At 63.7% G+C, this 55,024-nt stretch carries 57 protein-coding genes, 1 pseudogene and 2 riboswitches (2 of these 60 only partly in view); of the genes and pseudogenes, 16 read left to right on the top strand and 42 right to left on the bottom strand.

All coding sequences use genetic code 11. The features are described from left to right. From BRAD285_RS30970 to BRAD285_RS31020, 10 genes are all read right to left on the bottom strand, one after another. Window positions 1-912 carry the beginning of a DUF935 family protein gene (locus BRAD285_RS30970; protein WP_035648696.1) on the bottom strand. 1,284 nt of this gene lie to the left of the window's left edge, so 912 of the gene's 2,196 nt are visible here — the first part of the coding sequence; its start codon is at window positions 910-912; its stop codon lies beyond the left edge, outside the window. Between the two features lie 23 nt (window positions 913-935). Further along, window positions 936-2,585: a hypothetical protein gene (locus tag BRAD285_RS30975; protein WP_006615172.1), complete on the bottom strand. Its 1,650-nt coding sequence runs from the start codon at window positions 2,583-2,585 to the stop codon at window positions 936-938. Then, complete coding sequence (locus tag BRAD285_RS30980) at window positions 2,533-3,075, bottom strand: hypothetical protein (protein WP_006615171.1); 543 nt, start codon at window positions 3,073-3,075, stop codon at window positions 2,533-2,535. The genes BRAD285_RS30975 and BRAD285_RS30980 overlap by 53 nt, the downstream gene beginning before the upstream one ends. A gap of 577 nt (window positions 3,076-3,652) precedes the next feature. Beyond that, the gene (locus tag BRAD285_RS30995) at window positions 3,653-3,838 is read right to left on the bottom strand and encodes a hypothetical protein (protein ID WP_087877691.1); all 186 of its coding nucleotides are present in this window, start codon (window positions 3,836-3,838) and stop codon (window positions 3,653-3,655) included. 364 nt (window positions 3,839-4,202) lie between these two features. Further along, entirely contained in the window at window positions 4,203-4,385 is a 183-nt protein-coding gene (locus BRAD285_RS31000; protein WP_035648690.1) for a hypothetical protein, read from the bottom strand. After that, window positions 4,382-4,579, bottom strand: coding sequence for a hypothetical protein (locus BRAD285_RS31005; RefSeq protein WP_035648684.1), 198 nt, complete (start codon window positions 4,577-4,579; stop codon window positions 4,382-4,384). The genes BRAD285_RS31000 and BRAD285_RS31005 overlap by 4 nt, the downstream gene beginning before the upstream one ends. Beyond that, window positions 4,576-5,259 (bottom strand): DUF932 domain-containing protein, encoded by a 684-nt coding sequence (locus tag BRAD285_RS31010; RefSeq protein ID WP_197696966.1) that lies wholly within the window; start codon window positions 5,257-5,259, stop codon window positions 4,576-4,578. The genes BRAD285_RS31005 and BRAD285_RS31010 overlap by 4 nt, the downstream gene beginning before the upstream one ends. A 535-nt stretch (window positions 5,260-5,794) precedes the next feature. Continuing rightward, the gene (locus BRAD285_RS31015) at window positions 5,795-5,989 is read right to left on the bottom strand and encodes a hypothetical protein (protein ID WP_035648682.1); all 195 of its coding nucleotides are present in this window, start codon (window positions 5,987-5,989) and stop codon (window positions 5,795-5,797) included. Then, window positions 5,986-6,114: a hypothetical protein gene (locus tag BRAD285_RS36550; protein ID WP_256387656.1), complete on the bottom strand. Its 129-nt coding sequence runs from the start codon at window positions 6,112-6,114 to the stop codon at window positions 5,986-5,988. The genes BRAD285_RS31015 and BRAD285_RS36550 overlap by 4 nt, the downstream gene beginning before the upstream one ends. Before the next feature lie 184 nt (window positions 6,115-6,298). Then, the gene (locus BRAD285_RS31020) at window positions 6,299-6,952 is read right to left on the bottom strand and encodes a CHC2 zinc finger domain-containing protein (protein WP_050886985.1); all 654 of its coding nucleotides are present in this window, start codon (window positions 6,950-6,952) and stop codon (window positions 6,299-6,301) included. Between the two features lie 110 nt (window positions 6,953-7,062). On the opposite strand from BRAD285_RS31020, the gene BRAD285_RS31025 reads away from it, so the two are divergent. Next, window positions 7,063-7,323 carry a hypothetical protein gene (locus BRAD285_RS31025; RefSeq protein ID WP_139020720.1) on the top strand — a complete coding sequence of 87 codons (261 nt, stop codon included), beginning with the start codon at window positions 7,063-7,065 and terminating at the stop codon, window positions 7,321-7,323. A 62-nt stretch (window positions 7,324-7,385) separates the two neighbouring features. Here BRAD285_RS31025 and BRAD285_RS35610 read toward each other — a convergent pair whose 3' ends face one another. From BRAD285_RS35610 to BRAD285_RS31045, 6 genes are all read right to left on the bottom strand, one after another. Then, window positions 7,386-7,526 (bottom strand): hypothetical protein, encoded by a 141-nt coding sequence (locus BRAD285_RS35610; RefSeq protein WP_157681704.1) that lies wholly within the window; start codon window positions 7,524-7,526, stop codon window positions 7,386-7,388. Between the two features lie 21 nt (window positions 7,527-7,547). Next, on the bottom strand, window positions 7,548-8,513 hold the full coding sequence (locus BRAD285_RS31030; protein ID WP_006615161.1) for a hypothetical protein: 966 nt from the start codon (window positions 8,511-8,513) through the stop codon (window positions 7,548-7,550). 92 nt (window positions 8,514-8,605) lie between these two features. After that, window positions 8,606-10,618, bottom strand: coding sequence for a type IV secretory system conjugative DNA transfer family protein (locus tag BRAD285_RS31035; protein WP_035648677.1), 2,013 nt, complete (start codon window positions 10,616-10,618; stop codon window positions 8,606-8,608). Beyond that, window positions 10,615-11,292 carry a hypothetical protein gene (locus BRAD285_RS31040; RefSeq protein WP_157681705.1) on the bottom strand — a complete coding sequence of 226 codons (678 nt, stop codon included), beginning with the start codon at window positions 11,290-11,292 and terminating at the stop codon, window positions 10,615-10,617. The genes BRAD285_RS31035 and BRAD285_RS31040 overlap by 4 nt, the downstream gene beginning before the upstream one ends. A 61-nt stretch (window positions 11,293-11,353) precedes the next feature. Further along, window positions 11,354-11,602, bottom strand: coding sequence for a hypothetical protein (locus BRAD285_RS35615; protein WP_139020719.1), 249 nt, complete (start codon window positions 11,600-11,602; stop codon window positions 11,354-11,356). A gap of 114 nt (window positions 11,603-11,716) precedes the next feature. Then, window positions 11,717-12,850 (bottom strand): site-specific integrase, encoded by a 1,134-nt coding sequence (locus tag BRAD285_RS31045; protein WP_083846471.1) that lies wholly within the window; start codon window positions 12,848-12,850, stop codon window positions 11,717-11,719. Between the two features lie 425 nt (window positions 12,851-13,275). On the opposite strand from BRAD285_RS31045, the gene BRAD285_RS31055 reads away from it, so the two are divergent. The 5 genes from BRAD285_RS31055 to BRAD285_RS31075 all read left to right on the top strand — a co-directional run bounded on the left by BRAD285_RS31055 (window position 13,276) and on the right by BRAD285_RS31075 (window position 16,189). Then, a complete protein-coding gene (locus tag BRAD285_RS31055; protein ID WP_006615156.1) occupies window positions 13,276-13,698 on the top strand; it encodes an SPW repeat protein in 423 nt (140 codons plus the stop codon). Window positions 13,699-13,889: 191 nt separating this feature from the next. Next, a complete protein-coding gene (locus tag BRAD285_RS31060; protein ID WP_006615155.1) occupies window positions 13,890-14,462 on the top strand; it encodes a methylated-DNA--[protein]-cysteine S-methyltransferase in 573 nt (190 codons plus the stop codon). A gap of 63 nt (window positions 14,463-14,525) precedes the next feature. Then, complete coding sequence (locus BRAD285_RS31065; protein WP_006615154.1) at window positions 14,526-15,365, top strand: AraC family transcriptional regulator; 840 nt, start codon at window positions 14,526-14,528, stop codon at window positions 15,363-15,365. A 52-nt stretch (window positions 15,366-15,417) separates the two neighbouring features. Next, window positions 15,418-15,777 carry a VOC family protein gene (locus tag BRAD285_RS31070; protein WP_006615153.1) on the top strand — a complete coding sequence of 120 codons (360 nt, stop codon included), beginning with the start codon at window positions 15,418-15,420 and terminating at the stop codon, window positions 15,775-15,777. Window positions 15,778-15,787: 10 nt separating this feature from the next. Continuing rightward, entirely contained in the window at window positions 15,788-16,189 is a 402-nt protein-coding gene (locus tag BRAD285_RS31075; RefSeq protein WP_006615152.1) for an SRPBCC family protein, read from the top strand. Window positions 16,190-16,192: 3 nt separating this feature from the next. Here the strand turns inward: BRAD285_RS31075 and BRAD285_RS31080 are convergent. Together BRAD285_RS31080 and BRAD285_RS31085 are read right to left on the bottom strand one after the other, a co-directional pair. Next, window positions 16,193-17,664 (bottom strand): annotated as a pseudogene (locus BRAD285_RS31080) (MATE family efflux transporter). Between the two features lie 113 nt (window positions 17,665-17,777). After that, a complete protein-coding gene (locus BRAD285_RS31085) occupies window positions 17,778-18,884 on the bottom strand; it encodes a 2'-deoxycytidine 5'-triphosphate deaminase (protein WP_006615150.1) in 1,107 nt (368 codons plus the stop codon). A 112-nt stretch (window positions 18,885-18,996) separates the two neighbouring features. After that, a riboswitch (SAM riboswitch) is annotated at window positions 18,997-19,076 on the top strand. Between the two features lie 78 nt (window positions 19,077-19,154). On the opposite strand from BRAD285_RS31085, the gene BRAD285_RS31090 reads away from it, so the two are divergent. Further along, window positions 19,155-20,351 carry an O-succinylhomoserine sulfhydrylase gene (locus BRAD285_RS31090; RefSeq protein ID WP_006615149.1) on the top strand — a complete coding sequence of 399 codons (1,197 nt, stop codon included), beginning with the start codon at window positions 19,155-19,157 and terminating at the stop codon, window positions 20,349-20,351. A 75-nt stretch (window positions 20,352-20,426) separates the two neighbouring features. On the opposite strand, the gene BRAD285_RS31095 is transcribed toward BRAD285_RS31090, so the two are convergent. From BRAD285_RS31095 to BRAD285_RS31105, 3 genes are all read right to left on the bottom strand, one after another. Beyond that, entirely contained in the window at window positions 20,427-21,470 is a 1,044-nt protein-coding gene (locus tag BRAD285_RS31095) for a GDSL-type esterase/lipase family protein (protein WP_371507380.1), read from the bottom strand. An 82-nt stretch (window positions 21,471-21,552) separates the two neighbouring features. Next, window positions 21,553-22,311, bottom strand: coding sequence for a hypothetical protein (locus tag BRAD285_RS31100; RefSeq protein ID WP_006615147.1), 759 nt, complete (start codon window positions 22,309-22,311; stop codon window positions 21,553-21,555). Next, on the bottom strand, window positions 22,311-23,621 hold the full coding sequence (locus BRAD285_RS31105; RefSeq protein ID WP_006615146.1) for an OpgC domain-containing protein: 1,311 nt from the start codon (window positions 23,619-23,621) through the stop codon (window positions 22,311-22,313). The genes BRAD285_RS31100 and BRAD285_RS31105 overlap by 1 nt, the downstream gene beginning before the upstream one ends. Before the next feature lie 445 nt (window positions 23,622-24,066). On the opposite strand from BRAD285_RS31105, the gene apaG reads away from it, so the two are divergent. After that, window positions 24,067-24,462 carry a Co2+/Mg2+ efflux protein ApaG gene (gene apaG, locus BRAD285_RS31110; protein WP_006615145.1) on the top strand — a complete coding sequence of 132 codons (396 nt, stop codon included), beginning with the start codon at window positions 24,067-24,069 and terminating at the stop codon, window positions 24,460-24,462. 1,195 nt (window positions 24,463-25,657) lie between these two features. On the opposite strand, the gene BRAD285_RS31115 is transcribed toward apaG, so the two are convergent. After that, window positions 25,658-26,653: an Hsp33 family molecular chaperone gene (locus BRAD285_RS31115; protein ID WP_006615144.1), complete on the bottom strand. Its 996-nt coding sequence runs from the start codon at window positions 26,651-26,653 to the stop codon at window positions 25,658-25,660. Window positions 26,654-26,769: 116 nt separating this feature from the next. On the opposite strand from BRAD285_RS31115, the gene BRAD285_RS31120 reads away from it, so the two are divergent. The 3 genes from BRAD285_RS31120 to BRAD285_RS36735 all read left to right on the top strand — a co-directional run bounded on the left by BRAD285_RS31120 (window position 26,770) and on the right by BRAD285_RS36735 (window position 28,317). Continuing rightward, a complete protein-coding gene (locus tag BRAD285_RS31120; RefSeq protein WP_035648671.1) occupies window positions 26,770-27,156 on the top strand; it encodes an endonuclease domain-containing protein in 387 nt (128 codons plus the stop codon). 166 nt (window positions 27,157-27,322) lie between these two features. Next, window positions 27,323-28,129 carry an IS5 family transposase gene (locus BRAD285_RS31125; protein ID WP_087877692.1) on the top strand — a complete coding sequence of 269 codons (807 nt, stop codon included), beginning with the start codon at window positions 27,323-27,325 and terminating at the stop codon, window positions 28,127-28,129. 8 nt (window positions 28,130-28,137) lie between these two features. Continuing rightward, window positions 28,138-28,317: a transposase gene (locus tag BRAD285_RS36735; RefSeq protein WP_371507735.1), complete on the top strand. Its 180-nt coding sequence runs from the start codon at window positions 28,138-28,140 to the stop codon at window positions 28,315-28,317. 195 nt (window positions 28,318-28,512) lie between these two features. Here the strand turns inward: BRAD285_RS36735 and argF are convergent, their stop codons facing one another. Both argF and BRAD285_RS31140 read right to left on the bottom strand, forming a co-directional pair. Beyond that, window positions 28,513-29,439 (bottom strand): ornithine carbamoyltransferase, encoded by a 927-nt coding sequence (gene argF, locus BRAD285_RS31135; RefSeq protein ID WP_006615311.1) that lies wholly within the window; start codon window positions 29,437-29,439, stop codon window positions 28,513-28,515. Between the two features lie 8 nt (window positions 29,440-29,447). After that, entirely contained in the window at window positions 29,448-30,659 is a 1,212-nt protein-coding gene (locus BRAD285_RS31140) for an aspartate aminotransferase family protein (RefSeq protein ID WP_006615310.1), read from the bottom strand. A gap of 472 nt (window positions 30,660-31,131) precedes the next feature. Between BRAD285_RS31140 and BRAD285_RS31145 the strand changes: the two genes are divergently transcribed. Next, a complete protein-coding gene (locus BRAD285_RS31145) occupies window positions 31,132-31,650 on the top strand; it encodes a GcrA family cell cycle regulator (protein ID WP_035648800.1) in 519 nt (172 codons plus the stop codon). A gap of 64 nt (window positions 31,651-31,714) precedes the next feature. Here the strand turns inward: BRAD285_RS31145 and BRAD285_RS31150 are convergent, their stop codons facing one another. From BRAD285_RS31150 to BRAD285_RS31165, 4 genes are all read right to left on the bottom strand, one after another. Next, the gene (locus tag BRAD285_RS31150) at window positions 31,715-33,022 is read right to left on the bottom strand and encodes an ATP-binding protein (protein ID WP_006615308.1); all 1,308 of its coding nucleotides are present in this window, start codon (window positions 33,020-33,022) and stop codon (window positions 31,715-31,717) included. 28 nt (window positions 33,023-33,050) lie between these two features. After that, a complete protein-coding gene (locus BRAD285_RS31155; protein WP_006615307.1) occupies window positions 33,051-34,106 on the bottom strand; it encodes a lysylphosphatidylglycerol synthase domain-containing protein in 1,056 nt (351 codons plus the stop codon). Between the two features lie 455 nt (window positions 34,107-34,561). Beyond that, window positions 34,562-34,867, bottom strand: a complete 306-nt coding sequence (locus BRAD285_RS31160) for a hypothetical protein (protein WP_006615306.1) — start codon at window positions 34,865-34,867, stop codon at window positions 34,562-34,564. Between the two features lie 2 nt (window positions 34,868-34,869). Further along, on the bottom strand, window positions 34,870-36,264 hold the full coding sequence (locus BRAD285_RS31165) for an OmpA family protein (RefSeq protein ID WP_006615305.1): 1,395 nt from the start codon (window positions 36,262-36,264) through the stop codon (window positions 34,870-34,872). A 165-nt stretch (window positions 36,265-36,429) separates the two neighbouring features. On the opposite strand from BRAD285_RS31165, the gene BRAD285_RS31170 reads away from it, so the two are divergent. After that, complete coding sequence (locus BRAD285_RS31170) at window positions 36,430-37,488, top strand: polysaccharide deacetylase family protein (RefSeq protein ID WP_006615304.1); 1,059 nt, start codon at window positions 36,430-36,432, stop codon at window positions 37,486-37,488. Window positions 37,489-37,496: 8 nt separating this feature from the next. Here the strand turns inward: BRAD285_RS31170 and BRAD285_RS31175 are convergent, their stop codons facing one another. Further along, window positions 37,497-38,780: a hypothetical protein gene (locus BRAD285_RS31175; protein WP_035648798.1), complete on the bottom strand. Its 1,284-nt coding sequence runs from the start codon at window positions 38,778-38,780 to the stop codon at window positions 37,497-37,499. A 207-nt stretch (window positions 38,781-38,987) separates the two neighbouring features. Here BRAD285_RS31175 and BRAD285_RS31180 point away from each other — a divergent pair, with 207 nt between their 5' ends. After that, the gene (locus BRAD285_RS31180) at window positions 38,988-39,797 is read left to right on the top strand and encodes an SDR family oxidoreductase (RefSeq protein WP_006615302.1); all 810 of its coding nucleotides are present in this window, start codon (window positions 38,988-38,990) and stop codon (window positions 39,795-39,797) included. A 401-nt stretch (window positions 39,798-40,198) separates the two neighbouring features. Here BRAD285_RS31180 and boxB read toward each other — a convergent pair whose 3' ends face one another. From boxB to BRAD285_RS31200, 4 genes are all read right to left on the bottom strand, one after another. Next, a complete protein-coding gene (gene boxB / locus BRAD285_RS31185) occupies window positions 40,199-41,650 on the bottom strand; it encodes a benzoyl-CoA 2,3-epoxidase subunit BoxB (protein WP_035648796.1) in 1,452 nt (483 codons plus the stop codon). 76 nt (window positions 41,651-41,726) lie between these two features. Next, window positions 41,727-43,415 carry a 2,3-epoxybenzoyl-CoA dihydrolase gene (gene boxC, locus BRAD285_RS31190; protein ID WP_035648794.1) on the bottom strand — a complete coding sequence of 563 codons (1,689 nt, stop codon included), beginning with the start codon at window positions 43,413-43,415 and terminating at the stop codon, window positions 41,727-41,729. Between the two features lie 96 nt (window positions 43,416-43,511). Next, entirely contained in the window at window positions 43,512-44,315 is an 804-nt protein-coding gene (locus BRAD285_RS31195) for an alpha/beta fold hydrolase (RefSeq protein WP_006615299.1), read from the bottom strand. Window positions 44,316-44,453: 138 nt separating this feature from the next. Next, a complete protein-coding gene (locus BRAD285_RS31200) occupies window positions 44,454-45,974 on the bottom strand; it encodes a benzoate-CoA ligase family protein (RefSeq protein ID WP_006615298.1) in 1,521 nt (506 codons plus the stop codon). Between the two features lie 127 nt (window positions 45,975-46,101). Between BRAD285_RS31200 and BRAD285_RS31205 the strand changes: the two genes are divergently transcribed. Next, complete coding sequence (locus BRAD285_RS31205) at window positions 46,102-47,022, top strand: helix-turn-helix transcriptional regulator (RefSeq protein WP_006615297.1); 921 nt, start codon at window positions 46,102-46,104, stop codon at window positions 47,020-47,022. Between the two features lies 1 nt (window position 47,023). Here the strand turns inward: BRAD285_RS31205 and BRAD285_RS31210 are convergent, their stop codons facing one another. From BRAD285_RS31210 to BRAD285_RS31235, 6 genes are all read right to left on the bottom strand, one after another. Beyond that, on the bottom strand, window positions 47,024-47,440 hold the full coding sequence (locus BRAD285_RS31210; protein ID WP_006615296.1) for a DUF4231 domain-containing protein: 417 nt from the start codon (window positions 47,438-47,440) through the stop codon (window positions 47,024-47,026). A 105-nt stretch (window positions 47,441-47,545) separates the two neighbouring features. Then, entirely contained in the window at window positions 47,546-47,923 is a 378-nt protein-coding gene (locus BRAD285_RS31215; protein WP_006615295.1) for a hypothetical protein, read from the bottom strand. A gap of 143 nt (window positions 47,924-48,066) precedes the next feature. Further along, a complete protein-coding gene (locus BRAD285_RS31220; protein ID WP_006615294.1) occupies window positions 48,067-49,272 on the bottom strand; it encodes an agmatinase family protein in 1,206 nt (401 codons plus the stop codon). A 27-nt stretch (window positions 49,273-49,299) separates the two neighbouring features. After that, complete coding sequence (locus BRAD285_RS31225) at window positions 49,300-50,073, bottom strand: ABC transporter ATP-binding protein (protein ID WP_006615293.1); 774 nt, start codon at window positions 50,071-50,073, stop codon at window positions 49,300-49,302. Beyond that, window positions 50,073-50,894, bottom strand: coding sequence for an ABC transporter permease (locus BRAD285_RS31230; protein ID WP_006615292.1), 822 nt, complete (start codon window positions 50,892-50,894; stop codon window positions 50,073-50,075). Before BRAD285_RS31230 ends, BRAD285_RS31225 begins: the two co-directional genes overlap by 1 nt. Before the next feature lie 221 nt (window positions 50,895-51,115). Continuing rightward, the gene (locus BRAD285_RS31235; protein WP_006615291.1) at window positions 51,116-52,186 is read right to left on the bottom strand and encodes a putative urea ABC transporter substrate-binding protein; all 1,071 of its coding nucleotides are present in this window, start codon (window positions 52,184-52,186) and stop codon (window positions 51,116-51,118) included. Window positions 52,187-52,261: 75 nt separating this feature from the next. Continuing rightward, window positions 52,262-52,364: riboswitch (guanidine-I (ykkC/yxkD leader) on the bottom strand. A gap of 220 nt (window positions 52,365-52,584) precedes the next feature. On the opposite strand from BRAD285_RS31235, the gene BRAD285_RS31240 reads away from it, so the two are divergent. Then, window positions 52,585-52,932 carry a hypothetical protein gene (locus BRAD285_RS31240; protein ID WP_006615290.1) on the top strand — a complete coding sequence of 116 codons (348 nt, stop codon included), beginning with the start codon at window positions 52,585-52,587 and terminating at the stop codon, window positions 52,930-52,932. 22 nt (window positions 52,933-52,954) lie between these two features. Here BRAD285_RS31240 and BRAD285_RS35940 read toward each other — a convergent pair whose 3' ends face one another. The 3 genes from BRAD285_RS35940 to BRAD285_RS31260 form a co-directional block, all read right to left on the bottom strand. Continuing rightward, window positions 52,955-53,107, bottom strand: a complete 153-nt coding sequence (locus BRAD285_RS35940) for a hypothetical protein (RefSeq protein ID WP_006615289.1) — start codon at window positions 53,105-53,107, stop codon at window positions 52,955-52,957. Between the two features lie 475 nt (window positions 53,108-53,582). Further along, the gene (locus BRAD285_RS31255) at window positions 53,583-54,287 is read right to left on the bottom strand and encodes an ABC transporter ATP-binding protein (RefSeq protein ID WP_006615288.1); all 705 of its coding nucleotides are present in this window, start codon (window positions 54,285-54,287) and stop codon (window positions 53,583-53,585) included. Window positions 54,288-54,318: 31 nt separating this feature from the next. Further along, window positions 54,319-55,024: the 3' portion of an ABC transporter ATP-binding protein gene (locus tag BRAD285_RS31260; protein ID WP_006615287.1), read on the bottom strand. 65 nt of this gene lie beyond the right edge of the window; the window shows 706 of its 771 coding nt (coding positions 66-771); its start codon lies beyond the right edge, outside the window; it ends in the stop codon at window positions 54,319-54,321.

Consider the following 55,024-nt stretch of genomic DNA (forward strand, 5'->3'; position numbering starts at 1 on the left):
GAACTGCGCCAGGATCGATTTTGAAATCTCGCGGGAATGGTAAGCGAGGGAGTTTGACGGATCGCGCGTGGTCGCAGACTTCATGTCGAGGAAGCCGATCTCGTAGCCGTCAGGCATCGTGACGAACGCGTGCTCATTGGCACGCATATTCTTCAAGATGTCCTCAGCCTGCGTCTGTTCCTTCTTTGTCGCGCCTTCCGGGAGCTTCGCATACGGCACGCCCAAGCCTTGTCGCTCGTGCGCTATCGCGTCCACCTTTTCGAGCGTCGTCTTGATGTACCAATGCTTGTACGCGGCACGCAGAACGGACACGCCGTCGAGATTGTCGCCTTCGCGATCGTTGATGAATACGATCAGCTTGTTCCACGGAATATCCACGGACTGCCCGAGCGATTTGTACTGTGTGACGCCGGGCTCGCCGTTAGACATCGCCCATCGGCGGATCGAGCGCGGCATGCGCGGCGCGAGCTTCTTCCACACGATGCGCTGCGCGCCGTCGAGGTCGCGCACCTCGAAGACCTTCTCGAAGACCATGTGGCCGAAATCGAACGCGAGCAACGCCTGCCGCATGAAATCGGGATAGGGAAGTTCCATCTGCTCGAATAGGCAGTCTTCGACAAATTCCGCGATGTCAATGTCGGCTTGCTCGGATGACGCAGGCTTCACATACCATTCCGCGGAGAGCAGCGGCTGCTTTACCATTTGCAGCGTGGACTGGATCGTGCCGTCGCTGCGGCGCATCTCATCGTAGACCTGGATGGCTTTGATGCCGACGAGTTTCGGATTGTATTCCTCGTTGACGATGCCGCTGAAGATTCGTGTGCCGGTATCGCCGATTTCTAGGCCGAGGTTGACGTCAGGGGTTTCGTTCTCCTTGGTCGGCTTGGTGTAGCCGATCTTCTTTTTCGCCATGCCGCAATGATAGCACCCGGCCGTCAAAACACTTGGTCGATCAGACCGCCGCTGCCTGTGGATGACTGCTCGTGCTCATCCTTCTTTTCGGTCGGGTCGGGCAAGACGCTCGCGACGCGGCCGAGCGGGAATTTACGCTGCGCGAGCATCTTCGCATCGGGATAGTGATCGTCCTCTTTGAGCGGCTTGTCCGTGCCCTCCTGGAAGCGGTAGCGTTTGTGCTGCCAGATACCCTCTTTGTTCGTGCGCTGCATGCGGTTGAGACGGCGCTGAAAGCGGGCGCGGTAATTGCCGAGCATGGCTTCCTTCTCGGTGCCCAGCTTGCGGTTCACCTCGCGCTTGGCGCCGGTGCGTGCGGTTTCGGCGATCTGTATCGGCCGGCCGAACGGAACTTCGACGACTGCGCAAGCGAACTGTTCCTCGTCCGGTAGCTGAGCGATGCGCTTGGCGATCGTGCGTTTCAGCAGAGAGTTTTCGAACGGGTGCGAGGCATCCACATGCCATGTTTGGACGCGGTATCTGACCGTGAGCTCGGCCACGTCCTCGCAGATGACGTCGGCATCTACCTGAGTGAAATGCCGCGCTTCGAGCTCCACTAGGACATTGTTCATGTGGGCCATCTCGATGTCCACGACCGTCATGCCGGAATAGCCCCAGTCGATGCCTCCGCCGACGACCGCGCCCGGACGGTATGCGTATTCCTCGCCGAGCTCGTCGATGACGCATGCATCCACGTCCTCGGGATCGTTCACCATGCCGGCGGCCGAAGGGCGCGACCCCATGTATTCGACGTCGAACCAATCGAGCGACGGCTTTTCGCGCCACGCCTGGATGATGTTCGCGAGCGGCACCCATCCTTCCGGATCGCCGGTGCGGCCGGCCGCGCGTTGCTTCAGCTTGTCGAGATCCGGGATCTGCCGATTGAGCTCGGGATCATCCCATATGGCCGGATCGAATGTCTGCGTGACGTCGAAGATGTCCCAGGACAGGCGGCAATAGCCGAGCTCGTCGGCCTTGTCCCAGATCTCTTGGAATAGGCCGAAGATCTTGTGAAATGTCGATGTGAAGATCACGAGCGGAAATACGGCCGTGTCCACCATCGGCAGCGCCGAAAGAATGATCTCGTCCTTCGCCTCGCATGCCTCGTCGATGTAGAGATCGTCGGGGTGCGGGCCGCGCACCTGTTTCGATGATGCAGCGACGGCACGGTAATAGTTCCCCTGCTCCGTCTCGGTGCGCAGCATCGTGGGCTCGTCCGGCAAGGTCGAGCGGATCGCCTCGGCATCCTCCGTGTAGACGTGCCCAAGAAAATAGTTGTAGACGCCCTTCGCCTGTTCGAGCGAGCCGCCCAGATTGACGATGCGCATGAGCTTGAGGAACCATCGCACGAATCCGAGCGCTCCGAGCATTTTCGATTTGCCGCCGCCGCGTGGGCCTTTGATGATGAAACGCCCGCATGGTGTGCCGTCCGGCCGCTGCTGAAGGTAGAGGCACGCGAACACGATGCGCAGCTTTTTCGGAAAGCGCATTTCAGGATCGATCAGCTTCAGGAGAGTGATCGGCTTTCCAGCAAAACGACGCCGAATATCGGCGGGACTGCTCAATATGCGCGCGAGTAGCTTACGCCGCGCTTCCTGTTGAACCGCCAGTGATGGCGTTTGCGATTTGGACATACAAAGCGTCGCGCTCCTTCTCCGGAAGCTTGTCTATCGCGGCGCCGATGTCGTCTTTCGTCAGCGATGCCGGCCGCAACGTCAGATCGCCCTGATGGCTGTCCTTGTAGTCCTGCCAGAATGCATTCTTGAGATAGAAGATAGCGCCGGTGGGCGTCGTGCCGGCGAGGCGTTGCACCCAAGCCTGTTCGATGAAATCCTCGGCCTCTTTATGGGCTTCGGGAAATTTCTCCCGGTAGACATTCCATGTGTCGGCAGAGATACGCAAAAAATAGCGCATTCCCGCCTTGTTCGGCATTTCTTTCGTCTCCTTGCAGCGATCCACGTACTCGAAGAACATCGCCGTGAAATCCTCCTCCTTTTCGTAGATCGGTGGACGGCCGCGGCGAGGTTTCGGTTCTTCTGCGACGATCTCCTCCGATGCACGACTGAGATCAGTTTCCGTCACGACGGTTTTGCGCTTCTTTTTGGCTGCTTTCTTCTTCGCCATACGCTCATTCTACACTCTGCCGCCGAGCGCATCGGATATGTGGATCACCTTCTTGTTTCCGAAACCGTCTACGATGTGGACGGTGTACTTCTTCCAGTTCACGCGAATGAGACGCCAGCGGGGGAATTGTCTTAGAGCGTCTGCGATACGCTGCTCGATGTCATGCTTGGAAAATCCTGGTCCGATTTCGCTCATATGAAATTGTGGAGCTGCGAGGATTCGAACCTCGGTCGGTGCGGGCAAGTCGCCAGACCATGAAAATCGGGGAATCGAACGCCCGTTGCCCGTTGCCGCCGTTGATAGGCAGCGACCGACATACCGATCAGCCCCGGCGTTATCGTATCACGCGGACGGACACCTGGATGCACATAGGTGGTCGAGGCAGCGGATCCACGCCCAGGAAGGCGACAAGCTCCTCGTGCGGGATCTCCCGTCCGTGGGTGCGATAGAGCTCGCGCGCGATCTTCTCGCGCAATGGCTTCTTCGCCGGTTTTGTTTTCTTCTTTCGAGCCATAGCGCCGAAAGCGGGCGGTGTGAGCATCGCGCGCGCATAGCGAGGTTCCGCGCGCTTCCGGCGCTATGAATCCAAAGCTACTGGGATTGTACCACGCCATGGCCCGTATTTGAGATTCAGTAGGCGCTTCCGGCTGATGTAATCGATCGCCTTGCAGTAAGGCCGCAATTCGTCATCCGTGGCCCGGTTGAGCATGATCCAGTCGCACAGCTCCTTGATCTGCGGGTCGCCTTCGATCTTTTCATGCACCCATAGATCGCCCACGGCTCATTCACTTGACGTCCGGCGAAGATAAGGTTGTGATGCCATTCGATCTTTTCCGCGGTGCCGGTGAGGCAGCAGCGATGCATCCACGGATCCGCGTCCAGGCGCGCCCGTAGTTCGGGCGGTATTTTACGCATGCATCCAGTTTAGCAGGAGCGGCGATATGCAGCGGCTTATACGGTGGTGGAAGGTGCGGCGGCTGCGTCGGAATATGATCCGTGCCAATCGCCCGCGGATCCTGATCGTAAAAAGATAGGTCCTCGGACTTTCCGAGGACCTTTGTGACTTCCGCACGTTGCGAGTCATCAGCTCTCAACCGGGTTCCTATGTCCCTCGCCGGCCAGCGTGCCTAGTCGCTGCTCTGGGAAGAATCGCACGGAGGTCGGTTCTCGATCGGCGCGGCCCGAATGGCACCGTGCATTTCCGAGAACATCCTGATCTGCGCCATTACGCTGTAGCCGCTCTCAGGATCGACGAACTCGTATCGCTTCGAGCCGTCGGGTAGCGTGAACTCGTACTCGATCGGCTTCATTGCTCGAACAGCGCCTGCTGAGCCGGTGGGATTGCCATGAAGACAAGCTTCGTTTGGCCGTCGCACCGCGCGCAATACGCGCCCTTATCGAACGTCTGGGCGAGCTCCCACGACTGAGACGTGACCGCCCAGGCGGCGTATGCGTCGGCGAGAACCTCGTCCGAGCCGCATGTGGAGCAGACCGCGATCTTCATTGCAGCCTCGTGCACGTGCCATCAATGACCGTGTGGAGCTGCTTGGTGAGATCCGGCCGCTCGGCGACCTTACCGGCAAGCGCGAACGTCGCGGCGTTGAACAGGCGCCACGCGGTACGGCCGCCCCAATCATGCGGCGGTTCCTCGTAGGCCTTCAGGACGTGCGCGACCGCCTGGATGCCGATGACATCCTTGCGGTACAGGTCGAGCACCGCGTGGTCCACGACGGCATCGGCCAGCTCGGTCTCCTTGTAGGCGAGGAGCTTCTGATTCTGCGCGATGCGCTGTTCCTGGAGCGGCTGTATGATCTCGGTGATGAGGCCGGGCAGCTCCTTCTTCGCCTTCGAGGTGTGCTTGCGCTTGATGACGGTATCGCCGACGAACGCGAGATTGTCGCAGACGAATACGCGCGACCCGTGCGCGACGCCGATCGGGAACGACTTGTCGTGGCTATTCCGGAGACCGAGCGTATCGCTGTAGTCCCCGTAAGGGCTGCGAAGCGTCATGAGACCGAAATAGCGCGATCCGTCAGCCGCGATAGCGTGCGCCTCCTCCGCGATCTCATGCCCATAGAACCCGAGCGTGTAGCGCACGAGCTCCACGAGTTCATGGTGCGGGATCGGTACGTGGCTATCCGTCGCCTGCGGTGTCGGCACAGCGCGGAGGGCGTCGTAATTCACCGGCTCTCCGCCGGTGTGAAGCATCAATGTCATGAGCGTTCTCCTATGTGAAAGAAGTCCGCTCCCAATTGTACCAAAGTAAAAGGCCGCCACGATGGGCGGCCTGATGCTGTGCTATGAGGGCTTTGATATTTAGTGGCGCGTTGTTGCTTTTGTTGTCACGGCGGGCGTGAATGGATGTTGAGCTGCGAAAGTGCGGCCGACATCCGGTGAATCCTTCGGCGTTGCGCTTTCACACGAAGGAAATTCCGTTTGCATTCCCGAGTAACGAATTGGTACGCGAACCACCTGTAACGGATGAGGCCGAACTTACGCCCGCATCCGCAATCACACCGATTGCTGTGCATCGAACCCTCCCCTATGGTCCGCTCCTGATTTTATCATCGGCGAAAGTCGTGCTTGCTGTCGGGCCTGCACAACCGGCCGCACCGATCGCATTTGCGCCGGTAATCTCCCCAGGGCGGCACGCTGTAGAAGTTTGTGATCCACTCGTTGCCGCACGTGCACGTGAAGCCGCAGACGATCCATGGCCTTGTCATCGGAAGTACTCCTGTAGGCCGATGATGACGGCATCGCCGTCGCTGACGTAGGTGATGAGCCATCCGGCGAAGATGAATGAGCCGTCGGGATCCACTTCCCACCGGCGGAGCACCTGATAGATCAGGCGCCCGCGGATGCGCGCGTCGAGCTCTTGCACACGAGGCGTGAGCTGAAGCGCCGGCACGCTCATACCGGCACCGTGTACTGCGCTGAGCGATACGTGCCCGCGGCCGGCGTTCGGATGTAGGTGAGGATGGCGAGTACCGCGATGATGATGAAGCACGCGGAGAAGAAGCCGAAGAAGTAGTCGCGCATTGCGTCCTCCTGTTTTCAAAAGAGGACATCTAATTTGCACACGCCGCGCGAATTGCAATCAAATCATATCGTCCGGTTCACCATGAAGCATGGTGAGCGAACGGAGGACAAAAGAAAAACCCCGGCGGTTTGCAAGGCCCGCCGAGGTTCGCAAGAAAGGTCACGGGATCAGCATAGGAATCCGCTACACGACGCGCAACAACTTTCTCATCTCGTCCTGGCTGCGCTTCTCCGGCTCGATGTAGACGTTCATGTCCTCGGGCCAAAAGAGGATCAGCGGCTTTTGATCCGGCTTGGTCGCAATCGCGAGGTAGCCGATAAGGTTGCCGCTCTCCATGCGCAGCGGGATACACAGGCGTTCGTCGAGCAGGTCAGTGTGGTCTATTCCGCCGCCGATCGCCCGAATAACCGCCGGTGAGATCTTCAGCAAATCCATGACAGGATGCTCCCAATCGTGGAAATCAAGCGGCCGGACGCCCGCCGCACTATCAACGGCGCCCGGCCGCCCCTTCGCCTCGGCCTTCTCGGGCCGGGGCTCGGTGGAACGGTGAAGGAACTGGTCCTTCAATTCTTTTGCCGCTTCGGTGTTCGTCAGGTTCTTCAGCTTTGCGACAAGCGTAATGATGTCGCTGCCGCCATTCTTGCACCGGAAGCACTGAAACTTGCCTCGCGCCTCATTGATGCTGAGCGCGTGCCGATCGGCGTGATCGCAGAAGGGGCATGCGTACCGGAGCTGCACGCCTTCCTTGCCGTTTTCGGTGCTGTGGAATTTGAGATTGAGATAGGCCGCAGCCTGTCGCGCGGTGACGCCGGTTTTCACCTCCTCGAAGATGCTCATTGCGAGACTCCTATGTGAAAGTACCCGCATTGAATTGTACCACCTGACGCGTGGTACACTGGCCGCAGACGTTCGATGCGGATGGGGGAGCGGCAACACCGGAGGGTCTCGTGAGCTACCCCGCCACCCGCACCGAACAACCAACCGCGGGAAAGGAGACAGTGATGAGTGACAGTCCGAAGCCCGTGAGGGAATGGCGCATCGGCAGCGTGAAGACTGCCGTGTGGAAGAACGGCGACAAGATGAGCGTCACAATCGAGAAGTCGTACAAGAAGGAGGGCACGTGGGAGAAGACAAACACTCTCTTCCACGACGACGTGGCCTGCGCGATCAAGGCGCTCGAACACGCCGAGGAGTTCTTGGCTCGATAAACAAAAACCCCGGAGCGATCCGGGGTTTCTGCTGCCGCGTTTCGACCTTCCGAAAAAAGCCGCTACTGAGATGATACCACGGTTTCGTCCGTCTTCTCTTTCGACGGCCGGCCGCGCTTGGGCTTTTCCTTCTCGCCGAGCAGCACGGCGAGTTCGTCTTCGATCCGCTCCTTTTCATTGATGAGGTCGCGGATCTTCGTCAATTTAGCCTCCAATGCACCCTCCTATGGTTTGCTGATGTAGAGATCAGGCAGCCCAAACGCACGCTTGTATCCTCGGGTCAGGAAGTGTCCGCCGGCGCGTTCGGCTTTCAGGTCGTACCAGGTGTACAGAACGGTGCTCGTCACGCCGATGCTTCGGGCGAGATCCTTGGGGTATTTCTTTTCCTCGATCACGCTCTCGATGCGCTTCAGGATCTTTCGTTCCTGGTCGGGGTCGGTGGTCACAAACAGGGGCACAAACGTCTGAGACCCGAAATGAGAGCGGTAGATCTGCTCATGGAGAATGTGGAGGTACGCTTCCACTTTGAAGCGGATCGAGCTCGTGTATTCAGAGTTGTCGGATTCGGTGTCGCAGTCAGCCTCGAACACACAAAGCCGGAACGCTTTGTCGTCGTAGCTCAGGAGAAATGGGCCGTGACCATCTGGGCGGATGAAGAAATCACCGAACACAGGGATCTTGAAGGGGTCCGGCCGCTCTTGCGTCGCTTTCGGGAATTTCGCCTTCAGTTCGTCGCCCCAAATGCGCTGAACGGACGGGTCTGCGATCGTTCCGAGCTCGATCGAGGCCTCGAAGATGCATTCCAGGTTCTTGTGGTCCACGAACCGTACCGGAGCGATCTTCTCAGGGATCACGTAACCCTTTTTCCGGAGCTCGTTCTTTCCTCCGGGACCGAGCTCATAAAGGAAAAAGTTGAAGTCGCCCTGTCGGCCGCGGCTCGATGCCTTCACGACCTGAAGGTACAGGTGCGGTTCGAGCGCTTGCCGGCTCAGGTGGTTCGCGAGCGCGTCGTAGTTTCCACCAGTGAATGCGTGAATGTAGTCGGCGCGGAGGACCCGGTATTCGAGGAGCTTGGGATAGACGATCGCGAGATCCCGCGGCGTCGGCTCGGAGTTGATTCGCCTTCCGTCCTTCGTCTTCCGGGGCCGCCGGTCGAACCTGTCTCGTCTCTTTGATGCCTGTGTTGCCATACGCGTGAGGAATCACGACTCTGCGCACGAACGCAAATCGGCGCGGACGCCATGCGCAACGGTGCGCAGGCCTCACGAAAAAGTGTAGCACGTCAGTACGTAGAGCTCGCGGCATCCGGCGGCGTGTCGTCCGGCTTGGGGCGCGGAGATGGCACTGGCTGGCGCGCGCTCGGTGCGGGCCGGCCGCGGTACGTGCTCTGGCGCGGCGACATGGTGGCACGGTTGCGCGCGACGAGCTGCGCGTATTCAGCGTCGCTCATGGTGTCTATGTTCTCGATGATGCCGCCGGGATAAGACGTCGAGAGCGCGCGCGGCGTGTATCCGCCGATATAGGTCGCGAAGGAGCCCCGTGGCTGCGAGAGGATAAAGCTGGCATCGCACCGCATTTCCTTCGCCATATCGCGCGCATCGTCGGCCGATCGGGTGCCGCAATACTTGATCGAGGTATTCGATGCGAACGTGGCGCGGACCTGCGGCGACAGATCCATAAGCTTCTGATGGGCGAGAATGACGCCGAGATTGAAGCCGCGGGCCTGCTGTAGCAGGGGCTGCGTGCGCTCCTCGTCCACGAATAATTGCGCTTCATCCACATAGAGCCAGCAGGGTCGCCAAGTCGATTGCGGGACTTCGACGCGGGCGCGCGCGGCCGAAAGCGCGGAGGCGATGAAGTAGCGACCGAATGCCGACGCGGCCTTTTCTCCGACCGCCCCCGGTGAGGCGTCAACAATCAGGATTTTGCCGCTCTGCATTACGTCGAACATATCGAGCGTGTTTTCCTGGCGGGTCAGCATCCGCGCAAAGGCTGGGCTGCTCAGAAGGTCGTGGATACGATTTTGGATCTGACGCCGTGTCTCCCCGTACTCAGTCGGGTGGTAGAAAAGATCGTCGAAGAAGCGACGGAATAGCCTCTCTTGCTTTTCGAGCGCCGGCTTGAATCGGCTCGTCTGCCGGATCCCTCCGGTCTTTTCCGGTTGGTCTTGCATCAGATCGAGCAGCGTTTCGATCGTCGGCGTCTCGTCCAGCGCAAACAAGAGCTGCGCGCAGTAGGTGAATGCGGTGCGTTGTTTCGCCGATAGCTCGAAGTCACGTGACCCGAAGATGTATGCGAGGTTTTCCGTGACGCTATCGATCATCGAAGCGCGTATGCCGCCCGGTACGTTCGGCAAGCTGAACATATTCAGCGCCGGCGGCTGCGGATCTTTTGGGTTGATGAAGATGAGTCGCTTCGACTGCTCGCGCGCGGGCCCGAAGATCTTCAAACGCTGCAATGCCGGCGCCCAGGTACCCTTTCCATCAATGACGATGATCGCAGGCTGCCTGGGGTCGAAGACGTCCTCGATGAAACGCTGAGTGAGGAGGGTCGTTTTTCCGTGACCCGTTCCTCCGAGGACGTGGGTGTGCTCGAAACGGGTTCGCTCGGGGACGTGGAAGGGAACAGCGATATTGAGGATGCGCGCGAGCGGGGTTCTGCGGAGATAGGCGTCGTTCAGGTCCGTCGGCGATAGATCCACATCCTGCGGATATTTGAATTTCGGCCGTTCGGGCAAATTGTCGAAATTCAGGCCCGACACGCGGCAGAGGTTTCTCCGCAGCATCTCGGCCGTCTTCGGGAAGATGTCGGGCTCATGAAAACTATCCATGAAGTCGGCCACGAGATCTTCCGGGCTGGATGCGAGCTCGATCAGTGCGACGGTCGGATCTTTGGGCTCGCTGAACGCGATTTCAGGACGCACGCGCTTGAAGAAGCGGCCGAAGAACTCTCGTATTACGCTGTCGGCCGCAGCGAGCCGTTCGCCATGCGTGGCATACAGCACTTCCTTTTCCTCAAGGTCGTGCCGCAACTTCAGGGGCGGCGGCAGCTCATACAAGCCTTCGTGCTCGTAGAGACCATATGTAAGATCGCCGATAGCCTGCACGAATTGCTTCGAGGGCATCCCGTGCGGTTTTAGGATCCCGAGCAGGAGATCGTCGTTATGCCGATTGCAGTGCTCCGGGTCTCTGAAGGGTTGCGCAGACCATACGTCCATCAGTCGCGCGAAGTGCGCATCTTCGTCGTATCCCGAACTCGGCGGGCCGCCGCTGTATCTGTCGCTGGGCAGGCTCATTGACGCTCCCACCATTCTTTCAAAACATTCAAGCCGATCGGAGCGCCGATCATCACGACCGCCCACCAAAAGTAATATGCTGTGTCTGGGTCGCCGGTCTGGAGGCCCGTATACACCCGGTAGACGCAATAGCCCGGCCAAATGAAAAAGAGGGCGAGGATAGAAAGGAAACGCCAGTCAGTCAGAATGTCTTTGAAAAAGTCCGGGCCGAACCACATCGAGTCAGCCGCGGGCGTGCCGGCGTCTGTCGTCCCGTTGCGAAGTTCATGCGCGAGGAAGTGCCGCGGATTTTTCTCTATCGCGACATCCAGCATCTTTTGCGCTTCGCGATGCCGACCGAGACGTTTCAAACCGATCGCTTTGGTGACGTAAATTTCGGCGTAGAAGGGCCAGTACTTCAGCGCTTCGTCGGCCGCTTTGAGGCCGCGGCGCACCTGCTTTTTATAGATACCCGTCTTGCAATCAATCTGCGCTTGGAGTGCGAGTGATTCAGCAACGAGATCATTGATTGTGTGGTGCACGTCGTCGATCTTGACGTTCGCTGCGGGATTGATCTTTCGAGCCGCCTCGATGTGCTCTGTGGCCTGAGAGAGCAGCTTGTCCATGTTGTACTGATTGCGCCGGCATTCTTTGATGTAGCGCTCCGCAATCACCATGTGATCTTCGGCGTTCAACTGCCCCCCCCCTAAAGAGTTGGGACGGATGGTGGCCTCCATCCGTCCCGTTTTGGTCTCGTCAGGAAAACTCGACGTTCTCCGGAACGGTCAGACCGTGCCGCTTGAAGTATTCGATGACGTCCGGTGTATACCAAATCGGATGTGAGCTTCTGTGCGGTCCCAACTTCCGTGACGCCGGAAAGCGTCGGTCGGAATATTCAGGATCGTGCATAAGCCGCCCGGTTTGAGCACGCGAGTACGGCCAGCCTACGATTTCCTTCAAAGCTTTCCACGTGAGATACATGGGAAGTTTCACCTGATGATTCATCGCAATTCTCCTTGCGGAGACATCGCGATGCTCCATGTGGGTTGAGCCACTAGCAGCGCTTGGATTGTATGCGGAACGGCGGACACCGGACAAGATGCCCACCGTTGTTCATGGTTACCGTTGCGCCGCAAAAAGCCGCTTCAGATGCGCTTCGAGCTTCTTCAGAGCATCGGTCTTTTCAGGGAGGTAGTGATACCGGTCGTAGATCTCGTCGAGCTCGCCCTTACCGCCCCCGGTGACGTGGTTAAGCATTATCTCCGCAATTTCACGGGGTACTTTGAGCCGAGCTAAGGTCGATCGGAACGTCCGTCGGAGATCGCGAAGCTGCCAGCCCGTCACGCCCGATCGTTTCTCCAGCTCGTTTTTGAACTTCCCCCATGACCCATCCTTGAAGTGGTCGTCAATCAGCCGGCCGGGGAAGTAGTAACGCGCGTTCGTCCTGCGGCGTTCGAGGATCAGGCGCGCCATCGGCAGGATCGGGATGGCATGAGCGCGGCCGTTCTTGGTGAACTCCCCGGGAATTGTGATGACCTGGCGCTCGCGCCACTCCGGCATAAGCCGGCCAATCTCGCCGTTTCGGCATCCCCATAGGATGAGCAGCCGCACCATGTCACCGAATGGACCCTCGCATGCATCCCAGATCTTTACGAGCTCGTCGTCCGAAAGAATGCGCTTACCCTTCTTGTCTTTGCCGGGCGCCGGAAAACCTTCGAGCGGACTGTGCTTGATGTATCGGTGCGGCGGCCGCATGCACCATTTGAAAAAGACCCGGAGCGTCCGGAAGGCGTGAAGCTGCTCGCTCGGCGTAGCGGCGAGCTTCTTCAGATCCGCGCTAATGTCGTCGTCCGTGATCTCCGATAGTAATTTTTTGTTCAAGCCGGGAAAGCGCGTCGTAAGTAAACGGTTCGCTTCGTGCTTCGTCCTGGGCTTCTTGCCTTCGTAGTGCTCCTCGATGAACGCCGGCACCGCGGCGTCGAAAAGTTTGCCTGTCTTCACGATCGGCCGTGAAATGCCGAGCGTTTTTTCCGCAACGATGCGGCGCGCTTCGTCTCGTGCTTTTGAGAGTGTGAGAATGCCGAACCGCCCGAGGGTGCGGCGCTTCCCGCTGCCGATCATCAGAATGAAGGTCTTCGATCCGCCCTGCGAAACGCGCACGCCGAGCGGGCTCGTCTTGTCCCATACCGTGAGCTGGCCTTTCGGCGGCGCTTTCAGCGCGCGCACAGCCACGTCTGTCAGATTGGTTTTCATCTTAGGCACCTTTAGGCACCGGCAGTCGCGGGCTGCCGTGGGTTACGTTGAAAACCGTTGCCTATAGGTATTGGCGAAAAAGCCTGTTGTCACAGGTACATATGCACCAAGTTGGTGCACGGTGAGCGGGCTTCTAAACAGCTTGGGAAGCTGCCGTTCTACCATTGAACTACGCCCGCATGGGTCCATGCTTAGCCGAGACGTGGCGTTTCGCCAAGCGGGTTGTTGCCCGGTCCCGGCCGCCTCCAGCGGCCGCGGTCGCCCGATCGTGATCGGCATAGAGGGTGGCGGCTGGAACGAATGGCGCAGCCGCCGCTTTTGCCGGTTGAGGCATAGACGCGCTGCAGCGGCCGAACGCGAGCCAAGTCAAGCCAGCTCGCGAAGTCGAAGCGGACAAGACAGCCGCCAAGCTGGGAGCTGAGATCATGCTCAAGGACAGCCCTGCACCATCGACACAAGCAAGGTCCGGCGCCTTTTCGATCATGGCGCGTCCCTCAGCGCTGGACATCTACACGCTGGCCTGCGGACTTTTCCTCGCCGGTGCGCCCTGGCTCTTCGGCTTCGTTCGCACCGCGGGCCGGCTCGATGCTGAGATCGTCGGCCTCGCTGTGGTCGTGCTCTCGATCGCCGGACTGATGGCGTTCGCGGATTGGGAGGAGTGGCTGAAAGTCGCACTGGGATTGTGGCTGATCGCGGCGCCCTGGTTGCTCGGCTTCGTCCATACGCCGGCCATGCATGTGAGCATCGCGATCGGCATCGTCGTCACCTTCCTGAGCCTGCTCGAGCTCTGGCTGGCGCATGATCCTGATTTCGCTGACGATCGCGCATCACTGGCGAACCGGTCGTGACGACGCGTGCTGCGTCGCATGCCGCCATCACGATACCAACGACGACGATCGCGAGACGGCGCTTGACAACCACGACCCAAATCAGGGCAAACCCCGCCCCGGTCGCGCCGCTCTGTTAACACTTTGTTAACAAAATTGATGCGGGCGATCGCGACAGTGCTATGGTTGCGGCGTGGGGTTGGGGTGGCGTCATGGGGCGTGGGTATACGATCTTTGATACGGCCCTCGGCCGTTGCGGCATTGCGTGGAGCGATGCCGGACTCACCGGCATACAACTGCCGGAAGCGCGGGAAATCGAGACGCGTCGGCGTCTGTTCCGACAGTTTCCAGAGGCACGGGAGCAGCGCCCGTGTTCAAATACTGAACTGGCCATCAAAGGCATCACCGCGATGTTGCGCGGTCAGGCTGTCGACTTCTCGGACGTCGCGCTCGATCTCACCGGAGTAACGCCGTTCAATCAGCGCGTCTATGAGGCCATTCGCGCGATTCCGCGCGGTGAGACACGCAGTGCTGACGAACTCGCGGCGGAGCTGCACGTCCCCGGCGCGCTGAACTCGATCGCGCAGGCGCTGACGAAGAACGCGTGGGTTCTGATCGTGCCGTGTCACCGCGTTCGCGAGGTGGGCAACGGGCTCGACAGCTCGTCGCCCAACAGCGGCATCATCTCCAAGCGGCGCCTGCTGTCGCTCGAAGGCGCCCGGCCGCACGCCGGTCTGACCCTGTTCGACGCATTTCTCGCGGCCGATCGGCGGCAGGCGTCGTAACGCTGTGCGGTGAACGCGGACGAAGCCCCTCGCGTTTCGCCCGCGATGTCCTAGATTGACGGCATGAGCGCAAGCCATCTGTTCGAAGGCCGGGACGTCACGGTATCCGAGTTCCGCTGCACGGCGGTGCCGGGTGAACGTCCCTATGCCGAGCAATTTGCCGGCTATTCACTGTCCTATGTGCGCAAGGGCAGCTTCGGCTGTCATCACCGCGGCCGCTTCTTCGAGCTGGTGACGGGCTCGCTGCTCGTCGGCCATCCCGGCGATGAGTTCATGTGCACGCACGACCATGTCTGTGGCGACGAATGTCTGTCGTTCTCCTTCGATGACGCGCTCATCGAGGAGATCGGCGGCGACAGGCGCCTCTGGCAGGCCGGCGCCGTGGCGCCCGTTCCGGAGCTGATCGTGCTCGGCGAGCTCGCCCAGGCCTCTGCTGTCCGCGAGCAGACGCTCGGCCTCGACGAGGTCGGCCATCTGATCGCCAGCCGCTTCGTCGCGACCGTGAGCGGAGAGGCGGAGCGGCCGGCAGCGCCGAGCCTGTGCGACCGCCGGCGCGCCGTCGAGAGCGCGCTGTGGATCGACGACAATGCGGACCAGGACATTGAGCTTGCGGATGCGGCGCGCGAAGCCGGCGTCAGCCCGTTCCACTTCCTGCGCCTGTTCGCGGCCACCATCGGCGTGACGCCGCACCAATATCTGATCCGCGCGCGGCTGCGCCGCGCCGCCCGGCGCCTCAGCGAAGAGGACACGCCGGTCACCGATATCGCCTACGACGTCGGCTTTGCCGATCTGTCGAACTTCACCCGCACCTTCACGCGTGCGGCCGGCGTCTCGCCGCTCAAATTCCGCAAGGCCTCGCGCGGCGAGCGCAAGATTTTCCAAGAACGATTGCACCGCCATTGATTGGATGATCCCGGCGCACGCGGCAGACGCGTGCGAAGCATGGAGACCATCGATGTACGATCATGTCGGGCTGAAGGTCCGCAATCTCGACGCCAGCATCCGCTTCTACACATCGGCGCTGGCACCGCTCGGCCACATCCTCTGCTCGAAGGATGAGACCTCGGCAGGCATCGGCCCCAAGGGCGAGCCGGCGCTGTGGCTGTATCTCGACCGCGGCGCGAGCGGCGGCACGGCGCATGTCGCGTTCCGCGCCAAGGATCATGCGGCGGTCGGCAAATTCCACAGCGAGGGGCTCAAGGCCGGCGGCAGCGACAATGGCGGCGCCGGTCCGCGCGCCGACTACAGCCCGACCTACTACGCGGCATTCCTGATTGATCCCGACGGCAACAACATCGAAGCCGTGTGTCCGTGAGGTCCCGGCAATGGCATCGATTCAGAAGGACATTCCGATCGCAGCCCCGGCGGCTGCCGTGTGGGACGCGGTGCGCGATTTCGGCGCGGTTCATACCAGGGTGGCGCCCGGCTTCGTGACCGACACCAAACGCGACGGCGACGTCCGCATCGTCAGCTTTGCCAATGGCAGCGTCGTGCGCGAGCAATTGGTCGACTGCAATGATGAACGCCGGCGCCTCGTCTATGCCATCAAGAACGAGCGCATCACCCAGCACAGCGCGTCGTTTCAGATCGTCCCGGACGGCGAGGAACGTTGCCGGGTGATCTGGATCACCGACGTGCTGCCGCACGAGATCGCTGGATATATCGAGCAGCAGGTGGAGCTCGGCGCGCGTGCGATGCAGGCGGCATTGAGCCGGCCCGGCGGATAGCCATCAGCCGACGCGCCGCGCTGGCGGAGCCTCTGCGACGGAGCCAAGCTCGGCCGTCACAACGGCCGGGCGCAGCTCCAGCGCGGCCGGCTTCGGTCCCCAGCGGGTCAGCATCACGCTGGCGAGCGTCGACACGCCGAGCAGCACCATCGACGCCGCCGCCAACATGAAGAACTGGCCTTCGGTCGCGGCATGGCTGAGCAGATAGCTGCCGCCCGCGGCAATGAAGATCAGCCGCGCGGTCTGCGCCAGCACCGGCCCGATCACCTTGGCCGCGCCCTGCGACGAGAAATACATCGCGATCGCAAGACCGATGAAGGCGTACATCGGGGCTGCGATCTGCAGATAATGCCGTCCGGCGCTGCGCGCGCTCTCATCCTGGGTGAAGATGTCGACCCACAGCTGCGGGACGATGGCGATGATGGTCGAAAGCACGCCCATCGCGGTGAAGGACACCAGCCCCGCCGTCCAGGCGATCCGGCGGGCACGCGCGACGTTTCCGCCGCCGATCGCCATGCCGACCATCGGTACGGAGGCCATGCCGATCGAGAAGCCGACGGTGGTCATCATGAACTCCAGCCGCGCGCCGATGCCATAGCCGGCCAGCACTGCGGTGCCGAAGCCCGCGAGCATGTGCGTGAAGATCGCGATCGACAGCACCGATTGCAGCGGCGAGAAGCAGGCGACCGCGCCCACCTTCAGGATGTCGGCGAACATCGCCCCGCTGATCTTCAGCCCGCGCAGTTTCGGCTTCACGCGCGCGCGGCCGGAGAACAGGTACCAGCCCATCACCGAGATGCTGACGCTGAAGGCGAGCAGCGCGCCCGCCGCGACGCCGCGCATACCCAGGCCGAGACCAAGGCTCAGCGTTCCGCCGAGTACGATCTGCAGTAGCGCCGAGCTCAGGATCATGAACGACGGCAGCTTCATGTTGCCGGTGCCGCGCAAGATGCCGGCCATGGAGTTCATCAGCCACGGCAGCATCGCGCCGCCGAAGAAGATCTGCAGATAGGCCACGGCATGCTCCAGCACCGCGCCGCGGCCGCCGAGCACCTCCAGCAGAGCGGGGCCGAACACCAGCATGCCGACCATGAAGGTCGCGCCGAACGAGAGCGCGATCAGCAGCGCGTGCGAGGCCAGCGTGGAGGCGCGCTCGGTCTCCCCCGCGCCGAGAGCGCGGGCGATCGCCGAGGCCACGCCGCCGCCCATGGCGCCGCCGGACATCGTCATGGTGAGGATCACCAGCGGGAACACCAAGGCCATGGCAGCCAGCGCCTCGATGCCGAGGCGGCCGATATAGGAGGTCTCGGCGATCACGACGCAGGTGCCGGCGGAGTTGGCGATGAGGTTCGGCCAGGCGAGCGACAGCAGCGTCTTGAGGATCGGACCGTCGGCGACCGCGTTCCGCGCCGGCTTCACGGGCGGCACGGGCCGCCCTCGCCGACTGGAGTGTCGGCCAGGCCGATCTCGGACATGTTCGCTCCCCGCTCGGCTGCGGTTGGTATCGCAGCGCAATTGTTGTTGCTTCTAGCACATCGCCGCGTGCGGCGGACGCATTGGGGGTACGCGCACGGCGCGCAGCCGCGCTCTACAGGCGGAAGTGCTTCGAGAGCTTGAGGCCCTGCGCCTGGTAATTCGAGCCGATGCGGCTGCCATACATCGCGTTCGGGCGGGCCAGCATCTTCTCATAGACGAGACGGCCGACGATCTGGCCGTGCTCGAGGATGAACGGCACCTCGCGCGAGCGGACTTCAAGTACCGCCCGCGAGCCCTGCCCGCCGGCGCCGGCATAGCCGAAGCCAGGGTCGAAGAAGCCGGCATAGTGCACGCGGAATTCACCGACCAGCGGATCGAACGGCACCATCTCCGCAGCGTAATCCGGCGGCACCTGGACGGCTTCCTTGGAGGCCAAAATGTAGAACTCGCCGGGATCGAGGATGAGGCTGCCATCCGGCCGCGCCTTGATCGGCTCCCAGAATTCCTCGACCGGATAACCGCCGCGGCGGTCGACATCGACGACGCCGGTATGGCGCTTGGCGCGGTAGCCGACATAGCCATTGGCATTGCTGCCCGAGAGGTCGACGGACAGAGCGACACCGCCGGCGAGATCGGCGTCGTCGCGATCGACCAGCCGCTCGGCCTCGTGCAGCGCGATCAGCTCGTCCTCGGACAAGACCGCGTCGCGGTAGCGGAAGCGGACCTGGGAGAGGCGGGAGCCTTCGCGCAACAAGACGGGGAACGTCTTCGGGCTGATCTCGGCATAGAGCGGGCCGTGATAGCCGGCGCCGATCATGTCGAAGCGCCGGGTGCCGTCGGCGATCACGCGGGTGAACACGTCGAGCCGCCCGGTCGAGCTCTTCGGATTGGCGGCGGCGACGATGTCCTTCGGCAGCGCCAGGCTCTCCAAGAGCGGCACGATGTAGACGCAGTTGGTCTCCAGCACCGCGCCGTCGGCCAGCGCGATTTCGTGCAGCTTCAGTTCGTCGATGCGCTCCGCGACCGTGGAGCCCGGCCCCGGCAGGAAGCTCGCGCGCACGCGGTAGGCGACGTCGCCGAGGCGCAAATCCAGGCTCGCCGGCTGGATCTGGCTCTCGACGAAGTCGTATTCGGGAATGATCAGGCCGGCCTCGGCCATCGCCACGATCATGCGGTCGGGCAGGATGCCATGGGCGTCGGCGGGAAGCGAAAACGGCAAGACCTGATCCTTTGCAGGCGCCGGAATGGCGGCTATGCGAGCCTATATAGGGTCTTTTGACCGGTTATCCGATGGCTGGCTTGACGGAAAGGCCGGGTGAGACTAAGAGCACGACTTATCCCGTGGTGATTTGAGCCGGCCGGCTTGCAGCCACGTTAAATAAGTCGCTAAACAGGCCGGGGACGATTGTGATCCCGGCCGTGAGGAGTTTTCCCAGGCCGGTTTTTTTGTGCCCATCGCGAGAAGAGCGGTGGTCACGATGGAGGTCACATGTCGAAGTCCCCCGCGTCGTTCGCCCACTACCGTCCTGAAACCCGGCTGGTGCATTCCGGCGGCCTGAGGTCCGAATTCGGCGAGACCGCCGAGGCGCTGTACCTCACGCAAGGGTTCGTCTACGCCACCGCCGAGGAGTGCGAGGCGCGCTTCAAGGGCGAGGATCCCGGCTTCATCTATTCGCGCTTCTCCAACCCGACCACGGCGATGTTCGAGCGCCGCATGATCGAGCTCGAAGGCGCCGAGGCGTGCCGTTCGGCGGCGACCGGCATGGCCGCCGTCACCACCGCGATCCTCGCGCCCTTGCGCGCCGGCGACCACGTCGTGGCGGCGAAGGCGCTGTTCGGCTCCTGCCGATACGTGGTGGAAGACCTGCTGCCGCGCTACGGCATCCAATCCACCCTGGTCGACGGCCTCGATCTCGACCAGTGGCAGAAGGCTATCAGGCCGAACACCAAGTCGTTCTTCCTGGAGAGCCCGACCAATCCGACGCTCGACGTGATGGACATTCCGGCGATCGCCGAGATCGCGCACGCCCATGGCGCACGGCTGATCGTCGACAACGTGTTCGCGACGCCGATCTGGCAGAGCCCGCTGGCGCTCGGCGCCGATGTCGTCGTGTACTCCGCGACCAAGCACATCGACGGCCAGGGCCGCTGCCTCGGCGGCGTGATCCTGTCGTCGGAGGCGTTCATCGCCGAGCACATCCACAATTTCATGCGCCAGACCGGCCCGTCGATCTCGCCGTTCAACGCCTGGGTGCTGCTGAAGGGGCTCGAGACCCTGGCCGTGCGCGTGCGCGCGCAGACCGAGACGGCGGCGAAGGTGGCGGACTTCCTTGCCGCGCATCCGAAGATCTCGCGGCTGATCTATCCGGGCCGCGAGGACCATCCGCAGGCCGCGACGGTCAGGAAGCAGATGCGCGCCGGCTCGACGCTGGTCGGCTTCGAGGTCAAGGGCGGCAAGGCCGGCGCGTTCCGCACGCTCAACGGCCTGAAGCTCGCGCGGATCTCCAACAATCTCGGCGACTCCAAGACGCTGGTCACGCATCCCGCGACGACCACGCATCAGCGGCTGTCGCCGCAGGCCCGCGCCGAGCTAGGGATCAGCGAGGGCTTCATCCGCTTCTCCGCGGGCCTTGAGCATGCCGACGATCTGATCGAGGATCTCGACGCGGCCTTGAAGGCCGCGTAGCGAATGGCGAAGTCGGAGTAGCGAGTAGTAGGTCCTCATCCCTATTCGCTACTCGCTAGTCCCTACTCGCCCTCGTCACATCGGCCGATAGGTCAGCACTTCCGACGGCTGGTTGATGCCGAGCTTCACCTGGCCGACGGAGCGGATGATGTCGTCACCCAGCAGTTGGGCGAAGCAGGCGTAGCCCCAATCGCTCATGTGCAGGCCGTCCGAGATCACGAACTCATTGATCGGAATCGCCTGGCGCTCGTGCCAGTCGCGCATCACCTCGAAGCGCGGGAAGATGCCGGCGTGATGCAGCTCGGCGATGCGGCCGAGCAGCTTGTTCATGCGGCTGGCGTTCTCCGAACGCTCGTTCACGCGCGGCGAATATTGCAGATCGACCAGCACGACGTCTGAGGCTGCCGCCTGGATCTTGCCGACGCCGTCCTCGACCAGCTTGGCGGTCTCGGTCGGATCAAGATCGCGCAGCACGGCGTTGGTGCCGACCTGCCAGATCACGAGATCCGGATGACGGTCGATCACCGACGTCTCCAGCCGCTTCATCATCTCAGGCGCATCCTCGCCACCGACGCCGGCATTGATGACGCTGATGTCGGCCATCGGATATTGTCGGCGGAGCTGCGCCGCGAGCCGGTTCGGATAGGTGTAGTCGGGCGTGCTCGCGCCATAGCCCTGCGTCGATGACGAGCCGAAGGCGACGATGACGACCGGCAGGCCCGATGCGAGCTTGTTGGCGACGTGCGGCAGCGAGATGAAATTCTTCTTGGCGACGCCCTTCGGCGGCAGGCACGGCACGCGGTTGAAGATATCGGTGGCGGATTTGGCGACCTGCTTGACCTTGTCGATGGCCCGCTCGGTGATGCTGCGCGAGGGTGACGGCGTAGCGGTCATGACCGGCGCGTTCGCCGGCGACTGCGCATCCGTCATGGCCGGCGGATTTGCCGGTGCTGGCTGTGATGTCTTGGCCGCGGGGTTGACGGCGGCGATCGGCCCGGGCGCCGGATTGCCGGCCTGAGCCACCATGACGTGCCCGATGGTCTGACGCAGCTCGCTGACCGCGATCGCATCGGCAGCCTCGGCGCCCTGCGCGCGTGGCGGGCTGATCGAGAGAGCCATCAACAGGGCCGCGACAGCCGAAAGCGTCTCCCATGTCCCAGATACGCGGTACAATTTATTCGAAGACATAGACAACATAACCCTAGTTCTGCTGCGCCGGGCCGAGATGCGCCGCGTCGATGATGAACTTCGACAACGCCCGTCCGAGACAATCATGAACCTGCTTGGCCAGCTCGACCCCATGCGTCGGATTGAACAGGTCGAAATCGCCCTGTTCGTTCCATTGCCGCATGATCGCGAAGCGATCGAACAGCGGGATGTCGCGCTGCTGCGCGACGACCCGCATGTTGTCGACATAGGGCGGCACGGAAATCAGTGTTTCCGTCCGCGGGCTGTATTGCAGGTTCATCAAGACGACGTCAGCTCCCGCTTTCTGCAGCGTCGCCACACCGTCGTCGACCGCCTGCCGGAACTCATCAGGATCGATCGACCGCATGGCGTCGACCGTTCCGGTCTGCCAGATGACCAAATTAGGCCTTTTTCCTTCCACCAGTTTAACAAGATTTCCAGCGATTTCCTCGGCCGTCTTCTTTGGCTGCAGCTCGACACTGAGATTGACGGTGACGGCCGGGAGCTTGTCTTTCAGAGCCGCCTGCAAGCGGGCGGGGTACGCGGCCGCGTCGGAGGTGCTGACGATGGAGGATGAGCGGCTTCCAACGACCAGAATATCCAGCGTGCGCGCGTTTTTGACAGCGTCTGCAACTTTCGGGAGCGAACTCTCGGTCGTCAGCAGGTAGGCCGGCACCTCGCAGTTCTGCGGCGCGTCTTCCGCGCGCGCAGAGGCCGCCAGCGAAATCGCTAGCGCTGCGATACCAAACCTTAACCACGAGACGGACTTCATCAGCCCCCTCCCGCCAGATCGGCGTTGCTGCGCACACCCTTTCGCGCAGCGCCCTTATCGGCCTCGCGCTTGTACCATGAAATCAGCGAGGCCACTCCCCACATGATGAGGATGCCGCACAGGCTGATCACCGCGTGCATCATGGCGCCGCCGGACACTTCGGCAAGCACGAAGTGGCCCGCGAACGCCAGAAACACGCCGAGACAGAAGATCTCCAGCGAGTGTTGCCCGCAAACAATCAGAGGGCGCAGCCAGGGCGATTTGAGCAGAGGCCAATCCTTGCGCAGATAATGCACTGTGAGTGCTGCGAGTGCGAGGAAATGCGCGAAACGCAACACGTCCAGGTCTGTCTTGTCGATCGGATACATCCACTGCTCGATTCTGCGCGGCATCAGATGGCCGAGCTGCGGGATGTACCAGGTCAAGGTTACGCAGAACGCCGCCACCAGATAGGCGACGCAGAGCCCGAGCGTGATCGGTGAGTTGATGATGCGCGCCATGCGTTGCGCGCCGCCGAGCGCGCACCAGGCGCCGAACACGAACAGCAGCTGCCAGGCAAACGGATTGAAGGCCCAGAAACCGTTCGGATAGGCAGTGAGATAAAGATCGAGCTCCCACGTGACCGCGTAGAGAACGACCGACAGGCCGAGCGTGACATCCGGGCGCCAGCGCATCAGCCACAGGATCAAGGGCAGGAACAGCATCAGCACGATGTAGAGCGGCAGCACGTCCATGTTGACGGGCCGGAAGCGCAGGATCAGCGCCTGCACGATGGTCACGTCCGGCTGCTTCAGGAAGTCCATGATCCCCATCTCTTCGGTGTAGAGCGGGTTCTCGAAGCTGGTCGCGACGTAGGAGATCTCGGCGAGGAAGATCGTGAACAGGAAGACGTGGGCGACGTAGATCTGCCAGACCCGGCGCAGGATGCGCGCGGTGGCGACGATGAAGCCGGCGTCCTGCATCGCTCGCCCATAGACGAAGGCGGCCGTGTAGCCGGAGATGAAGATGAAGATCTCGGTGGCGTCGGAGAAGCCGTAGTTGCGGATCGTGAACCAGGTCAGCAGGTTCGGCGGCAGATGATCGATGAAGATCAGCCACAGGGCCAGTCCGCGGAACAGATCGAGCCGCAGCTCGCGCTCGCCGACTGCCGGGAAGGTGATCGCGGGTGAAACGGCCTTCGCCGGCGGCGCCGCTGCCGGGGCAGCCGCGATGGCAGGCGCGGCCGTGCTCGCAGCCGCGACAGTCTCCGCAGCCGGTGTCGGTGCGGCAGCGGCGGATGGTCCGGAAAGGCGATCGGCAATCGACGTCATCAGGCACCACGTCAAGGCTGCCAGCCCGAAAGGCCCAGCAGAGGGAATGTAGGGCTGCGCAATTTTTGCGCAAGCGATGAAGGACTTATCAGCAGAGCCGTGCCCAGTTTTTGGCGCATGGCCCAGACGTTTGGTCCAAGAGGTCGAGCAAGAGTTCAGCAAGCGTTAGAGCCAGAGGTTGGTTCACAGGCCTGGCCAACAGCTCGGTCGAGCGCCGGACCAGGAACTCCACCATCGCGCAACCGGAGGCGACTGCGTCATGCCAACAGGACCGCGCCGCCACCGCATGCCCTGCGACCATGCGCTGTCCCATTCCGCGAGCCGTCAAACGGAGGTTGCAGAGCAAGTGCAGAGTCCGCGATTTTGGTGCCATAATCCGGAACTGTGTTGAAACCACGATGGCGTTACGATTGGTTCCGCGACAAGTTTCCGCTACAATGCATCCATGTACCGCGCCGTGACTCGCCACATCGAAGTGACCGTTGAACCGAACTTCCTGCCAGAGAAGTCGTCGGTCGCGGATGGTCGCTGGTTCTGGTCCTATACGGTGGTCATCACTAACACCGGCAAGGAGACCGTGCAGCTGCGCAGCCGGCACTGGATCATCACCGACGGCGCCGGCCGGCAGCAGGAGGTCCGCGGCGAGGGGGTGGTCGGCGAGCAGCCGGTGCTCGCCCCAGGCGAGCGCTTCGAATACACCTCCGGCGTCCCGCTCACCACGGCGTCGGGCTTCATGTCCGGCTCCTACCAGATGGAGACCGCCGGCGGGGAGCAGTTCGACATCGCGGTGCCCGCGTTCTCGCTGGACGGCCCTGACGGCGGCAAGCGGGTGCTGAATTAGTCTGGCGGGCATTTGGTTCGATCGGCGCACCATCGTGCATTTGATTGGCCGAATGCTGCTCTCGCGTTTCACTCGCTCGCTCTCTTCCGGCCTGCCGTACCTGTCGACGACATCCACCGCTGTCGTCCCGGGCAAGCGTCCGGCAACGCGCCAGCGTTGGCGGATGCGCCGACCCGGGATCCATAACCACAGGATCCGGTTTGGCGATGACTGGAGCGGCGACCTTGTCTTGCCGCCACCGCCGGTGGTTATGGGTCCCGGCTCAAGGCCGGGACGACACCCTGGGTGTCGAACCAGGGTGCGTCACCCCTGATATGCGCATGAGCTGAGAGTCCAAGATCACGCCAAGCATCTTCGTTCTCGCCACGCATCCTGCGCCCGAGCTTTGTCCATTCATCCGCCCTCCAACAGAGGGCGCAGGGAAGGCCAGGCCTCGGCTGAGGCCTGCGGCCCGCCTGCGAGAAAAAATGCAGGCGGCAGGTACCACAGGTTCAGCCGGACAGACCCGGCCCTCCCTGCGCGATCGGTTTTAACGGCTGCTTCGCGTTCTCCCTGGTGCGCCGGGCTTGTTGGCCACCATCCCCACGCGAAGCCAAGGCCTCAACGTGAGTTGATATCAGCGTCGGGATATCAGGACCGCGCGACTTGACCGTACGTGCATCGCCGTTCGTCCGCGCGATGTGACTCACGCTGCGTCGACACACGCCCATCGCATCCCGCTGCCAACGTCTCGTGACGGTCGCGACACGCCCCTCATGCGGCAGCAGGGACGCGCGGAAATGTGCGCCTGATTTGCCCGACGGCACAAGCTGTTTGTTGCCGCGACAGAGTAGCGCGACGGGTAAAGTGGTCAGGAACAGTGACGTCAGGTGAACTAATCGAGATGGCGCACCGGACCGTAGGGTGGGCAAAGGCGCCCGGAAAATCGAGGTCCAGGCACGCGATGTATGGCGCCGTGCCCACCGTCCGCAATCACTGCGCGCCCATGGTGAGCACGCAATTTACTGTTCCCCGCGGGTGCAGGAAATCGCTTTGCCCGACCTACGAACCTTACACTGCCGTCATCGCGAGGAGCGAAGCGACGACGCGATCCAGAGCCATGGTAACGACTCTGGATCGCGTCGCTGCGCTCGCGATGACGTGGACAGAGTTCGTTCTGCCACTCGGCTCCGAATTGCGGAGCTAGCTTGAGAGCTCAATTCTCCGTCACGCCCGCTTCGTGCGGCGTGAACTCATAGACCGAGGAGCAGAACTCGCAGGTGACGACGACCTTGTCGTCCTTGACCATGTCGGCGCGGTCCTCGGGGGAGAAGCTCTTCAGCATGTTGGCGACCGCATCGCGCGAGCAGGAGCAGCGCGCCTGCAAGGGCACGAGGTCGAATACGCGCACGCCGCGTTCGTGGAAGAGACGATACAGCAGCCGCTCGCCAGAGAGCGCGGGATCGATCAGTTCGACGTCCTCGACGGTCGCGACCAGCGACTGGCCCTCGACCCAGGCCTCGTCCTCCTCGACCTCGTGCAATTCGGTGCCTTCGGGCGCATCGCCGGGATGCAGGTCGGCTTGGCGCAGGCGCTCGGGCGCTTGCGGCAGGAATTGCGTCAGCAGGCCGCCGGCGCGCCAGCGGTGCTTGCCGCCGCTCCATTCCTCGCCGACTGCGAGGCGCACGCGGGTCGGGATCTGCTCGGAGCGCAGGAAGTATTCGTGGGCGGCCTCCTCCAGGCTGCCGCCGGTCAGCGCGACCAGGCCCTGGTAGCGGCTCATGTCGGGGCCCTGGTCGATGGTCATCGCCAGATGGCCCTTGCCGAGCAGGCCGCCGGAGTCCTTGGCTTCGCCCAGGCGCGCCTCGTCGTAACGCGCATAGGCGCGCAGCCGGTCGGGGGCCTGGAAGTCGACCACCAGGAACGACACCGGACCGTCGGTCTGGGTCTGCAGGATGAAGCGGCCGTCGAACTTCAGCGAGGAGCCGAGCAGCGTCGTCAGCACGATGGCCTCGCCGAGCAGTTTTCCGACCGGCGCGGGATAAGCGTGCTTGGTGAGGATGTCGTCGAGCGCCGGCCCCATCCGGGTGAGCCGCCCGCGCAGATCGAGCGCCGCAACCTCGAACGGCAGCACGGCGTCGTCGACCGGCACGGCGGAGGGAGCGCGGCTGGTGTCGAGGTTGATATTGATGTCGGGGGGATTGGCTGTCATGGGGCGTATTTGGGGATCGAGCGCGGAAAGTGAAGGGGTTTGTGGAACTAGCGTATATGGCGGGGTCCGTATACCTTTGCTTGCGAGGATCAGCCCGCGTTGGAAGGGGTGGGTTCATGCCGTCGACACCGCATCATCGACCGACTGGCAAGCGCATCCGCAACTTTGCCAGGGCGATGCGCCGGACGCCGACGGATGCTGAAGCAGCGATGTGGCGCCTGCTGCGCGACCGGCGGCTTTCGAAATTCAAGTTTCGGCGGCAGGTGCCGTTTCGGAACTACATCCTCGACTTCGTCTGCTTCGAGCAGCGGCTGGTGATCGAAATCGATGGAAGTCAGCACGCTGATGCGCGCAGTGATCGGACGAGAGACGAGGTGCTCGCTAGCGAGGGCTTCAGAGTTATGCGGTATTGGAACAACGACGTACTTCAGCGCCGGACCGCCGTGCTCGAGGATATTTTCGCAAAGCTGAGCGTGCTCACAGAGCCCCCTCACCGAACATGATCTCCTCCCCGGTATCCGGCTCATAATCGAACTAACTCGATCCACTTACGACAATCGAGCGATAAGTCACGGCAGTGCTCATGATTGTGCCCTCTCCCACAAGGAGGGCTTTGCGCAATTGCAGCTTCGTGATTCGATGATTTTATCGTGAGTCGGGGCGAAAATCATGGTCGAGCGCAATGTCGGACAGATGAGCCTGGCGGACAGCTTGGTTCGTAAGTCGCGAAGCAGCATCCTGGACGAAGTCGGCGCTGTGGTGGACTGGGCGCCGTTGCGGTCGCTGCTCGGCGAGCGAGGTGGCGACGGCGCTGGTAACAGCAGCTATCCGGCGGAGGTCCTGCTGCGGTGTTTGCTCGCCGGAATCTGGCACAATTTGTCCGATCCGGCGCTGGAAGCTGCCATTGCGGACCGTCTGTCGTTCCGTCGCTTTGTCGGCCTCAGCCTGCACGACCGCACGCCGGATCACACCACGCTGTGGCGGTTCAGGCAGGAACTTGCCAAGGATGGACTGATTGAGAAGATATTCGAGGAGATCAACCGTCAGTTCGAAGCCAAGCATCTGATCTTGAAGCAGGGCACCCTCGTGGATGCCTCATTGATTCCGGCTCGTGCGAGACCGCCTCGAAAAGCGTCCAAAGAGCGAGAGGAGACCCCGCCAAAGCCCTCTGTCGACCCCGATGCGAAGTGGGGAAAGAAAGGCAAAAAGAGCGTGTACGGCTACAAGATCCACACCGGCGTGGATGCGGGTCACACGATCATTCGCCGCATTCATATGACGGATGCCTCGGTCACGGACACCAAGCCCGCGGATCGGCTCTTCTGCGGTGACGAGAAAGCGGTTTATGGCGATCAGGCTTACTACACCCATCGCCGGCATGCGCGCCTGAAGAAGACTGGCATCAAGGACCGTTTGATGCACCGGGCGAACAAGCATCACGCACTTACAGCCCGGCAAAGCAGCGCAATAAATTGATCGCAAAGGTGCGCGCAGAGGTTGAAAGACCCTATGCGGTTCTCAAGGAACAATATGGTCTGCGGCGCATGCGCTTCTTCAATTACACGCGCAACAAGGTCCAGGTTGTTCTTGCTTGCTGTGCCTACAATCTACGTCGCGTCGCGGGTATCCTATCCTCACCACGGGAGAGGCATGCCTGCGGATGAAAAATCATGGGGATGGGCACGCAGAATGCCGCCATAGCAGCCGGTCTCGGCCAAACGACAGAGGCCGACCGCCTTCAAAAAAGCCCACGAGGCTAGATCAGCCTCAATCACCTCTTTGCGCAAAGCCCTCACAAGGGGAGAGGGTACACCGCTTCCTGGGCTTCGGGCTTCTTCCCACTACGGCGATGTTAACGCCTAAGCCCGTTCTCCAAAACACCACGCCAGAATGCCCTTCTGGGCGTGCAGGCGGTTTTCGGCTTCGTCGAAGACGACCGACTGCGGGCCGTCGATCACCTCGTCGGTGACTTCCTCGCCGCGATGCGCCGGCAGGCAGTGCATGAAGAGGGCCTCGGGCTTGGCCAGCGACATCAGCTTGGAGTTGACCTGATAGGGCTTGAGCAGGTTGTGGCGGTGCTCGCCGTCCTTGTCGCCCATCGACACCCAGGTGTCGGTGATGACGCAATCGGCGTTCTTCACCGCGAGTTCCGGGTCGTGCCCGAGATGGATGTCGGCGCGGGTGGCGCGGATGAAATCCTTCATCGGCTTGCCCGGCGAGAGCTGCGGCGGGGTGGCGACGTTGAGGCGGAACTTGAAGCGCTCGGCGGCGTGGGCCCAGGAGGCCAGCACATTGTTGTCGTCGCCGGTCCAGGCCACGGTGCGGCCCTCGATCGAGCCGCGATGCTCCTCGAAGGTCATCACGTCGGCCATCACCTGGCAGGGATGCGAGCGCCGCGTCAGGCCGTTGATGACCGGCACGGTGGCGTGGGCGGCGAGCTCGAGCAGCGCCTCGTGGCTCAAGATGCGGATCATGATCGCATCGACATAGCGCGACAGCACGCGCGCGGTGTCGGCGATGGTCTCGCCGCGGCCGAGCTGCATCTCGGCGCCGGTCAGCATGATCGCCTCGCCGCCGAGCTGGCGCATGCCGACATCGAACGACACCCGCGTGCGCGTCGACGGCTTGTCGAAGATCATCGCCAGCACCTTGCCTTCGAGCGGCTTCCTCGCCGGCTCGTTGGCCTTCAGCGTCTTCTTCATCCGGCTGGACAGCGCCAGCATGTTGCGCAGCTCCTCGACCGGCATCTCGGTGAGATCGAGGAAGTGACGCGGCGTGTTGCCCATGGTCCTGCTCATGATGCGGTCGCCTGCTTGGCAGGACCGCCCGACAGCGCCGTGCAGGCGCGATCGAGCATCTCGACCGATTGTTCGATTTCGGATTCATTGACGATCAAAGGCGGCAGGAAGCGCACGACGTTGTCGCCGGCGCCGACCGTCAGCAGCTTCTGATCGCGCAACGCGGCAACAAGATCACCGGACGGCACCACCGCCTTGATGCCGATCAACAGGCCCTCTCCGCGGATCTCCGAGATGACATCGGGATGACGGTCGACGACGGCGGCGAGCTTCTGCTTCAGCAGCAGCGACATCTTGCGAACGTGATCGAAGAAGCCGGGCGCCAGCATCACGTCGAGCACGGCATTCGCCGCGGACACCGCGAGCGGATTGCCGCCGAAGGTCGAGCCGTGCGAGCCCGGCGTCATGCCGGAGGCGGCCTCGGCGGTGGCGAGCACCGCGCCGATCGGGAAGCCGCCGCCGAGCGCCTTGGCGAGCGACATGACATCGGGAGTGACGCCGAGCCAGCGATGCGCGAACAAATCGCCGGTGCGGCCCATGCCGGTCTGCACCTCGTCGACGACGAGCAGCAGGCCATTGTCGTCGCAGAGCTGGCGCAGCGCCTTGTAGAAGGACAGCGGCGCGGTGCGCACGCCGCCCTCGCCCTGCACCGGCTCGATCAGGATGCCGGCGGTGTGCGGGCCGATCGCCTTCTTCACCGCTTCGAGGTCGCCGAGCGGAACCTGATCGAAGCCGTCCATCGGCGGGCCGAAGCCGTCGAGATATTTCGCAGACCCCGTGGCGGCGAGCGTCGCCAGCGTGCGGCCGTGGAACGCGCCTTCGAACGTAATGATACGGTAGCGTTCAGGATGGCCCTTCGCCGCGTGATATTTGCGCGTGATCTTGATCGCGCCTTCCATCGCCTCGGCGCCGGAATTGGCGAAGAACACGTAGTCGGCGAAGCTCTGCTCGCACAGCCGCGTGGCGAGACGTTCGCCGTCCGGGCTCTTGAACAGGTTCGACATGTGCCACAGCTTGGTGGCCTGCTCCTGCAGCGCCTTCACCAGATGCGGATGCGCATGGCCGAGCGAATTGACGGCGACGCCGGAGGTGAAGTCGAGATAGCGATCACCATTGGTCGCGATCAGCCACGCGCCTTCGCCGCGCTCGAACGACAGATCGACCCGGGCGAATACGGGGAGAAGATGCGTAGCAGCAACACTTGTCATGGCGATCACATGAGCTGACGGGTGGCCGAAACACGCGCCATGCGATGCCATCGCGCATCAGGGACCCCACCCTGGAAAACAAAATGTGCCGCCTTTTCAAGGCGGCACGTGCACCTATTGTATGCGGGCGGCGGTGGGAGTCAACTACGCGTCGTCTGATCGGTGGGCGCCGGTCCGTGAGATCACGGGCGCATGACATAGCTCAAAACATGCAACACGGAACCGCGGAATGTGTGGACGGTGACCACCGACTCTTGCGCGAGAGTCACGCCATATTGTAGCGTTTTCAGCGTCGAGTACGACATCTCGTGCGGCAGTTCTGATCCCTCTAGGAGTTCTCCAGTTTGCGTAACGTCCGGGTGCTTCACGCGCTCCCGGCGAGGGATAAGGGATTCTGCCGTCAGGGGTTTTTGAGACAGATATCGCAGCGCCGTCCCAGAATTGGCCGGCGCAACGCGAAGGGAAAGGTTCGATGACGGTATTGACCTGGTCCGACGATCGCGTCGAGCAGTTGAAAAAGCTCTGGGAGGCCGGACTGTCGGCCAGCCAGATCGCCGCGGAACTCGGAAACGTGACGCGCAACGCCGTGATCGGCAAGGTGCACCGGCTGGGTCTGTCCGGCCGCGCCAAGAGCCCGGCGACAGCAGCTCCGCGCCAGCGCAAGGCGACCGCCCGTCCCGCACAGCCGATGATGCGGGTGGCGCGTCCGGTGGCGCGCGGCAACACCGCGCTCGCACAGGTTTTCGAGGTCGAGGCGGAGCCCGATCCGGTTGCATTCGACAATGTCGTGCCGATGAACCAGCGGCTGTCGCTGCTGGAGCTGAACGAGGCGACCTGCCACTGGCCGGTCGGCGATCCCTCGAGCCCGGACTTCTTCTTCTGCGGCGGCAAGGCGCTGTCCGGCCTGCCCTATTGCGCGCAGCATTCGCGCGTCGCCTATCAGCCCGCGGCCGACCGTCGCCGCCAGCCCGCGAAGTCGACGTCGCGCTGAGCGCGCTTAACTCATAACCAGGATGATGGCCCGGCTCACGCCGGGCCTTTTGCATTTTAAGAGATCAGGAGCCGCGCGCGGACCTGGACTGCGGGAAGCACGCGGTGAAGGATGCGCCGTTGCGCGGCACGCTCTCGATCAAGAGCCGGCCGCGGTGGCGGTTGAGGATGTGCTTCACCAGGGACAGGCCGAGGCCGGTGCCACCTTGGGCGCGGCTGTCGCCGACATCGACGCGATAGAACCGCTCGGTGAGCCGCGGCAGATGCTCGGGCGCGATGCCCGGGCCGAAGTCACGCACCTTCACCCGGACCTCCGGCGCGTTGTCGGCGGAGACGGCCTGCTCCAGCGACACGATCACGCGGCCGCCCGAGGCGCCGTATTTGAGCGCGTTCTCGATCAGGTTCTCGAACACGCGCAGCAGCTCCTCGCGGTCGCCGGCGATCGTCACCGGGGCTTCGGGAAGAGCGGTCTCGATCACCACCTGGCGCTCCCTGGCCAGCGACTCCAGTCCGTCGGTGACCTGGCGGATGATGGCGACGACGTCGACCATGCTATGCGGCTGGACATGCGCCGACAATTCCACCCGCGATAGTGACAGGAGATCGTCGATCAGCCGCGCCATGCGCGTCGCCTGAATGTGCATGATGCCGAGGAAGCGCTCGCGCGCCTTCGGATCGTCCTTGGCCGGGCCCTGCAGAGTATCGATGAAGCCGGAAAGCGCGGCGAGCGGTGTGCGCAGCTCGTGGCTGGCATTGGCGACGAAATCGGCGCGCATCTCCTCGACCCGGCGCAGCGGCGTCAGGTCGTGGAAGGTCATCAGCATGCATTTGTCGGTGCTGCCGAACGCGGTCGGCACCGGCACGGGCACGATGACCAATTCCATCCAGCGGTCGACCGGAACGTGGTCATGATAGCTGGCGCGCCTGATCTCGGTGGTGGCGATGGCCTCGCGCAGCGCGGTGATGATCTCCGGCGTGCGCAGCGCAAACTGCGCGAGCTCGCCCTTGCGCAGCGCCGGCGCGAGCTCCGCCGCGGCGGCATTGAGGTAGATGACGCGGCCGGCGCGGTCGAGCAGCACGGCCGGATCGGGGATGCCCTCGATGACGGCGCTGACCGCGGGCGACTCCACCGGATTGGTGAGCCGCTCTTCCTCGCGCTTGGCCACGGCGCTGTGCAGCCGCCACGGCACCAGGGCGGCGCCGGCGATGCACAGGAACACGACGAGCGCGCGCAGCGGCAGCAGCTCGTCGAGCAGCACCAGGCCCGCCAGCGCCAGCGCGGCGGCCAGCAGGATGATGGCGGAATGCCGCAGCCGGTCCGGCCACGGCGTGAAGATGGTCATCGGGGGTTGGGAAGGAGCGTCGAGCGCCATTGCGTCCTAATTGGCTCCCGTTGTCGCGTCAGGCACCGGAATCGCTGCGTTTCCTCACAAAAGCGGCCTCGCGCGGAGGGCCGGGATCGAGGCTGAGCGCCGCCTGGCGCAGCCGTTTCGACCGCGCGCTGATGATGACCTCACGAAACGTCAGCAAGATTACAGAAATGAGAAACGGCGCCAAATAATACAGGATCCGGAACAGCAGCATTCCGGCCAGCAGCTCCTCGCGGTCCATCTGCCAGAGGCCGACCAGCATCGCGGCGTCGAACACGCCGAGCCCGCCCGGCGAATGGCTGGCGAAGCCGAGCAGGGTCGCCGAGACGAAGATCACGGCGACGACCACGAAGCCGAGATTGGGCTCGTCCGGCACCAGCACGTACATCGCGAGCGCGCAGAAGCCGAGATCGACGATGCCGATCACGATCTGCAAGAGCGTCAGCGGACCGCCCGGCAGCACCACCGTCCACGGCCCGCGGCCGACCACGCGCGGCTTGGTCCAGACCCAGGCGACATAGCCCATCAGCCCGACGAGGATCGCGATCGCGGCCATGCGGTTGACCCAGGGCGGCAGCTGGTCGATCGAGGCCGCGGCCTCAGGATGATAGCTGATGCCGAGGCCGAGCACGGCGGCGTTGCCGAGCCAGAACGTCAGTCCGGCGAGAAAGCAGATCTTGGCGACGTCGATCGCGTTCAGCCCATGGGCCGAATAGATCCGGTAGCGCACCGCGCCGCCGGTGAACACGCTGGCGCCGACATTGTGGCCGATCGAATAGCTGGTGAAGGCAGCCAGTGCATTGACGCGGTAGGGCACGTGGTCGTGGCCGATCGCGCGCACGGCGAACAGATCGTAGAAGGTCAGCGTGAAATAGCCGGCGGCGACGAACAACGCGGCGAGCGCGATCTGGTGCGGCTCCGTGCTCTTGATGGCTTCCAGAACCTCGTAGGTGTCGATGCCGCGCAGCATGTGGTAGAGGACGTAGCAGGCAACCGCGATGACGGCGATGCTGATCAGCACGCCGAGCTTGTGCAGCACTTGCTTCTCGCGCAGGAACGTGGCCGCTCCGCGTATGGCTTCAAGCATCGACACCTCTCACCGTGATCCGATCACGACGGCCGGGAACAGGGCGCCCTGGAGGTCGCCACGTCATGTGCGCAACCAACGCCCTCGTAGCGCGTTTCGGCGCATTGGGGAACACGGGGCGTCTGAACAAAAGCGTACACATGGATATACTTAGCAGGCTTCGCGGAAATGCGATGCACCGTTTTGCCGCACATCGGGCAAGATACGGAGCAGACGATGCGGCTGACGGGAAGTCCCGTTCAGCCTGCGTACGCCGGGTTAAACTTCGGTGAGGAGCGGCCGTCGCGGCGCAGCGTCCTGGACGCGGGAAGGACATGGTTAAACGATAATCGTCCGTCGCCGCTTTGACAGGCTCCGGCCGCGTCAAACCTTCGTGTGTCCAGACGGCAACGATGCTGCACGCCCCGCCGGGGCGAGCGCATGCGGCGATTGCGAAAGGATCGCAGGAGGCCGCGTCAGGCCGCCGAGCGCTGCCGCATGCTGCGCGTGACCACCAGGGCGCGCAGCCAGGTGCCGATGGCGCAGCCGACCAGATAGGGCACGAACATCACCAGCAGCAGCTCGAGCCAGTAGCCGGCGCGGCCCGGGATCAGGCTGGTCACGGCGGCGGCGACCAGCCCGGCGGCCAGCGCGGCCAGCAGCCAGGTCAGCCAGCCGGAGACACGGGGCGCGCGGTGCACCACGGCGACCCAGCCCATGGCGAGCCCGATGGCGAAGGCGCCGGCCAGCCAGCCCCCGTGAAAGGCAATGAAATAGGCCATGCTCACCTCACCACGAATTCGATGCGCCGGTTCTGCGCCCGGCCGTCAGCGGTGTCGTTGGCGGCGATCGGCTGGGTGCTGCCATAGCCGATCGCGCTGAACCGGTCGGCCGGCAGCCCGGCCTTGACCAGATAATCCACCACGGCCTGGGCGCGCTTCTGCGACAGCACCTGATTGGCCGCCGAGTCGCCCTCGGCATCGGTGTGGCCGATGATCTCGACGTTAGCCGTGGGGCAGCGGAAGGCGATCTCGGCCAGGCGGTCGAGCAGCCCGGTGGAGTCGCGATCGAGATCGCTGCGGTTGGTCTCGAAGCGGATCTTGGCCTTGGCCAGCACGTCCGAGAACAGTTGCTGGCACACCGTCGGATCCACCGGGGCGGCCGCCGGCTTGACCGTGATGTCGGCCTTCACCTGCCATCCCTGCGGGACCTCCTTGGCCAGCCCGGTTCGGATCTGGGCGGCGGCCCCGTCATAGAGCGCGTCGCCGGAAATCTTGATGTCGCGGTCCGACACCACCAGCGTGCCGGTCGACAGCCGCGACAGCGCCCCCAGCGCCGGCACCACCGCGTTGACGAAATTGGCCGGCGCGCCGACGCTGTTCTTGAGATTGTCGACGACCTTCTCGCTGAAGAATTTGCGCGAGGACGAACCGACCACGACGGCGTGGATGTTCTCGTCCGGCACGTTGCCGGCGAGCGTCACGGTGACCGCGACCGGGTCCTTATAGGCCTGGAAGATGTAAGGCGGCGCCTTGACCTCATTGCTGGCGACCTTGAAGCCCTCCGGCAGCTTGGCCAAGGCAGTTGCGATCGCCTCGCGGCCGCCGAGCTCGCGCGCCATGCCCGTCAGCGTGACCTCGCCGTCGGAGAGCGTGAACTTGCCGTCCTTGAGCTTGCCGACCTGGCCGATCAAGAGCAGCGCCGCCTCCTCGAAGCGCTGGGGCGCGCCGCGGGCGAGGCCCATCTGGTCCGCCACCTCGACGCCCGGAAGCGCCGCCCGCGTCGCCTCGACCAGCCGCCCCCTGAGCGCCGGCAGCGGCGCATTGCCACCCAATGTCACCCGGACGACGTCGCGCTCGGCCGACCACACGAACGGCTTGGCCTCGGGCACCAGCCGCGTCTGGTCATTGACGAGCCGCACGCCGTCCACCGCATCGACAGCCGCCACGGCGTCGCGCCGGCCGGCCTCCGAGAACGCGTCCGCGCGTACCGAGACGTCGCGTCCGTCGACCGTGATGCTGGTCCTGTCGAGCACGGCGCCCTTGAGTGCGGCCGAACTGCGGCCGGCAAGATCAGTCTCGAGCGGAACGGTGCTGGTCCAGGCGGCAAAGCCCCAAAGCACGATCAGCGGGATGACGCCAGGCCACCATTTGCCGCTCCACCTGAAAAGTCCACGCATTCGTCATCCGTCGCATCGAGGAAGCAGAGAGAAAACAAACCCTTGCAGGCCTGTCAAACCGGAAATGAACGCACCCCGCACGGACCATTGCGGCCGCAGGCTAAGGTTTTCTTCAATCATTCATCGGTAACCTTGTCCCGACGTCCACCGGGCCGCTTATTTCAGATGAGGCGATTTCGCAAAACCTTTATCCGCGCCGGCCTGGAAGCGCTGTATCTCAGCGGCGCTCATGTCTGGCTGCGACCAATATTCTCAGGCGTCGGCGCGATCTACACGCTGCATCACGTGCGGCCACGTCGCGACGCCTGCTTCCAGCCCAATTGTCATCTGGAAGTCACGCCCGACTTCCTGCGCGAGATGCTGTCGCATCTGCGCGATCATGACATCGAGATCATCACGCTCGACGAGATGCATCATCGACTGGTGGAGCGCAACTTCACGCGCCGCTTCGCCTGCTTCACCTTCGACGACGGCTATCGCGACAATCGCGACTTCGCACTTCCTGTCATGCGTGAATTTGACGCGCCGTTCACGATCTACGTCACCAGCGATTTCGCGTCGGGCCGTGGCCGGCTGTGGTGGGTTGCGCTCGAGCTGATCGTGGCGAAAGCGGACATGATCGAAGTCCAGATCGGCGGCCTCGCCCTGCGGCTCGACGCGTCGAGCCCGGCAGCCAAATGCGTGACGTTCCAGCGCCTGCACGACTGGCTGCGGTCGCTGCCCGGCGAGCACGATATCCAGCGTGAGATCAGCGCGCTGTGTGCGCGTCATGGGATCGACGAGGCGTCGATCTGCCCGGAGCTCTGCATGTCCTGGGATGAGCTGCGGGCGCTCTCGGCCGAGCCGCTGCTCACGATCGGCGCGCATTCGATCAGCCACTGCAATCTCGCCAAGCAGACCGAGGAGACGGCGCGCCACGAGATCGTCGAGAGCCGCGCGCAGATCGAGACCGAGCTGCAGCGCCCGGTGCTGCACATGGCCTATCCCTATGGCGATCGCGCCGCGGCGTCCCAGCGCGAGTTCGTCCTGGCGGCGGCGAGCGGCTACAAGACGGCGGTCACGACGCGTCCGGGCATGGTCTTCGCCGAGAGCGCCGAGCATCTCACCGCGCTGTCACGTGTCTCGCTCAACGGTCATTACCAGGACGCCCGCGTGCTGCCGGTGCTGACCTCGGGCGCCGCGACCGCGATGTGGAACGGTTTCCGCCGCATCGACGCCGCGTGATCAGCTGATCAGCCGGCCATCGCTTGCAGACGTGTCCACGCCTCGGCATCGGGGAAACCCAGCGCGCGAAAGCGTGGCGGATACAGATGCGGCACGGGCGCGAACAGGCCGCCGACGATGACCATCGCGTCGGACCATGGGACGTGGATCACGTCGCCCTGCTTGGGCAAGGCCAGTCCCGTCGTCGGATCGATCACCTGGCGGACGAAGGCCAGCCTGTCGGCCCGCGGCAACAACGTTCCATACGTGCCGGATCCCAGGGTCGCGATGCTGAACATCGCCGCACCGTCATTCGCCCGATACAGCTGCAGGTCGGCGACATGGACATCCTGGCCGTAGACCTGGTGGTAGTGATCGAGCAGTTGCTTCTGCGCAGCGTAATCGGCCGCGAGTTGCCGTTGAATGATCTCACGATAGCGACGGTCTAACGCGGCTTCTGCAAACGTCGCCTCCGCCCAGCGCTCGCCATCCCATTGCAGCAGCGACACCGTGCAGAAGTGCGGCGTCTGCGTGGCTCCGGCGGCGATCTCGAGCAGCCGCACGACGCCTGCTCGGTCGTTCGATCCGGTGACGTAGACGACGTTGCGGCCGGGCACGGCGAGCACCGGCGTGCCGTCGACCGGCGGCAGCGCATAATCCTCCCCCGGCGACAACAGCAGCAGCGCCGACTGATAGTCGGCGAGGTTCACGCAGCCAAATACGCCATCGCCCAGCGGCTCGAACACCGGCTGCGGCATGCTCGCCCGGAAATTGGTCATGGCCTGCTGCAGCGCGCGATCCAACGGGAGGTCTGCCGCTGCGAGCTCACTGCCCTTGATCAACGACATGCTGTCGGGCCGGTCTCGAATGGCGCAGACGACGAGATCAGCCGCGAACGGCAGGAAGGCCGCAGCCTGGCTGTCATCGGCGCGACCGCCGGCGATCCAATCGCGGATCATCATGTCGCTCACCAGGACCCGGGAGCGGATTCCCGGCATCAGCTCGTCTGCGAGACTTTCGGACGAGATCGGGTCATGGCGGTGCGTCTCGATCAGCGAGCGCACGAAACGGGCGATTAATTCCTTCTGACGGGATGGCGCGCGGTGCTGCCACTCGAGGAACGTGTTGTCGATGAAGGCCGTGACCTGCGAGCCGTCTTGCAGCGCGACGACAAAGCTGCGGCGGGCGGGATCGTAGCTCTGCACCACGAGAGCCTGCCGCGCGAACTCGGCCAGCAATGTCCGCACGAACTCGGTCGAAGGATCATCGGCCGAGGACTCTCGCACCAGACGCTTCTTGATCCACCCGAACATCACGCCACCGACTCAATCACGCGATCATCGTGCCGACGATATCACGACGATGCGCGTGGTGACAAAGCCGCCGACGCTTGGTGCGCTCACGCGTGGCCCGAACCGTGTGGCACGTCGCCTCGCCAAGCGGTCACTGCCGACGTCCCCGTCGCTTGACTTGTCCGACCCGGCCACCCAGAACGGGTGACAACAACAGGAGGAAACCTCATGCTGAAGAACCTGTTTTCACTCGAGGGCCGCATCGCGCTCGTCACTGGCGGCTCGCGCGGCATCGGCAAGATGATCGCGGCCGGCCTGCTCGCGCAAGGCGCGGCGCGGGTCTACATCACCGCCCGCAAGGCCGGTCCCTGCGAGGAGACGGCCAAGCAGCTGTCGGCGGAGTATGGCGGCGAATGCATCGCGCTGCCGATCGACATCTCGACCATGGCCGGGATCGACATGCTCGCGGCCGAGATCAAGAAGCGCGAGCCCAAGCTCGACATCCTCGTCAACAATGCGGGCGCCGCCTGGGGCGCCGACTTCGACGAATTCCCGGAGAGCGGCTGGGACAAGGTGATGAACCTCAACCTCAAGACGCCGTTCTTCCTCACCAAGGCGCTGGCAGTGCCATTGCGCGCGGCCGCGAGCGCCGAGCGGCCGGCCAAGGTGATCAACATCGCCTCGATCGACGGCATCTTCGTCAACCCGCTGGAGACGTATTCCTATGCGGCGAGCAAGTCCGGCCTGATCCATCTGACGCGGCGCATGGCGGCGAAGCTGATCAAGGACCACATCGTGGTCACGGCGATCGCGCCGGGTCCGTTCAAGTCCGACATGAACAAGGCCGCCCGCGACAATGCCGACGAGGTCGCGACGCGCGTGCCCGCGGGACGCATCGGCACCGACGAGGACATGGCGGGCACGGCGATCTTCCTCGCGTCACGCGCGGGGGACTATGTGGTGGGGAATACGATCGCCGTGGATGGCGGCATCGTGTACGCGAACCCCGGCATTCCGGGCGCAGGCTGGGATAGCTGAGGCCGAGCGTTAGCGACACGAAAGGTGCGCTCCCTTTCCCGTTCTTCACGGGGAGAGGGTCGGGGTGAGGGGCAGCGGAACGGGTGGTGCATCTCATCCGCAGCGAGATCGCCGGACTCCAACTCGTCTTCAGCGCGCTTACTATCAGGGCGACACCGGCGTGCCCGTCCGATGGACCACGACCTGAGCCGCTTATGTGCCATGCCCCTCACCCGGATTGCTGCGCAATCCGACCTCTCCCGCAAAGGGCGGGGAGAGGTTTGGAGAGGCCGGCGCTTGGAGCTAGCGAATAGCGAATAGCGAATAGCGAATAGCGAATAGCGAATAGCGAATAGCGAATAGCGAATAGCGAATAGGCTGAGGTCCCTATTCGCTACTCGCAACTCCCTATTCGCCCCTCATCAAGTCTCGATCTTCACGTACTCGAAGTCGCCCGGCTTGTTGTCGATGCCGACCTTCGGCGGGGCGATCCAGGAGGCGTATTCGCCGATTTCGGTGACGGGCTTCATCAGCGAAGAGATGTAGGCACCATCGTCGGTGGAGGGCAGCCAGTCCCCCTTGCGCTTCTGCCAGGTGGCCTCGTCGATCAGGATGCCGTCGGGCGTCGCATGAACGTCCTTGAACTCGCCGATGGCGCGATGGAAGGCGGTGTGCGGCAGCTTCAGCTCGAAGTCGTAGCCGGCCGTGGTGATGATCTTGTTCCAGCGCAACAGGCCCTTGATGCAGTCCTGCGAGTAGTCGTCGCGCAGGCGCATGTTGAGCGCGGTCAGCGCCGGCTCGTCGACCCGCTTGATCTCGCCGTCCACCAGCTTGAGCACCGGATAGGTGGAGTTCTTGAGCTGGTGATCGTCCTGGATCTGGGTCTCGTGGTAGCGGCCCTTGATGCCGGAATTGAAGGCGTTGGCCGCGTTGGTCGAGACCTCCGAGCCGAACAGATCGAGCGACAGCGTGTAGTGCAGGTTCAGCTTCTTCTGGATCGTCGGCAGATCGATGACGCCGAGCGCGCGGACCTTGGCGATATCGGTGGGATCATCGATGCCGGCGGCGCGCATCGCATCGACCGTGCGCTGGATGACGCGGCCGACGCCGGTTTCGCCGACGAACATGTGGTGCGCTTCCTCGGTCAGCATGAAGCGGCAGGTGCGCGACAGCGGATCGAAGCCGGACTGCGCGAGCGAGTGCAGCTGCATCTTGCCGTCGCGGTCGGTGAAATAGGTGAACATGAAGAACGACAGCCAGTCCGGCGTCTTCTCGTTGAAGGCGCCGAGCATGCGCGGAGAATCCGAATCGCCCGAGCGGCGGCGCAACAGATCGTCGGCTTCCTCGCGGCCGTCGCGGCCGAAATATTTCTGCAGCAGATAGACCATCGCCCAGAGGTGACGGCCCTCCTCGACATTGACCTGGAACAGGTTGCGCATGTCGTAGAGTGACGGCGCGGTCTTGCCGAGATGGCGCTGCTGCTCGACCGAGGCCGGCTCGGTGTCGCCCTGGATCACGATCAGGCGGCGCATCAGCGCGCGATATTCGCCGGGGACCTCCTGCCAGGCCGGCTCGCCATAATGCTCGCCGAACGGAATCTTGCGGTTCTCTTCCTGCGGAGCCAGCAGAATGCCCCAGCGATAGTCGGGCATCTTGACGTAGTCGAACTTGGCCCAGCCGCGCGGATCGACCGAGTAGGCCGTGCGCAAGTAAACCAGCGACTGCTGGAAGCCCTCGGGGCCCATGTCGTTCCACCAATCGACATAGCCGGGATGCCAGCCTTCCAGCGCCTTGAGGACCTGGCGGTCTTCGGCGAGATTCACGTTGTTCGGAATCTTGGTCGAGTAGTCGACGTTCATGATGTTCATGTTCATGGCGTGCCTCCCTGAATTCGTTCGAGCTGCGTCGCTCGTGGATGGCCGGGGCGAGCCCGGCCATGACGGATGAGAACTAAACGCGCGTCATGTCGTATTGCGGCCGCTCGCCGGTACCGTAGCGCCGGAGCGCGCCGTCCTCGCCGACCGCGTTGGGGCGCTGGAAGATCCAGTTCTGCCAGGCGGTGAGGCGGGCGAAGATCTTCGACTCCATCGTCTCGGGACCGGCGAAGCGCAGATTGGCCTCGAGGCCGGTGAGACTGTCGGGCGAGAAGCTGGCGCGCTCCTCGAGGAAGACGCGGATCTCGTCCTCCCAGTCGATGTCGTCGAGCGCGAAGGTGACGAGGCCGAGCTCCTCGGCCTCTTCCGCTTCGAGCGGCTTGCCGACGTGCTCGTGAACGCGCGCGAGCCCGTTGGGATCGTCAAGGAAGCGCGACTGCAGCCGGGTCAGGCCGTGGCTCATCGGATAGGGGCCGAAATTCATCGCCGACAATTCGATCGCCGGCGCCGGACGATTGTCGCCCTGGATGGTGCCGATCAGCATGTAGGAGCGGTCCGAGGCGAACACGAGCTCGGCCAGGGTACCGGCAAAGCAGGAGCCGGGCTCGACCAGGGTGACCAGCGTGCGCGAGGTGACGTCGATGCGCTTGAGCACGCGCTTCCAATAATGCCTGATCTCGTTGACCAGCCAATGCGCCTTGTTCGCTTCGAGGAAGGCGTCATGCGCGAGCACCTGGGCGCGGTCGCCATGCGACTTGAACACCAGCATCGCGATGCCGAGCTCGTTGATGCGCAGATGCAGGATGGCATCGTCGAGTTCGCGCGCGACCTGCAGCGGCCAGAAGGCCGCGCCCTGCCCGATCATGCCGTCGATGTCGGCCGGCGGCGCGGCCTCGGGCGCCGAGATCGTGATGGTGGCGATGCGGGCGGCACGGTCGATGTCGACATTGACGAAGCCGTAGCGCACGCTCGACGCATCGATCACGCGCTTCAGCGGCGTCAGCGCGACACCCTTGCCGCTGCCGTTGCGCTTGGACGCCGCAGCGAATTCCTTGGCCCGCTCGGCGACCTTGGCATCGACCTTGGAGTTCGGCGCGATCTCGTCGACCAGCCGCCACTGCACGGCCCGCTTGCCCTTGACGCCCTCCTCCGTGGTGCAGAACGCATCCGCACGGTCGCGGCGCACCTTGCGCTTGTCGACGACGCGGGTGAGACCGCCGGTGCCGGGTAGCACCGCGAGCAGCGGCACCTCCGGCAGCGACACCGAGGACGAGCCGTCATCGGCGAGGATGATGTGATCGGTCGCGAGCGCGAGCTCATAGCCGCCGCCGGCGGCGGTGCCGTTCACCACCGTGATGAAGCGCTGGCCGGAATTCTCGGATGAGTCTTCGAAGCCGTTGCGGGTCTCGTTGGTGAACTTGCAGAAGTTCACCTTGTGCGCATGGGTGGCGCCGGCGAGCATGCGGATGTTGGCGCCGGCGCAGAACACGCGCGGCTTGGCCGAGCGCAGCACCACGACCTTCACTTGGGGGTGTTCGAAGCGCAGCCGCTGCACGGCGTCGGCCAGCTCGATGTCGACACCGAGATCATACGAGTTGAGCTTGAGCTGGTAGCCCTCGAACAGGCCGCCATTCTCGTCGACGTCCATGGCGAGCGTCGCCACCTCACCGTCGATCGAGAGCTTCCAATGCTTGTAGCGGGAGGGATCGGTCTGAAAATCGATGAACGTCTTGCCTCCCGCGAGCACGCGGTCTTCCCCGGCCATGAGCCACCCTTGCGTTGGAGTGCTTATCGTTGAGATGTAAAATAATGCATGTTCTGACTGGCGTCTACGGCGAAAAGCTAAAACATGCATTTTATTTCATGTTTGTGATGCGCGGGGTGGCAGGGTCGCCGCGGCGAACTCCGCGATGACGCGCAAGGTGGCCTCGGGCGCCTCGCGATGCGGGGAATGGCCGGTCTTGGGCAACATCGTCACCTCAACCGGGCAGTAGCACTCCTGTTGGATGATCTCGACTTGGCGGACGGTGCCGTACTGGTCGTCGACGCCCTGGATCACGGCCACGGGGACGCGGATGTAGGTGAGGTCGGCAGTGATGTCCCAGGCGCGGAAAGCCGGATCGAGCCAGGCGCCGTTCCAGCCATAGAAGGCGTTGTCGACGTCCTTATGCCAGCGCCCCAGCTTGGCGCGCAGCTCGGTGGTCTCGTAGGCGGTCTTGATGGCGGCGATGGATGTGACCGAGACATCCTCGACGACGACATGGGGTGCGATCAGCACGATGCCGTCGAGGCGGTGATCGGCATGGCTGCCGGCATAGATCGCCGCGATCGAGGCGCCGTCGGAATGGCCGACGAGCAGACCGCGCTGGAAGCCGATGGTCTGAAGCAGCTTAGGCAGCACGTCGCGCGCCTCGCGCTGCATGTAGTCGAGCGGGCGCGGCAGGGTCACCGGGGTGGAGGCGCCGTAGCCGGCACGGGAATAGGCGAACACGGAGGCGCCGGTGGCCGCTTGCAGTCTGTCGGGAAAGTCGCCCCACAGGCCGACCGATCCGAGGCCCTCATGCAGCAGCACGATGCACGGGGCGCCGGCGGGATGTGGCCCGATCAGGCGGTATTCGAGCTGGGCGGAGTCGACGGTGAGGAAGCCGTTAGCTTCGAGCGTCATGCGCTATTCTCTCCTTCGTCATGCCCGGGCTTGACCCGGGCATCCACGTCTTTCTTTGTCGCGGGAAGATGGATGGCCGGGTCAAGCCCGGCCATGACGACAACTAACAGCGGGCCAACTCACGGGCAGGAAGACCAACTACTGACCCGCCCCCTCGCGCAGCTTGAAGCGCTGGATCTTGCCGGTCGCGGTCTTCGGCAAGGAATCCACCACCTCGATCCAGCGCGGATATTTCCACGGGCCGATCTTCTGCTTGACGTGATCCTTGAGCGCTTCGTGCAGCGTCTCGCGGTCGACGCTCGGGCGCAGCACGACGTAGGCCTTTGGCTTCAACAGCCCTTCCGGATCCGCGTCGGGCACGACGGCGGCTTCCAGCACCGAGGGATGGGTGATCAGCGCGCTTTCGACCTCGAACGGCGACACCCAGATGCCGGAGACCTTGAACATGTCGTCGGAGCGGCCGCAGAAGGTATAGCGGCCGTCGGCGTCGCGGACATATTTGTCGCCGGTGCGCGTCCAATAGCCCTCGAAGGTCGAGCGCGTCTTGTGGCGCTGATTCCAATAGCCTTCGCCGGCCGAGGGCGCGTGCACCAGCATCTCGCCGACCTCGCCGTCGGGCACGTCTTGCCCGGCCTCGTTGACGAGCCGCACCTGATAGCCGGGCACCGGGCGGCCCGCGGAGCCATATTTGATGTCGCCGGGCGCGTTCGACAGGAAGATGTGCAACAGCTCGGTCGAGCCGACGCCGTCGAGAATGTCGACGCCGAAGCGCGCCTTCCAGGCATTGCCAACCGACTCCGGCAGCGCCTCGCCGGCCGAGGTGCAGATGCGCAAGGCGGAGCCCGCCTTCTCATGACGCAGCGACTCGTCGTGCAGCATCGCGGCGAACAAGGTCGGCACGCCGTAGAAGATGGTCGGGTTGTAGCGGTTCATCAGTTTGAACATCAAAGCCGGCGTCGGGCGCTCGGAGTTGAGGATCGTGGTGGCGCCGACCGAGAGCGGGAAGGTCAGCGCATTGCCGAGGCCGTAGGCGAAGAACAGCTTTGCGGCGGAGAGGCAGACGTCGCTCTCGCGGATGCCGAGCACCTGGCTGGCATAGGTCTCGGCCGTGGCGGCGAGATTGCCGTGGAGATGGCGGACGCCCTTGGGCATGCCGGTCGAGCCAGAGGAGTAAAGCCAGAACGCCGGCTCGTCCTCATGCGTCGCGACCGTGTCGAACTGATCGCTCTCGCGCGCGATCTCGTCCGACAGCAGCTTGTGGCCGAACGCGTTCGCGCCTGAGACCACGACGCAGTCGAGATCGGGCATCCGCCCGACGATGTCCTTCACGACCGGATACAGCGCCTCCGAGACGAACAGCACGCGGGCGCGGCAGTCCGCCAGCACATAGGCATATTGCTCCGAGGTCAGCAGCGTGTTGAGCGGCACCGGGACGATGCCGGCGCGCATGCTGCCTAAGAACACCGCGGGGAAATCCACCGTGTCGAGCATGATCATCGCCACGCGCTCCTCGCGGCGGACGCCGAGGCGGCGCAGCAGGTTGGAAACGCGGCAGCTCTGCTGCTGCAGGCCGCGATAGGTCAGCTCGGAGACCGTGTCGGTGTAGGCGAGCTTGTCGCCGCGTCCGGCCTCGACATTGCGGTCAAGCAGCCATGACACCGCATTGTACGACTTCACGGCGTTCCTCCCCCGATTTTTGAATTATAATTCATAGAAGGCCACCAACATCGCTTGCTGTCAATCCTCCTCGGCATTATGTTTCATAAACAAAGAGTGCCTCAGGGATATGACGCCACACAGCGACGCCCCGCGCGACGACGGCCAGTCCGCAGCCGAGACCGATTTCCTCGACCAGCTGGGCCAGCGGGTGCGGCGGATGCGCGGCCTCGCCGGCATGTCGCGCAAGGTGCTGGCCGAGGTCTCCGGTATTTCCGAGCGCTACATCGCCCAGCTCGAAAGCGGCAAGGGCAACGTGTCGATCGTGCTGCTGCGCCGCATCGCCAATGCGATCAACGCGCCGCTCGACGACATCATTCCCGGCGGCGAGCCGTCGCCGGACTGGCCGGTCATCCGCGACCTCCTGAAGAAGGCGAGCCCGAGCCAGATCGCGCAGGTCAAGGAGCTGCTCGCCGGCGGCGGCTCGGCGCCGTTGCGGCGCACCTTCTCCGGCATCGCGCTGATCGGCCTGCGCGGCGCCGGCAAATCGACGCTGGGCAGAATGCTCGCGGAGCGGATCGGCTGGAGCTTCGTCGAGCTCAACAAGGAGATCGAGCGGCAGAACGGACTCTCCGTCGCCGAGATCATCGCGCTCTACGGCCAGGAAGGCTTTCGCCGCATGGAGCAGGCCGCGCTGCTGCAACTGCTGGCGCGGAAAGAGCTGATGGTGCTGGCGACCGGCGGCGGCATCGTCTCCGAGCCGGTGACCTTCGATCTCATTCTGAATGCGTTCTACACGATCTGGCTCAAGGCCGAGCCGGAGGAGCACATGGGGCGCGTGCGCAAGCAGGGCGACCTGCGCCCGATGGCCGACGACCGCTCGGCGATGGCCGAGCTGCGCAACATTCTCGCGAGCCGCGAGCCGCTGTATGCGCGAGCCAATGCGGTGGTCGATACGGCAGGGCTGACCGTGGATGCGGCGGCCACGCGGCTCGGCGAGGCGGTGAAGCCGGTAATTGCGAACGAAGCGCGGATGTTTGCGCGGGGATGAGCTAACCGCCGGTCGCGGCGATCGCGCGATCGTGGGCTTCGAGGATCGCCTTCAGTCTGTCCTTGGTGTCCTGAACGTCGGCGCCGGTCTTCTCGTCGAGCAGCAGGCCGTTGAGTGCGCTGTGAGTCAGCCTGTTGGCGACCCATTTGCGCTCGAAGCCGAGCTTGGACTGCACCGTCGAGATGATCGTGACGCAGAGCGACAGCACGGTCGCGACGGTCTTCGGGTCGAGGCCGACGATGGGACTGCCGATCTGCGACAGCACTGCGGCGGTCGCGCTGAACACCACGACGCAGACGGTGGAGCCGTGGTTGGCAAAGCTCCACCACTTCTGCCCGCGGCCGCTCCACCGCAGCGCGTCGTTCAACGTGCGCGCGACGAAATCCGCGCCCGCCTCCGGCCCATGCCCGTTCGCCATCGTTCTCTCCCCAGCCGGTTCGCTCCTTGATTGAGAGACGATCCAACGACAACGGCCGGCTTCGCGCAAGCGGGCCGGCCGTGTGGAACGAGAGGACGGAGAGGATCAGCTGCGCGTCTCGATCTCCCGCAATTCCGCATAGGTGAGCGGCGTCAGGCCGGTGCCATCGAAATAGATGAAGCGCAGGCGGCGACGGCGGGAGATGAAGTTCGACGGCAAGGGGTCGTAGCGGAAGCTGCTGCCGCCGAGATGCGGCGTCAGGCTGCCGACATCGGTCAGCGCATCGATCTCGACGCGCAGCAGCTTCAGGCTCTCGCCCTCGCGCAGAATCTCGAACGGAATGCGCGCAAGCCGCAGGAAGCTGGTCGGATCGGGGGCTGCGATGAAGCCGTCGACGAAGGCGGCCTCGACCTTGTCGAGATCGGGCTCGACCACCGGCGCGGGCTTGGCTCCCTCGGGCTGATGCGGCGTCTGCCACTGCACGGGAGAGCGCCCGCCATGCGGATGGTTGTGGCCGGGGCCATGCGGCGGGTGATCGTGATCATGGTGATGATCATGATCGTGGGAATGACCATGATCGTGATGATGATGGCCGTGATGGTGGTGATGATGGCGCATCGCGGACCTCAGAAGCTGACGGGCTTGTTGATGATATGCTTGTGGCTGCCGAGCTTGCCGTGGGCGACCATCGAGCCGAGCGCCTCGACGACCACGCGGACGCCGATCAGCGCGGTGATGTCCGAGGTGTCGTAGGGCGGCGAGACCTCGACCACCTCCAGCCCGCACAGGCCCTCGGCGGCGACGAGGCCGAGCAGCTTGAGCGCCTCGCGCGGCAGGAAGCCGCCGGGCTCGGGCCAGCCGGTGCCGGGCACGAAGCCGCAATCGATGGAGTCGACGTCGAACGAGATGTAGACGGCGTCGGCATCCTTCCAGGCCAGCTCCAGCGCGATCTCGGCGGTCTTCTCCAGGCCGATCTTCTCGATGTCGGCGATGGTCAGCACGTTGGTGTTGCGCTTGCGCGCGACCTCGACGCCCTCGCGCGGCACCTGCCAGCCGCCGATGCCGAGCTGCACCAGGTTGGTCGGCGACACATTCGGCAGGTTGGTCGCCCAATACCAGGGCGTGGTGTGCATGCGCTCGTCGAGATCCTTTTCCTGGATGTCGATGTGACGGTCGAAATGGATGATGCCGATACGCTTGTCGGTGCACTGCGCGATGCCGCGCACGCAAGGAAAGCCGATCGAGTGGTCGCCGCCGAGCATGATCGGCAGCGCGCCGGACGAGGCCACATGAGCGACGCCGCGGCTGATCTGGTCGAAGCTCTTTTCGAGATTCGCGGGGATGGTGAAAACGTCGCCGGCATCGCACAACGTCATCTGCTCGCGCAGATCGACGCCGAGCTCGTAGTTATAGGGCGTGTAGAGCGCGGAGATGCGGCGGATGCCCTGCGGCCCGAAGCGGGTGCCGGGGCGATAGGTGGTGCCGGAATCGAAGGGGATGCCGATCACGGCGGCATCGTACTTGCCGACGTCGCGAACATTCTCGACATAGGGCGCCTTCATGAAGGTGTTGATCCCTGCGAAATGCGGCAGCTCGCCGCGCGCAAACGTCGGGATGTCGCGATCGGTCAGCGTGTCGGCGCCGGGCAGGCCCATGTCGAGCGCCCATTGCCGCTCCTTGCGCCAGCCGTTGGTCGGCAGCTTGCCCTCGGCCTCCAACGCCTGCCAGCCCTGCGTGGCCATCTTGTCGAAATCCGGATGATGCCGGCGCGTGACCTGGCGTTGCGGCTGCAGGCCGGCACGGCGGGTGCGCCGCATGGCGGGGAATGGCATGGAGTTCTCCTTCGTTTCTTCTGGGTGTTATTGCGCCGCCTGCACGCTGGCGCGGATGAAGCCGAGCACGGGCACCGCGCTGTCGCGGGCGAGGTCGAGATCGTAGGTGATGCGCGCGCCAAAGCGCTCCGGCGCCTGCGGATCCTTGCGCGGACGGTCGAGTGCAATCAGCCGTGTCGCCAGGCCGAAGGCCTCCTTGATGTCGTGGGTGACCATCACGATGGTCATGTTGTGCTCGCGCCACAGCGGCTTGATCAGGGCATGCATCTGCGCGCGGGTCCCGGGGTCGAGCGCACCGAAGGGCTCGTCGAGCAGCAAGACGCGCGGCTGCTTGGCGAGCGCCTGCGCAATCGCCAGCCGCTGCTGCATGCCGCCCGACAGCGCGCTCGGATATTTGTCGGCGTGCGGCCCGAGGCCGACCGCCTCGATCAGCGCGCGGCTCTTCTCCACCGCGTCCTTACGCGCTGACCCGAACAGCCGCGCCGTGAGCGGGCTGGCCGCGAGTTCATAGCCGAGCAGCACGTTGCCGAGCACGGTCAGATGCGGGAACACCGAGTAGCGCTGAAAAACGATGCCACGGTCCGGGCCGGGCTCCGCCGGGAACGGCTGGCCGTCGAGCAGCACGGCACCCTGGCTCGGCCGTTCCTGGCCGAGGATCAGGCGCAGGAACGTGCTCTTGCCGGCGCCGGAGGGGCCGACGATCGAGAGGAACGTGCCGGAGGCGATCTCGAGATTGATGCGCTCGAGTACGACCTGATTGCCGTACTCGACCCAGACGTTGCGGAAGGACAGCGTGCTCATCAGCGGCTCCCTTGCGCATAGGCCCAGGGAAAGGCGCGCCGACCGAACCACACCAGAGCGTAGTCGAAGATGTAGGCAAGCAAGGTGATCCAGACGACGTAGGGCAGAATCACATCCATCGACAGATAGCGCCGGACCAGGAAGATGCGATAGCCGAGCCCGACGTCGGAGGCGATCGCTTCCGCGGAGATCAGGAACAGGAAGGCCGGGCCAATCATCAGCCTGAGACCCTGGATCAGCCGCGGCATGATCTGCGGCAGCACCACGCGGATCGCGACCTGCCAGGTCGAGGCACCCAGCGTCTGCGCCTTGATGAGCTGCTCGCGCGGCATGTTCTGCACTTCGAGAGAGAGATCGCGCACCAATGTCGGGGTGACGCCGATGATGATCAGCACCACCTTGGACAATTCACCGAGGCCGAACACGATGAACAGCACCGGCAGCACCGCCATCGGCGGGATCATCGACAGCACCGCGACCAGCGTGCCAAAGCCGGCGCCGGCGATCGGAAGCAAACCGATGGCGAGGCCCAGCGTAAGGCCGATCGCGGCGGAGATGCCGAGCCCGAGCGCGAGCCGTTGCAGGCTCGCCGCCGTGTCCGACCACAGCACGTAGTCGCCGGAGCGCCGATCCGGCTCGGTGGCGAGTCGCTTCGACGTCGCGACCATCTCCGACACCGGCGGCAGCAGCTTGTCGTCGGGGTTGTCAGCCCGCCGCTGCGCCGAGCCGACCACGTAGATCAGCGCGATCAGCAGGAACGGCAGGAGAGCCAGGAGCAGCCGGCTGCCGCGGTTCGGAACGACGTTCATCGCACGCAGCATCAGAAGGCTCCGTCATTCCTCGTCATGAACACGCCACTCATGCTGTACGCCGGGCATGCTGAAATGTGCAGCGCCGCCCTCGACTCTCAACCCTTATGGTGAGGAGGCGCGTAGCGCCGTCTCGAACCATGAGGCCTGAGCTGGGGCCTCATCCTTCGAGACGCTCGCTTGCGCGAGCTCCTCAGGATGAGGGTGGGCAGCGCTGCACGGCGATGGATCGATCAGAGCTTCCCGTCGGCCGCCATCTTCATGTAGGTGGGATCGAAGCGCAGCTTCACGTTAGTCGTCGATCCCAGCGCCTTCGATGGCGTCGAGATGCCAACCGCGTCCTTCGACTTCACGTTCTCGCCGAGCAGATTGTGGTCGAAGCAGAAGGTGCGGACGTGGTCCATGATCTTCGGCAGCTCCGGCCCGGTCATGAAGGCGAGCGCGTCCTTCGGCTCGTAGTACATGAACGTGGTCTTGAGCTGGGTCTCGAAGCCCGCGAGATCCGTGCCGGAGAGCTTGGCCATGGCCTCGCGCGCGGCCTTGCCCTTCTCGCTCTGATCCTTCATCAGCGCGATGGTCTCGTACCAGATGCCCGTCAGGGCCTTGCCGAGCTCCGGGTTATCCTTCAGCGTCTGCGTATTGACGACCAGCAGATCCTCGATCTCGGCCGGGATCTTGCTGGAATCGAACACCAGGGTGGCGCCGGGCTCCGCCTTCACTTCGAGCAGTTGCGGATTCCAGGTGACGACCGCAGTCGTATCCGGCGACTTCGCCGCGGCGACGATGTCGGCGTCGGATGTGTTGACCGTCTTGATGTTCTTTTCGGAGAGCTTCACCGTCTCGAGCCCGCGCGCCAGCAGATAATGCGACACCGAGAGCTCGACGAGGTTGACCTTCTGGCCCTTGATGTCGGCCAGCGTCTTGCCCTTCTTCAGGACCACGCCGTCATTGCCGTTGGAATAGTCGCCCATGATGATGGCTGACGTATCGACGCCACCCGCGGCGGGAATCGTCAGCGCATCCATGTTCGTGACGGTGACGCCGTCGAACTTGCCGGCGGTGTACTGGTTGATCGACTCGACGTAGTCGTTGATCTGCGTGACCTTGATCGAGATGCCGTATTTGTCGGCCCATTTCTTGACGATCCCGGACTCGGCGGCATAGGGCCACGGCATCCAGCCGACATAGATCGTCCAGGCGATGTTGAATTCCTTCTTCTTCTCGGCGAGAGCCGGCGACAGCGAGGCAGTCGCCAGCGTGGATGCCGCGAGCAGGGCAACAAACAGATTTCGTGCTTTTCCCATATCCAGTCCCTCATCGGTTTTGTGACCTGCGGACTGGCAAAGACAACCTCGAGCCTGCCAAGCGCGGCCACTGAGGTCTCCCGGGTTTTTATCCCGCCGTGCACCAGGGCTCTCCCCTGGCGGCTGCTCTCGGACCAGCATTCTCGTGAGGAGAACCGGAACCCTAGCTGCCAACTCTAAGCAACGAGATCAGCAAGTGACGTGCCAGAGGAAAATGCTTGCGATTCAACGGAACGCACGGCAGCCTGTGCCCAAAAAGCTGGCAGGCCGAATTCTTCTTGGGCGGTGGGGCTGATCGCAGGGCAACGGCCATGCATCGATGGCATGAACCGGTTGACGCGCGCGGGCGACCTCATCACGCCGGCACAACCGTGGCCGTGGTTTGGAGTCTCTACGTCATGATCAAGTTGTCCGGGATCGCAGTAGCAAGCCTGTTGGCTGCGGGTCTGATGTCTGCAACGGCGCTGGCGCAAAGCGCCCCCGCGGCGGATACGCCAGCCCAGCCTGCGCCGGCCGCAACGCCCTCCCCGACGCCGAATGCCTCACCCGCCGCTGCACCGACAGCCACGAGCGACAAGCCCGCTGAGACGAAGCCGGCAGCCGACGCCGCCGCGCCGAAAAAGAAGAAGCGGACAAAGACCACCCGGCAGGAGGTCGAAGACTCCCTGCGCAGCGGCAAGGTGCCGTCGCGCTATCGAAGCCGGGTGCCCAAGGAGTACCAGAAGTACATCCCGTTCGATCGCTGAGCTTTCGTGCGGTGATCGGCGGCTACGTCGGCGGCGTCAGCTTGACGATGAATGCAACGATCAACATGAACGCAAGACACAGCGCGGTCTCGAGGTCGGAATGATCGGACCAGAAGCCGCGCAGGGTTGATGCGGCTTTTTGCGGTGCTCGGACTTTCAGATGGGGCGCACGCATTTGCTCAACCTTCGATAAAAGGCAAGACAAAATACTACTTGAAAGAATAGCCCTCTATACGCCGCCCCTCAATGCGGAAATTCGGCTCACGTCAGCAGGACTGACGGACTTTGTGACATCAGGTCAGTTTGGCCACCCAACACGCGTCAGCGACGGTGCGCCCCTTTCCCGCTTGCGGGCAGGGCTGGGGAGGGGGCGCCACAGCGGCAGTCTTTCCGCAGCAGCCCCCACCCGCATCGCATATGACGATGTGATGCGACCTCCCCGCACGCGGGCAGGGCTATCGCATATGACAAGGGAGGTTGTGCGCCATCTCTCTCCGCGTCGTCATGGCCGGGCTTGTCCCGGCCATCCACGTCGGTCGGCACGCTGAGGACGACGTGGATGCCCGGGACAAGCCCGGGCATGACGGAGTAACTAAGTCCAATTTCGTTCGCGGCGACGACCGTGGCCTTTGGCGCGAGAGAACGACCGTTCAAATCCCGAGATAGCGGTGCTGCAACTCGGGCTCCGCCATCAGCTGCTCCGACGTGCCGCTCCACACCGTGCGGCCGCGCTCGATGATATAATGGCGGTCGCAGATGCGGGTGAGGTGCTCGACGTTCTTGTCGATCACCAGGATCGACTGCCCGCGCGATTTCAGCAGCGACAGGCAGTTCCAGATCTCTTCGCGGATCAGCGGCGCCAGGCCCTCCGTCGCCTCGTCGAGGATGAGCAGTTTTGGATTGGTCATCAGCGCGCGGCCGATCGCCAGCATCTGCTGCTCGCCGCCGGAGAGCTGGTTGCCCATGTTGCCGCCGCGCTCGGCGAGCCGCGGAAACAGCGCGTGGATCTTGTCGAGCGTCCACGGATCGGAGGCGCCGAGCCGGTTGGTCGAGGCCGCCACGAGATTCTCGGTAACGGTGAGGTTCGGGAAGATCTGCCGGCCCTCCGGCACCAGGCCGATCCCGAGTTGCGCGATCCGGTAGGACGGCAGCTTGCGCGTCTCCTGGCCGCTGAAGCGGATCTGGCCGGCGCGCGCCTGGGTCAGGCCCATGATCGAGCGGATCGTGGTGGTCTTGCCCATGCCGTTGCGGCCCATCAGCGAGACCATCTCGCCGGGACGGATCGCCAGCGACAGGCCGAACAGGACCTGGCTGAGGCCGTAGCAGGTCTCGATGCCGTCGACGTCGAGCAGCATGCCGTTGTCTTTCTGATCAGACATTTTCTGATCAACCATGGCCGACCACCACGTGCTGATCGCCGAGATAGGCGCGCTTGACCTCCTCGTTCTGCCGGATCTCGTCCGGCTTGCCCGAGGCGATGATGCGGCCATAGACCAGCACCGAAATGCGGTCGGCGAGCGCGAATACCGCTTCCATGTCGTGCTCGACCAGCACGATCGAAACCTCGTTGCGCAACTCAGCGAGCAGCTTCACCATGCGCTGCGATTCCGTCACGCCGAGGCCGGCCATGGGCTCGTCGAGCAGCATGATTTGCGGCTTGGTCGCGAGCGCGACCGCGAGCTCGAGCTCGCGCTGCTCGCCGTGGCTGAGCTTCGACACCAGCACGTCGGCGCGATGACCGAGGCCGACGCGCTCGAGCGCGGCGCGCGCGGCGTCGCGCAGCGGCTTCTCCCTGCGCGCATTGGCGAAGAAGCGGAACGAATGTTTGCCGTCATGCGCCTGCGCCGCCAGCGCGACGTTGTCGGCTGCGGTGAAATCCGTCAGCAGCGAGGTGATCTGGAACGAGCGCGCCAGCCCCAGCGCACTACGCTTGTAGGCAGGGAAGGAGGAAATATCTCGACCACCGAGGAAGATGCGGCCGGCATGCGGCGCGAGATGGCCGGTGAGCTGGCTGATCAAGGTGGTCTTGCCGGCGCCGTTCGGGCCGATGATGGCGTGAATCTCGCCCTTGGAGACGTCGAGGCAGACGTGA

Origin of the sequence: Bradyrhizobium sp. ORS 285 (assembly GCF_900176205.1) — a bacterium.
Classification (GTDB): Bacteria; Pseudomonadota; Alphaproteobacteria; order Rhizobiales; family Xanthobacteraceae; genus Bradyrhizobium.

Bases quoted from the DNA above. Each gene is read 5' to 3' on its own strand.
- BRAD285_RS30975 (WP_006615172.1), bottom strand. From the start codon at position 2,585: ATGTCCAAATCGCAAACGCCATCACTGGCGGTTCAACAGGAAGCGCGG.
- BRAD285_RS30980 (WP_006615171.1), bottom strand. From the start codon at position 3,075: ATGGCGAAGAAGAAAGCAGCCAAAAAGAAGCGCAAAACCGTCGTGACG.
- BRAD285_RS31000 (WP_035648690.1), bottom strand. From the start codon at position 4,385: ATGAAGCCGATCGAGTACGAGTTCACGCTACCCGACGGCTCGAAGCGA.
- BRAD285_RS31005 (WP_035648684.1), bottom strand. From the start codon at position 4,579: ATGAAGATCGCGGTCTGCTCCACATGCGGCTCGGACGAGGTTCTCGCC.
- BRAD285_RS31015 (WP_035648682.1), bottom strand. From the start codon at position 5,989: ATGAGCGTGCCGGCGCTTCAGCTCACGCCTCGTGTGCAAGAGCTCGAC.
- BRAD285_RS36550 (WP_256387656.1), bottom strand. From the start codon at position 6,114: ATGCGCGACTACTTCTTCGGCTTCTTCTCCGCGTGCTTCATCATCATC.
- BRAD285_RS31020 (WP_050886985.1), bottom strand. From the start codon at position 6,952: ATGAGCATCTTCGAGGAGGTGAAAACCGGCGTCACCGCGCGACAGGCT.
- BRAD285_RS31030 (WP_006615161.1), bottom strand. From the start codon at position 8,513: ATGGCAACACAGGCATCAAAGAGACGAGACAGGTTCGACCGGCGGCCC.
- BRAD285_RS31035 (WP_035648677.1), bottom strand. From the start codon at position 10,618: ATGAGCCTGCCCAGCGACAGATACAGCGGCGGCCCGCCGAGTTCGGGA.
- BRAD285_RS35615 (WP_139020719.1), bottom strand. From the start codon at position 11,602: ATGAATCATCAGGTGAAACTTCCCATGTATCTCACGTGGAAAGCTTTG.
- BRAD285_RS31045 (WP_083846471.1), bottom strand. From the start codon at position 12,850: ATGAAAACCAATCTGACAGACGTGGCTGTGCGCGCGCTGAAAGCGCCG.
- BRAD285_RS31055 (WP_006615156.1), top strand. From the start codon at position 13,276: ATGCTCAAGGACAGCCCTGCACCATCGACACAAGCAAGGTCCGGCGCC.
- BRAD285_RS31060 (WP_006615155.1), top strand. From the start codon at position 13,890: ATGGGGCGTGGGTATACGATCTTTGATACGGCCCTCGGCCGTTGCGGC.
- BRAD285_RS31065 (WP_006615154.1), top strand. From the start codon at position 14,526: ATGAGCGCAAGCCATCTGTTCGAAGGCCGGGACGTCACGGTATCCGAG.
- BRAD285_RS31070 (WP_006615153.1), top strand. From the start codon at position 15,418: ATGTACGATCATGTCGGGCTGAAGGTCCGCAATCTCGACGCCAGCATC.
- BRAD285_RS31075 (WP_006615152.1), top strand. From the start codon at position 15,788: ATGGCATCGATTCAGAAGGACATTCCGATCGCAGCCCCGGCGGCTGCC.
- BRAD285_RS31090 (WP_006615149.1), top strand. From the start codon at position 19,155: ATGTCGAAGTCCCCCGCGTCGTTCGCCCACTACCGTCCTGAAACCCGG.
- BRAD285_RS31095 (WP_371507380.1), bottom strand. From the start codon at position 21,470: ATGGCTCTCTCGATCAGCCCGCCACGCGCGCAGGGCGCCGAGGCTGCC.
- BRAD285_RS31100 (WP_006615147.1), bottom strand. From the start codon at position 22,311: ATGAAGTCCGTCTCGTGGTTAAGGTTTGGTATCGCAGCGCTAGCGATT.
- BRAD285_RS31105 (WP_006615146.1), bottom strand. From the start codon at position 23,621: ATGACGTCGATTGCCGATCGCCTTTCCGGACCATCCGCCGCTGCCGCA.
- apaG (WP_006615145.1), top strand. From the start codon at position 24,067: ATGTACCGCGCCGTGACTCGCCACATCGAAGTGACCGTTGAACCGAAC.
- BRAD285_RS31115 (WP_006615144.1), bottom strand. From the start codon at position 26,653: ATGACAGCCAATCCCCCCGACATCAATATCAACCTCGACACCAGCCGC.
- BRAD285_RS31120 (WP_035648671.1), top strand. From the start codon at position 26,770: ATGCCGTCGACACCGCATCATCGACCGACTGGCAAGCGCATCCGCAAC.
- BRAD285_RS31125 (WP_087877692.1), top strand. From the start codon at position 27,323: ATGGTCGAGCGCAATGTCGGACAGATGAGCCTGGCGGACAGCTTGGTT.
- argF (WP_006615311.1), bottom strand. From the start codon at position 29,439: ATGGGCAACACGCCGCGTCACTTCCTCGATCTCACCGAGATGCCGGTC.
- BRAD285_RS31140 (WP_006615310.1), bottom strand. From the start codon at position 30,659: ATGACAAGTGTTGCTGCTACGCATCTTCTCCCCGTATTCGCCCGGGTC.
- BRAD285_RS31145 (WP_035648800.1), top strand. From the start codon at position 31,132: ATGACGGTATTGACCTGGTCCGACGATCGCGTCGAGCAGTTGAAAAAG.
- BRAD285_RS31150 (WP_006615308.1), bottom strand. From the start codon at position 33,022: ATGGCGCTCGACGCTCCTTCCCAACCCCCGATGACCATCTTCACGCCG.
- BRAD285_RS31155 (WP_006615307.1), bottom strand. From the start codon at position 34,106: ATGCTTGAAGCCATACGCGGAGCGGCCACGTTCCTGCGCGAGAAGCAA.
- BRAD285_RS31160 (WP_006615306.1), bottom strand. From the start codon at position 34,867: ATGGCCTATTTCATTGCCTTTCACGGGGGCTGGCTGGCCGGCGCCTTC.
- BRAD285_RS31165 (WP_006615305.1), bottom strand. From the start codon at position 36,264: ATGCGTGGACTTTTCAGGTGGAGCGGCAAATGGTGGCCTGGCGTCATC.
- BRAD285_RS31170 (WP_006615304.1), top strand. From the start codon at position 36,430: ATGAGGCGATTTCGCAAAACCTTTATCCGCGCCGGCCTGGAAGCGCTG.
- BRAD285_RS31175 (WP_035648798.1), bottom strand. From the start codon at position 38,780: ATGTTCGGGTGGATCAAGAAGCGTCTGGTGCGAGAGTCCTCGGCCGAT.
- BRAD285_RS31180 (WP_006615302.1), top strand. From the start codon at position 38,988: ATGCTGAAGAACCTGTTTTCACTCGAGGGCCGCATCGCGCTCGTCACT.
- boxB (WP_035648796.1), bottom strand. From the start codon at position 41,650: ATGAACATGAACATCATGAACGTCGACTACTCGACCAAGATTCCGAAC.
- boxC (WP_035648794.1), bottom strand. From the start codon at position 43,415: ATGGCCGGGGAAGACCGCGTGCTCGCGGGAGGCAAGACGTTCATCGAT.
- BRAD285_RS31195 (WP_006615299.1), bottom strand. From the start codon at position 44,315: ATGACGCTCGAAGCTAACGGCTTCCTCACCGTCGACTCCGCCCAGCTC.
- BRAD285_RS31205 (WP_006615297.1), top strand. From the start codon at position 46,102: ATGACGCCACACAGCGACGCCCCGCGCGACGACGGCCAGTCCGCAGCC.
- BRAD285_RS31210 (WP_006615296.1), bottom strand. From the start codon at position 47,440: ATGGCGAACGGGCATGGGCCGGAGGCGGGCGCGGATTTCGTCGCGCGC.
- BRAD285_RS31220 (WP_006615294.1), bottom strand. From the start codon at position 49,272: ATGCCATTCCCCGCCATGCGGCGCACCCGCCGTGCCGGCCTGCAGCCG.
- BRAD285_RS31225 (WP_006615293.1), bottom strand. From the start codon at position 50,073: ATGAGCACGCTGTCCTTCCGCAACGTCTGGGTCGAGTACGGCAATCAG.
- BRAD285_RS31230 (WP_006615292.1), bottom strand. From the start codon at position 50,894: ATGCTGCGTGCGATGAACGTCGTTCCGAACCGCGGCAGCCGGCTGCTC.
- BRAD285_RS31235 (WP_006615291.1), bottom strand. From the start codon at position 52,186: ATGGGAAAAGCACGAAATCTGTTTGTTGCCCTGCTCGCGGCATCCACG.
- BRAD285_RS31240 (WP_006615290.1), top strand. From the start codon at position 52,585: ATGATCAAGTTGTCCGGGATCGCAGTAGCAAGCCTGTTGGCTGCGGGT.
- BRAD285_RS35940 (WP_006615289.1), bottom strand. From the start codon at position 53,107: ATGCGTGCGCCCCATCTGAAAGTCCGAGCACCGCAAAAAGCCGCATCA.
- BRAD285_RS31255 (WP_006615288.1), bottom strand. From the start codon at position 54,287: ATGCTGCTCGACGTCGACGGCATCGAGACCTGCTACGGCCTCAGCCAG.